The sequence below is a fragment of the Lentzea indica genome (assembly GCF_012184385.1).
In the GTDB taxonomy this organism is placed as follows: domain Bacteria; phylum Actinomycetota; class Actinomycetes; order Mycobacteriales; family Pseudonocardiaceae; genus Lentzea; species Lentzea indica.
The window spans coordinates 1-43,097 of the sequence record NZ_VSRL01000055.1 but is presented as its reverse complement, the minus strand read 5'-3'; the positions used below and the strand labels follow the sequence as shown (position 1 = coordinate 43,097).

The 43,097-nt window shown below is 67.8% G+C and carries 49 protein-coding genes and 2 pseudogenes; 40 read left to right on the top strand and 11 right to left on the bottom strand.

The annotated features are described in order from the left end of the window. Window positions 1-91: 91 nt before the first annotated feature. On the bottom strand, window positions 92-571 hold the full coding sequence (locus tag FXN61_RS17595; protein ID WP_167975153.1) for a carboxymuconolactone decarboxylase family protein: 480 nt from the start codon (window positions 569-571) through the stop codon (window positions 92-94). A 147-nt stretch (window positions 572-718) separates the two neighbouring features. On the opposite strand from FXN61_RS17595, the gene FXN61_RS17590 reads away from it, so the two are divergent. The 15 genes from FXN61_RS17590 (at window position 719) to dprA (ending at window position 13,099) form a co-directional block, all read left to right on the top strand. Further along, window positions 719-1,594 carry an RNA polymerase sigma-70 factor gene (locus FXN61_RS17590; RefSeq protein ID WP_167975152.1) on the top strand — a complete coding sequence of 292 codons (876 nt, stop codon included), beginning with the start codon at window positions 719-721 and terminating at the stop codon, window positions 1,592-1,594. Between the two features lie 302 nt (window positions 1,595-1,896). Beyond that, complete coding sequence (locus tag FXN61_RS17585) at window positions 1,897-2,673, top strand: CPBP family intramembrane glutamic endopeptidase (RefSeq protein WP_167975151.1); 777 nt, start codon at window positions 1,897-1,899, stop codon at window positions 2,671-2,673. After that, window positions 2,673-3,404, top strand: a complete 732-nt coding sequence (locus FXN61_RS17580) for a LamB/YcsF family protein (RefSeq protein WP_167975150.1) — start codon at window positions 2,673-2,675, stop codon at window positions 3,402-3,404. Before FXN61_RS17585 ends, FXN61_RS17580 begins: the two co-directional genes overlap by 1 nt. 123 nt (window positions 3,405-3,527) lie before the next feature. Further along, complete coding sequence (gene rpsP / locus FXN61_RS17575; RefSeq protein ID WP_167975149.1) at window positions 3,528-3,983, top strand: 30S ribosomal protein S16; 456 nt, start codon at window positions 3,528-3,530, stop codon at window positions 3,981-3,983. Next, the gene (locus FXN61_RS17570; protein ID WP_030468017.1) at window positions 3,967-4,206 is read left to right on the top strand and encodes an RNA-binding protein; all 240 of its coding nucleotides are present in this window, start codon (window positions 3,967-3,969) and stop codon (window positions 4,204-4,206) included. The genes rpsP and FXN61_RS17570 overlap by 17 nt, the downstream gene beginning before the upstream one ends. A 17-nt stretch (window positions 4,207-4,223) precedes the next feature. After that, entirely contained in the window at window positions 4,224-4,739 is a 516-nt protein-coding gene (gene rimM, locus FXN61_RS17565; RefSeq protein WP_167975148.1) for a ribosome maturation factor RimM, read from the top strand. Beyond that, entirely contained in the window at window positions 4,729-5,475 is a 747-nt protein-coding gene (gene trmD, locus FXN61_RS17560; protein ID WP_167975147.1) for a tRNA (guanosine(37)-N1)-methyltransferase TrmD, read from the top strand. Before rimM ends, trmD begins: the two co-directional genes overlap by 11 nt. 154 nt (window positions 5,476-5,629) lie before the next feature. Continuing rightward, a complete protein-coding gene (gene rplS / locus FXN61_RS17555) occupies window positions 5,630-5,989 on the top strand; it encodes a 50S ribosomal protein L19 (protein ID WP_167975146.1) in 360 nt (119 codons plus the stop codon). Window positions 5,990-5,992: 3 nt separating this feature from the next. Beyond that, window positions 5,993-6,733 (top strand): signal peptidase I, encoded by a 741-nt coding sequence (lepB, locus tag FXN61_RS17550; protein WP_167975145.1) that lies wholly within the window; start codon window positions 5,993-5,995, stop codon window positions 6,731-6,733. Between the two features lie 4 nt (window positions 6,734-6,737). Beyond that, window positions 6,738-7,601 carry a signal peptidase I gene (gene lepB, locus FXN61_RS17545; protein WP_167975144.1) on the top strand — a complete coding sequence of 288 codons (864 nt, stop codon included), beginning with the start codon at window positions 6,738-6,740 and terminating at the stop codon, window positions 7,599-7,601. Continuing rightward, complete coding sequence (locus tag FXN61_RS17540) at window positions 7,598-8,389, top strand: ribonuclease HII (protein ID WP_167975143.1); 792 nt, start codon at window positions 7,598-7,600, stop codon at window positions 8,387-8,389. Before lepB (FXN61_RS17545) ends, FXN61_RS17540 begins: the two co-directional genes overlap by 4 nt. Further along, a complete protein-coding gene (locus tag FXN61_RS17535; protein WP_030468024.1) occupies window positions 8,389-8,712 on the top strand; it encodes a DUF2469 domain-containing protein in 324 nt (107 codons plus the stop codon). Before FXN61_RS17540 ends, FXN61_RS17535 begins: the two co-directional genes overlap by 1 nt. Before the next feature lie 153 nt (window positions 8,713-8,865). After that, complete coding sequence (locus FXN61_RS17530; RefSeq protein ID WP_167975142.1) at window positions 8,866-9,237, top strand: YraN family protein; 372 nt, start codon at window positions 8,866-8,868, stop codon at window positions 9,235-9,237. A gap of 1 nt (window position 9,238) precedes the next feature. Further along, window positions 9,239-10,759, top strand: a complete 1,521-nt coding sequence (locus FXN61_RS17525) for a YifB family Mg chelatase-like AAA ATPase (RefSeq protein ID WP_167975141.1) — start codon at window positions 9,239-9,241, stop codon at window positions 10,757-10,759. A 1,200-nt stretch (window positions 10,760-11,959) separates the two neighbouring features. Then, entirely contained in the window at window positions 11,960-13,099 is a 1,140-nt protein-coding gene (gene dprA / locus FXN61_RS17520) for a DNA-processing protein DprA (RefSeq protein WP_167975160.1), read from the top strand. Between the two features lie 186 nt (window positions 13,100-13,285). On the opposite strand, the gene FXN61_RS17515 is transcribed toward dprA, so the two are convergent. Next, entirely contained in the window at window positions 13,286-13,810 is a 525-nt protein-coding gene (locus tag FXN61_RS17515) for a hypothetical protein (protein ID WP_167975140.1), read from the bottom strand. Between the two features lie 157 nt (window positions 13,811-13,967). Between FXN61_RS17515 and FXN61_RS17510 the strand changes: the two genes are divergently transcribed. Continuing rightward, window positions 13,968-14,945: a tyrosine recombinase XerC gene (locus tag FXN61_RS17510; RefSeq protein ID WP_167975139.1), complete on the top strand. Its 978-nt coding sequence runs from the start codon at window positions 13,968-13,970 to the stop codon at window positions 14,943-14,945. Further along, a pseudogene (locus FXN61_RS17505) lies at window positions 14,920-15,859 on the top strand (FliA/WhiG family RNA polymerase sigma factor). Before FXN61_RS17510 ends, FXN61_RS17505 begins: the two are co-directional and overlap by 26 nt. Window positions 15,860-16,078: 219 nt before the next feature. Here FXN61_RS17505 and FXN61_RS17500 read toward each other — a convergent pair. Further along, complete coding sequence (locus tag FXN61_RS17500; RefSeq protein ID WP_167975138.1) at window positions 16,079-16,558, bottom strand: M23 family metallopeptidase; 480 nt, start codon at window positions 16,556-16,558, stop codon at window positions 16,079-16,081. Between the two features lie 359 nt (window positions 16,559-16,917). Here FXN61_RS17500 and rpsB point away from each other — a divergent pair. The 5 genes and pseudogenes from rpsB to FXN61_RS17475 all read left to right on the top strand — a co-directional run bounded on the left by rpsB (window position 16,918) and on the right by FXN61_RS17475 (window position 21,080). Beyond that, window positions 16,918-17,738, top strand: a pseudogene (gene rpsB, locus FXN61_RS17495) (30S ribosomal protein S2). Between the two features lie 72 nt (window positions 17,739-17,810). After that, a complete protein-coding gene (gene tsf, locus FXN61_RS17490; RefSeq protein ID WP_167975137.1) occupies window positions 17,811-18,626 on the top strand; it encodes a translation elongation factor Ts in 816 nt (271 codons plus the stop codon). Window positions 18,627-18,825: 199 nt separating this feature from the next. Continuing rightward, entirely contained in the window at window positions 18,826-19,536 is a 711-nt protein-coding gene (gene pyrH / locus FXN61_RS17485) for a UMP kinase (RefSeq protein WP_223165492.1), read from the top strand. Between the two features lie 61 nt (window positions 19,537-19,597). Beyond that, entirely contained in the window at window positions 19,598-20,155 is a 558-nt protein-coding gene (gene frr, locus FXN61_RS17480; protein WP_167975135.1) for a ribosome recycling factor, read from the top strand. Between the two features lie 70 nt (window positions 20,156-20,225). Then, window positions 20,226-21,080 (top strand): phosphatidate cytidylyltransferase, encoded by an 855-nt coding sequence (locus FXN61_RS17475; RefSeq protein WP_167975134.1) that lies wholly within the window; start codon window positions 20,226-20,228, stop codon window positions 21,078-21,080. Here the strand turns inward: FXN61_RS17475 and FXN61_RS52235 are convergent, their stop codons facing one another. Further along, the gene (locus FXN61_RS52235) at window positions 21,081-21,488 is read right to left on the bottom strand and encodes a VOC family protein (protein ID WP_246291677.1); all 408 of its coding nucleotides are present in this window, start codon (window positions 21,486-21,488) and stop codon (window positions 21,081-21,083) included. Then, entirely contained in the window at window positions 21,476-21,898 is a 423-nt protein-coding gene (locus tag FXN61_RS52230) for a VOC family protein (protein ID WP_312877805.1), read from the bottom strand. Before FXN61_RS52230 ends, FXN61_RS52235 begins: the two co-directional genes overlap by 13 nt. 94 nt (window positions 21,899-21,992) lie before the next feature. Here FXN61_RS52230 and FXN61_RS17465 point away from each other — a divergent pair, with 94 nt between their 5' ends. Genes FXN61_RS17465 through FXN61_RS17455 form a run of 3 tightly spaced genes read left to right on the top strand, consistent with a single transcriptional unit; the run spans window position 21,993 to window position 24,518 of the window. Beyond that, a complete protein-coding gene (locus FXN61_RS17465; protein ID WP_312877804.1) occupies window positions 21,993-22,736 on the top strand; it encodes a class I SAM-dependent methyltransferase in 744 nt (247 codons plus the stop codon). A gap of 8 nt (window positions 22,737-22,744) precedes the next feature. Beyond that, window positions 22,745-23,533: a GNAT family N-acetyltransferase gene (locus FXN61_RS17460; RefSeq protein ID WP_167975132.1), complete on the top strand. Its 789-nt coding sequence runs from the start codon at window positions 22,745-22,747 to the stop codon at window positions 23,531-23,533. A gap of 10 nt (window positions 23,534-23,543) precedes the next feature. Then, a complete protein-coding gene (locus FXN61_RS17455; RefSeq protein ID WP_167975131.1) occupies window positions 23,544-24,518 on the top strand; it encodes an aldo/keto reductase in 975 nt (324 codons plus the stop codon). A 1-nt stretch (window position 24,519) separates the two neighbouring features. On the opposite strand, the gene FXN61_RS17450 is transcribed toward FXN61_RS17455, so the two are convergent. Then, entirely contained in the window at window positions 24,520-24,906 is a 387-nt protein-coding gene (locus tag FXN61_RS17450; protein WP_281360503.1) for a PadR family transcriptional regulator, read from the bottom strand. A gap of 194 nt (window positions 24,907-25,100) precedes the next feature. On the opposite strand from FXN61_RS17450, the gene rlmN reads away from it, so the two are divergent. From rlmN to FXN61_RS17425, 5 genes are all read left to right on the top strand, one after another. Beyond that, window positions 25,101-26,207, top strand: a complete 1,107-nt coding sequence (gene rlmN, locus FXN61_RS17445) for a dual-specificity RNA methyltransferase RlmN (RefSeq protein WP_167975129.1) — start codon at window positions 25,101-25,103, stop codon at window positions 26,205-26,207. 84 nt (window positions 26,208-26,291) lie between these two features. Then, entirely contained in the window at window positions 26,292-26,537 is a 246-nt protein-coding gene (locus FXN61_RS17440; RefSeq protein ID WP_167975128.1) for a FitA-like ribbon-helix-helix domain-containing protein, read from the top strand. Beyond that, window positions 26,534-26,971: a type II toxin-antitoxin system VapC family toxin gene (locus tag FXN61_RS17435; RefSeq protein ID WP_167975127.1), complete on the top strand. Its 438-nt coding sequence runs from the start codon at window positions 26,534-26,536 to the stop codon at window positions 26,969-26,971. Before FXN61_RS17440 ends, FXN61_RS17435 begins: the two co-directional genes overlap by 4 nt. A gap of 562 nt (window positions 26,972-27,533) precedes the next feature. After that, on the top strand, window positions 27,534-28,643 hold the full coding sequence (locus tag FXN61_RS55400) for a serine/threonine-protein kinase (protein WP_312877803.1): 1,110 nt from the start codon (window positions 27,534-27,536) through the stop codon (window positions 28,641-28,643). Beyond that, window positions 28,640-29,092, top strand: a complete 453-nt coding sequence (locus FXN61_RS17425) for a hypothetical protein (RefSeq protein ID WP_167975126.1) — start codon at window positions 28,640-28,642, stop codon at window positions 29,090-29,092. The genes FXN61_RS55400 and FXN61_RS17425 overlap by 4 nt, the downstream gene beginning before the upstream one ends. Before the next feature lie 7 nt (window positions 29,093-29,099). Here the strand turns inward: FXN61_RS17425 and FXN61_RS17420 are convergent, their stop codons facing one another. Further along, entirely contained in the window at window positions 29,100-29,462 is a 363-nt protein-coding gene (locus FXN61_RS17420) for a winged helix-turn-helix transcriptional regulator (RefSeq protein WP_167975158.1), read from the bottom strand. 104 nt (window positions 29,463-29,566) lie between these two features. Between FXN61_RS17420 and FXN61_RS17415 the strand changes: the two genes are divergently transcribed. Next, window positions 29,567-30,469 (top strand): NADP-dependent oxidoreductase, encoded by a 903-nt coding sequence (locus FXN61_RS17415; protein WP_167975125.1) that lies wholly within the window; start codon window positions 29,567-29,569, stop codon window positions 30,467-30,469. On the opposite strand, the gene FXN61_RS17410 is transcribed toward FXN61_RS17415, so the two are convergent. Then, entirely contained in the window at window positions 30,470-30,727 is a 258-nt protein-coding gene (locus tag FXN61_RS17410) for a DUF2631 domain-containing protein (RefSeq protein WP_167975124.1), read from the bottom strand. A 217-nt stretch (window positions 30,728-30,944) separates the two neighbouring features. Here FXN61_RS17410 and FXN61_RS17405 point away from each other — a divergent pair, with 217 nt between their 5' ends. Then, window positions 30,945-32,021 (top strand): ABC transporter ATP-binding protein, encoded by a 1,077-nt coding sequence (locus tag FXN61_RS17405; protein ID WP_188135169.1) that lies wholly within the window; start codon window positions 30,945-30,947, stop codon window positions 32,019-32,021. Then, window positions 32,014-33,153, top strand: coding sequence for a polyamine ABC transporter substrate-binding protein (locus tag FXN61_RS17400; RefSeq protein ID WP_167975123.1), 1,140 nt, complete (start codon window positions 32,014-32,016; stop codon window positions 33,151-33,153). Before FXN61_RS17405 ends, FXN61_RS17400 begins: the two co-directional genes overlap by 8 nt. Here the strand turns inward: FXN61_RS17400 and FXN61_RS17395 are convergent. Beyond that, window positions 33,140-34,252: a cytochrome P450 gene (locus tag FXN61_RS17395; RefSeq protein WP_167975122.1), complete on the bottom strand. Its 1,113-nt coding sequence runs from the start codon at window positions 34,250-34,252 to the stop codon at window positions 33,140-33,142. The genes FXN61_RS17400 and FXN61_RS17395 overlap by 14 nt on opposite strands. Beyond that, complete coding sequence (locus FXN61_RS17390) at window positions 34,224-34,766, bottom strand: TetR/AcrR family transcriptional regulator (RefSeq protein WP_167975121.1); 543 nt, start codon at window positions 34,764-34,766, stop codon at window positions 34,224-34,226. The genes FXN61_RS17395 and FXN61_RS17390 overlap by 29 nt, the downstream gene beginning before the upstream one ends. 44 nt (window positions 34,767-34,810) lie before the next feature. Between FXN61_RS17390 and FXN61_RS17385 the strand changes: the two genes are divergently transcribed. From FXN61_RS17385 to FXN61_RS17370, 4 genes are all read left to right on the top strand, one after another. Then, window positions 34,811-35,650, top strand: a complete 840-nt coding sequence (locus FXN61_RS17385; RefSeq protein ID WP_312877801.1) for an ABC transporter permease — start codon at window positions 34,811-34,813, stop codon at window positions 35,648-35,650. Further along, entirely contained in the window at window positions 35,647-36,450 is an 804-nt protein-coding gene (locus tag FXN61_RS17380; protein WP_167975119.1) for an ABC transporter permease, read from the top strand. The genes FXN61_RS17385 and FXN61_RS17380 overlap by 4 nt, the downstream gene beginning before the upstream one ends. Window positions 36,451-36,576: 126 nt before the next feature. Then, window positions 36,577-38,181: a sensor histidine kinase gene (locus tag FXN61_RS52220; protein WP_167975118.1), complete on the top strand. Its 1,605-nt coding sequence runs from the start codon at window positions 36,577-36,579 to the stop codon at window positions 38,179-38,181. Then, window positions 38,178-38,828, top strand: coding sequence for a response regulator (locus FXN61_RS17370; protein WP_167975117.1), 651 nt, complete (start codon window positions 38,178-38,180; stop codon window positions 38,826-38,828). Before FXN61_RS52220 ends, FXN61_RS17370 begins: the two co-directional genes overlap by 4 nt. Window positions 38,829-38,887: 59 nt before the next feature. On the opposite strand, the gene FXN61_RS17365 is transcribed toward FXN61_RS17370, so the two are convergent. Continuing rightward, window positions 38,888-39,154, bottom strand: coding sequence for a GlsB/YeaQ/YmgE family stress response membrane protein (locus FXN61_RS17365; protein ID WP_167975116.1), 267 nt, complete (start codon window positions 39,152-39,154; stop codon window positions 38,888-38,890). Window positions 39,155-39,288: 134 nt separating this feature from the next. On the opposite strand from FXN61_RS17365, the gene dxr reads away from it, so the two are divergent. The 3 genes from dxr to ispG are packed head-to-tail and all read left to right on the top strand — an operon-like array spanning window position 39,289 to window position 42,817. Beyond that, on the top strand, window positions 39,289-40,419 hold the full coding sequence (gene dxr, locus FXN61_RS17360; protein ID WP_167975115.1) for a 1-deoxy-D-xylulose-5-phosphate reductoisomerase: 1,131 nt from the start codon (window positions 39,289-39,291) through the stop codon (window positions 40,417-40,419). 6 nt (window positions 40,420-40,425) lie between these two features. Then, entirely contained in the window at window positions 40,426-41,637 is a 1,212-nt protein-coding gene (locus FXN61_RS17355) for a M50 family metallopeptidase (RefSeq protein WP_312877800.1), read from the top strand. 49 nt (window positions 41,638-41,686) lie between these two features. Beyond that, the gene (ispG, locus tag FXN61_RS17350) at window positions 41,687-42,817 is read left to right on the top strand and encodes a flavodoxin-dependent (E)-4-hydroxy-3-methylbut-2-enyl-diphosphate synthase (protein ID WP_167975155.1); all 1,131 of its coding nucleotides are present in this window, start codon (window positions 41,687-41,689) and stop codon (window positions 42,815-42,817) included. Window positions 42,818-43,097 lie beyond the last annotated feature (280 nt).

Below are 43,097 nucleotides of genomic sequence, written 5' to 3'. Positions count from 1 at the left end.
GGATCCACTTCTACAATCACCACCGAGCCCACTCCGCCATCGGAGGCAAGCCACCCATCACCCGGCTGACCAACCTCCCTGGACATCACAACTAGCTCTCGAACTGGGCCATCGCGCCGGTCTGGTACGAGCCGCCCTTCTGGTGCGTGATCACGGCCATCCGGTTGGCCGCGTTGATCAGCCCGACCAGGCACACCAACGCGGCGACCTGCTCGTCGTCGTAGTGCTTGGTCACCTTCGCCCAGGTCTCGTCCGACACGCCCTCGTGCGTGAGCCGCGTGCCCTCCTCGGCGAACTCCAGCGCTGCCTGCTCGGCCTCGGTGAACACCGTGGTCTCGCGCCAGCCGGCCACCAGGTGCAGCCGAAGCTCGTCCTCGCCGGCCGCGACGGCCTCCTTGACGTGCATGTCGATGCAGAAACCGCAGCCGTTCATCTGGCTCGCCCGCAGGCTGACCAGCTCGGCCGTGGTCTTCGGCAGCGGCGACTGGTGGACAGCCTGGCCGAGGCCGGCGAACCGCTTAGCGAGCTTGGCGCCGGTCTCGGTGGCGAAGAGGTTGAAGCGGGGTTCCATGATTTCCTCCCTCGTGGGTCTTGCTTGACGACCACGAGATGCCGCTGCCGCCTTGCGTGTGACAGCTCGTTTCTGTGACCCACGCCACTGTCACAAGCCGCGGTTCGCCGGTGTCTTGTGAGGGGACCCGTTTCCAGGAGGAGATCAATGCCCGACGCCACCGACACGTTCGTCAGCCACCGCAACCTGCTCTTCACGATCGCCTACGAGATGCTCGGCTCGGCCGCCGACGCGGAGGACGTGCTGCAGGAAACGTGGCTGAAGTGGTCGGGCGTCGACCAGTCCGTCGTCGAGAACCCCCGCGCCTACCTGGTCAGGATCGTGACCCGCCAGGCCCTGGGCCGCCTGCGCACGCTGGGCCGCCGCAAGGAGTCCTACGTCGGACCCTGGCTCCCCGAACCGTTGCTGACCACGCACGACGTGGCCGAGGACGTCGAACTGGCCGACAGCGTCTCGATGGCGATGATGCTCGTCCTCGAAACCCTCACCCCGACCGAACGTGCCGTCTTCGTCCTGCGCGAAGTCTTCGACCTGAACTACGACGAGATCGCTTCGGCGGTGGACAAGAGCCCCGCCGCCGTCCGTCAGATCGCCCACCGCGCACGCTCGCACGTGGCCGCCCGTCGCCCGCGCGAGGTGGTGACGCAGGCCGAGTCCCGCGAGGTCCTGGCGGCGTTCCAGCACGCGACCGAGACCGGTGATCTGCAGGCGCTGTTGAACCTTCTCGCCCCGGATGTCGTATTCCTCGGTGACGGCGGCGGCGTGAAGCAGGCCGTCACGCGTCCCGTGGTGGGTGCTTCGAAGGTGGCGCGCATGCTGCTCGGCGGCCTGACGAAGGTGGCGGGCTGGGTGATGGAACCGGCCCAGGTCAACGGGTACCCGGCGTTGATCTTCAAGTTCGACGGCGAGCTCGACACCGTGGTCGCTCTGCGCATCGACAACGGGCTGATCAGCGGCCTCTACGCGGTGCGCAACCCGGAGAAGCTCTCGCACATGGGGCAGGAGACGGCCCTGCGCCGCTGAGGTTTAGTCGCAGCCTTTGTGCGCCATCCGTTCACAGGAGGAAGGACATCCGGCGGGGACCCGATCTGACCATCTTTTGGCCAGACGCTTGGCCCGGTTCCGTCAGTGCCGCACAGTAGCCTCGGATTCGGGGGCGGCAATGTTCCCCCAAGGGGGATCGCGGTCCCCACTCCAAGCGTATCGCGAGGCACCGACAGCGCATCGGTGCTTCAGAAGCCGTCGATCGCGAGGTGAGTGATCATGAGAGTGTCACAGCCAGCTGTTGATCCGCAGGTAGCCGCGGCGTGACTAGATTGCAGAGCGTGAGTGAGCCGGAGTCCCTGAAGCCGAAGCGAGGCTTCATCGAAAGCGTGCGGGACATCAGCCGCAACCCGGAGCCCGAACGGGTCGGCCAGCGCTGGGGGTTCGGCGCGTTCCTTCTGGTGGAGGCCATCTTCATCCTAAGCGCCGTGTTCATCACGGCCATCGCGAGGCAGTTCGGCGTGAGCCTCGTCGAGTCGGTGGCGTTCGTGCTGGTCGGCTCGATCCTGCCGACGATCCTCGCGGCTGCCGCGGCCGTCGTGATCACGTACGTCAGAGGCAACGGCCCGAAGATCGACCTGCGTTTCACCATGACCAAGGAAGACCTGGCCATCGGCCTCAAGCTCGGCATCCTCGGCCTCGTGCTGACCTACTCCGCGGCCACCATCTGGGCGAAAGTCGTCGGCGAGGAGAACGCCACCAGTGCCGTCGGCGACCTGCTGTCCGGCTCGAACCTTCCGCTCGCCGCCGCGATCACGATGTTCCTCTACGTCAGCCTCATCGGGCCGGTCTGCGAGGAGATCATCTACCGCGGCCTGCTGTGGGGCGCGGTCGAACGTCAGGGCTGGAGCCGCTGGGCCGCGTTCGGGCTCACCACGGTGATCTTCGCGATCAGCCACTTCGAGCCGTTGCGGACGTCGTTGCTGCTCGTGATCGCCATCCCGATCGGCATAGCCCGCCTGATCACCCGCAGGCTCGGGGCGAGCATCGTGGCGCACGTGATGAACAACTTCCTGCCTGGACTCACCCTTCTCCTGGTTTCCGTCGGAGCCATGTGATGGACCTGAACAGCGACCTCGGCGAGGGTTTCGGCATCTGGAAGCTCGGCGACGACAACGCGCTCCTGGGCATCATCACCAGCGCGAACGTCGCCTGCGGCTTTCACGCCGGTGATCCGTCCACGATGCGCAAGGTCTGCGAAGAGGCAGCGAGGAACGGCGTCAAGATCGGCGCCCAGGTCTCCTACCGCGACCTCGCCGGCTTCGGACGGCGGTTCATCGACGCCGATCCCACCGAACTGGCCGACGAGGTGCTCTACCAAATCGGCGCACTCGACGCGTGCGCACGAGCAGCAGGCACCGAGGTCGTGTACGTGAAGCCACACGGTGCCCTCTACAACGCGACCGTCCACCACGAGAAGCAGGCCGAGGCCGTGGTCAACGGCGCCAAGGCGTTCAAAGACCTGCCCGTCCTCGGTCTTCCCGGCTCCCAGCTGCTCAAGAAGGCTGTGGAGGCAGGCCTCAGGCCGGTGCAGGAAGCGTTCGCCGACCGCGGCTACACCCCACACGGCACGCTGGTTCCGCGCAGCGAGCCGAACGCCCTGCTCACCAGCACCGCGCAGATCATCGAACGGGCGAAGCGCCTCCAGGACGGCGAGATCGTCGCGGTCGACGGCACCGTCATCAAAACCCAGGCGGAATCGCTGTGCGTCCACGGTGACACCCCCGGAGCGGTCGAGCACGCGCGAGCCGTGAAAGAGGCGCTGGGCACCGTCCGGGCGTTCACCTGAGCCCCGATTCGGATCCACCGGTCCCCATCTGGCACAATTGCCTGCTGTCCGTCGCGGTCGGCCCCTCTGCCCGGGCCGCGACTGTGCGAACCACCAACACAGAGTTCAAGGAGTACCAGGCCAGTGGCCGTCAAGATCAAGCTTCAGCGTCTCGGCAAGATCCGCCAGCCGTACTACCGCATCGTGGTCGCCGACGCGCGCACCCGTCGCGACGGCAAGGCCATCGAGACGATCGGCAAGTACCACCCGAAGGAAGAGCCGTCGTTCATCGCGGTCGACTCCGAGCGCGCGCAGTACTGGCTGGGTGTCGGCGCGCAGCCGACCGAGTCGGTCCAGCGTCTCTTCGAGATCACCGGTGACTGGCAGAAGTTCAAGGGCCTGCCGGGTGCCGAGGGCACCCTGAAGGTCAAGGAGCCGAAGCCGTCGAAGGCCGACCTGTTCGCTGCCGCGCTCGCCGCCGCGAACGAGGAGCCGATGACCGAGGCCACCACGCCGAAGGCGAAGAAGGCCAAGAAGGCCGAAGAGGCCCCCAAGGCTGACGCCGAGCGCCCAAGGACGAGGCGTGAGTTTGTTGGCTGACGCCCTCGAACACCTCGTTCGCGGCATCGTCGACCACCCGGACGACGTCCGGGTGAACCTCGTCACGACCCGCCGCGGCCGCACCCTCGAGGTCCACGTCCACCCGGACGACCTCGGCAAGGTGATCGGTCGTGGCGGTCGCACCGCGACGGCTCTTCGCACCGTGATGGCCGGCATCGGCGGTCGTGGTGTGCGGGTCGACGTCGTCGACACCGACCGCTGAACGAACTTCAAGGGCAAATGGACGTCGTCGTCGGCCGTGTGGCCAAGGCGCACGGGATCACCGGTGAACTCGCCGTTGACGTGCGCACCGATTCACCCGAAATGCGGTTCGCGCTTGGGGCGACCCTCCAGGCGAAGCTGCGTGACGGCACGTCCCGAAGCCTCACCGTGTCAGCCGCCCGGCCTCATGCCGGGCGGCTGCTCGTGCGTTTCGAGGAAGTCGTCACGCGCGATGTCGCGGAGTCGTTGCGTGGCACGTTGCTGCTGGGCAGCACCGACGACCTGCCGCCGACCGATGATCCCGACGAGTTCTACGACCACGAGCTCGAAGGGCTCACGGCCGAACTCGTCGACGGCACCAAGCTCGGCACGGTCAAGGAGATCCTCCACGGCCCCGGTGGCGAGCTGCTCGTGGTCATTCGTGACCGCGGCGAGGCGCTGATCCCGTTCGTGCGCGAGATCGTGCCCACTGTGGACGTTCGCGGCGGCCGTGTCGTGATCGATCCGCCAGAGGGCCTGCTCGATGCAGATTGACGTCATCACGATCTTTCCCGAGTACCTGGCGCCGATGCGCGCGGCGTTGCTCGGGAAGGCGATCGACAAGGGCCTGATCAGCGTCGGCGTGCACGACCTGCGTGACTGGACCCAGGACGTGCACAAGGCTGTCGACGACAGCCCGTACGGCGGTGGTCCCGGCATGGTCATGAAGGCCGACATCTGGGGTCCCGCGCTCGATGACGTGTGCACGGACGAGACGCGCCTGATCGTGCCGACGCCGGCTGGGCGTCCGTTCACGCAGGCAGTGGCGCACGAGTACGCGAACGAATCGCACCTCGTGTTCGCGTGCGGTCGCTACGAGGGCATTGACCAGCGTGTTGTCGATGACGCTTCACGGCGCGTGCGCGTCGACGAGGTGTCCATTGGCGACTACGTGCTCGTCGGCGGCGAAGTGGCAGTGCTCGCGATCGTGGAAGCGGTCGCCCGACTGCTGCCCGGCGTGCTCGGCAACCCGAAGTCGCACGCGGAGGACTCGTTCCAGGACGGGCTCCTCGAAGGCCCGAGCTACACGCGTCCGGAGGTGTGGCGCGAGCTGGCCGTGCCGGAAGTGCTGCGCTCCGGCAACCACAAGCTGATCAACCGCTGGCGGCGTGACCAGTCGCTCGTCAGGACCTTCGAAAGGCGTCCTGACCTGCTGGAATCGTTGCCGGAGGACGCGTTCGACAAGCACGACCGCGCCCTGCTCGCGCGCCTGCGCGAGGGCGGGGAGTAGCCCGATTTCATTCCGGAGTGCCTGGTCTGGCACACTGGAACAGTTGCCGCAGCCGGTTGTCATACCGGCATGCGCTCCTAGCCGACCCCCATCATGTCGTGCACTGTCATGGAACATGCTCTGGGGAGTTCACAGACACACGTGAGGACGACCGATGAACATCCTGGACGCACTTGACGCCCAGTCGCTGCGCTCTGACATCCCGAGCTTCCGCGCGGGTGACACGCTGAAGGTCCACGTCCGCGTCATCGAGGGCTCGCGCGAGCGCGTCCAGGTGTTCCAGGGCGTCGTGATCCGTCGCCAGGGTGGCGGCATCCGCGAGACCTTCACCGTCCGCAAGGTCTCCTTCGGCGTCGGCGTCGAGCGCACCTTCCCGGTGCACTCCCCGAACATCTCCGAGATCGAGGTCGTCACCCGCGGTGACGTGCGTCGCGCCAAGCTGTACTACCTGCGCGACCTGCGCGGCAAGGCCGCCAAGATCAAGGAGAAGCGCGAGGCCCGTCCGGTCTCCTGACCGGTGGCTTCGAGCCCAGAAGACTTCGAGGACGCCTCCGCACCGGACGAACCGGAGCGGGGGCGTACTCCTGTCTGGAGGGAAATCCTCTACGTCGTCGTGACGGCCGTCGTGCTGACGGTGCTGATCCAGGCGTTCGTGGCGCGGGTCTACGTGATCCCCTCGGCGTCGATGGAACGCACGCTGCACGGCTGCACCGGATGCGAGAACGACCGAGTGCTGGTCGACAAGATCACCTACCGCTTCGGTGACATCGAACCCGGCGAGGTGGTCGTCTTCCACGGCCCCGAGGCGTGGACCAGCAACGACTTCCGCATCGCGCAGTCCACGAATCCCGTTGCGCGCGTTGTGCAGAACATCGGTTCGTTGCTGGGCCTCGCGCCCGCGAACGAGCGCGACTTCGTCAAGCGCGTCATCGCGCTTCCCGGCCAGACGGTGATGTGTTGCGACGAGCAGCACCGTGTCGTCGTGGACGGCAAACCGCTCGATGAACCGTATGTGTACTGGCAGCCCGGCAGTTCGTCAGCGGACCACGAGCCGTTCGCGCCGATTCGCGTGCCGGACGGACGGTTGTTCGTGATGGGGGACAACCGGATGAACTCCACCGACTCGCGCAAACAGGGCGGCGGGGGCGTAGCGGGCACAGTGCCCGTCGAGAACGTCATCGGCAAGGCGCGATACGTCGTCTTCCCGAAAGATCGGTGGAGTGTTGTGTCGGATCACAACCCGCAGCCCCTAGGCTGATCTCGTGGTTGACGTCGATCCAGAGCAGACCCCGTCCAGCGACGAGCCGAGTTCGGACGCTTCGGATAAACCTTCGAAGAAGAAGAAAAAGGGCAACTTCTGGAAGGAACTGCCGGTCCTCATCCTGGTCGCGTTCGGCCTCGCGATCGGAATCCAGATCTTCCTCGGCCGTGTCTACATGATCCCGTCGGAGTCGATGGAGACGACGCTGCACGGGTGCACCGACTGCTACGGCGACCGTGTGCTCGTCGACAAGGTCACCTACCGCTTCACCGAGCCGTCGCCCGGCGACGTGATCGTGTTCCGCGGGCCGCCGTCGTGGCAGAACGACTTCATCTCCGCCGAGCCGGGCAACCCGATCTCGGAAGGGCTGTCGTGGCTCGGGTCGCTGATCGGGCTGCCGTCGGCGAACGAGGAGGACTTCGTCAAACGCGTGATCGCCGTCGGCGGGCAGACCGTGAAGTGCTGCGACGAGCAGAACCGCGTGACGGTGGACGGAAAGCCGCTGGACGAACCGTACAAGCACTTCGACGAGGGCACGCCGGCCGAGCAGGAGTCGTTCGAGGAGCTCAAGATCCCGGACGGCATGTTGTTCGTGCTCGGCGACAACCGCAACCACTCGTGCGACTCGCGGTGCCAGGGGCAGGGTGGGATCAACGGGCTGGTGCCGGTGGACAACGTGATCGGCAAGGCGCGTGTGATCGTGCTGCCTCCGTCGAGGTGGGGCGCGGTTTCCGACCACAACCCGCACACCGTGTCGATGGGTGCGCCGGGATGGCAGCAGAACGTCCCCATGGGCCTGGGTATCGTCGCTGCGTGGCCGCTTCTGCTGCTGGGACGTCGAGTGCGCGACCGATTCCGCCGATGACGATGCTGATGCCGCCTCGCGCGGTGGTGCGGGGCTCGGCGGGGAACTGGGCGTTGCAGGGCACGCTGGAGCGCCGGGGGCTGGGCCCTGTCGCCGGTGTCGACGAGGCCGGGCGTGGTGCCTGCGCCGGTCCGCTGGTGATCGCGGCGTGCGTGCTGCGGCCGGGCGACTCGGCGCGGTTCGAGGGCCTGAACGACTCGAAGCTGATGACGGCTTTGGCGCGCGATCGGATGTACGACCTGGTGCTGAAGCGTGCCGTGGATCACTCGGTGATCGTCGTGTCGCCGGCAGAGGTCGACTGGCTGGGCATTCACGTCATGAACATCGAGGGCATGCGGCGCGCGGTGGCGCAGATGTCGACGCATCCTGGGTACGTGCTGACCGACGGCTTCAAGGTGCCGGGGATGCCCGCGCCGAACGTGGCGGTGCTCAAGGGCGACCAGGCCGCCGCGTGCGTGGCGGCGGCGTCTGTGCTGGCCAAGGTCACGCGGGACCGGATCATGGCCGATCTGCACTCGCAGCACCCCGAGTACGGGTTCAACGTGCACAAGGGCTACTGCACACCGGAGCACACGGCAGCGTTGATGGAGTACGGGCCGTGTGCGGAGCATCGCTGGTCGTATGTAAATGTGGCAGCGGCGGCTGCGAAGCACGGGCTCGCCGCGCCGCACAAGGTGGCGCGCGGCACGACCGTGACGGCCGTGGTCCAGAATGATGCAACCCCGGCCGACGCCGGGGAGCTCGCGACGAGTGAGGGCGCGGAGCAGATGACCCGCGCGGAGGCGTAATGAGTGCAGAGGATCTCGAGAAGTACGAGACCGAGATGGAGTTGTCGCTGTACAAGGAGTACCGCGACATCGTCAGCCAGTTCTCGTTCGTCGTGGAGACCGAACGTCGTTTTTACCTGGCCAACTCGGTGGACGTGCAGGTGCGCAACGCCGACGGCGAGGTGTACTTCGAGGTGCGCATGTCGGACGCGTGGGTGTGGGACATGTACCGCCCGGCGCGCTTCGTGAAGAACGTTCGTGTCATCACGTTCAAGGACGTGAACGTGGAGGAACTGGACAAGCCGGACCTTCGCCTGCCGGAAAGCGGGCCGTTCCCCACATAGCACACCCCACCGACAATTCCGCCGTTTCAACATCGACAACGGCCGACTTGTCCACAGCCGCTGAGTTGTCCACAGATTCCCCTCAGCCCCGCCACCCGCCCCGCCCCACCCTGCAAGGTCGTACCCAACGACCCGCAGGGAGGCGAGGCAGTGGTGGCACAGGCACTGGTCGAGACCAGGCAGCAGGAGCTGGGCCGGCAGGGCGAAGACCTGGCGTGCAGGTACCTGGAGGGGCAGGGCCTGGTGGTCCTGTCGAGGAACTGGGCGTGCCGGGACGGCGAGCTCGACGTCGTGGCCGTGGAAGGCGACCGTCTGGTCGTCTGCGAGGTCAAGACCAGGTCCGGCCCCGTCTGGGGCCGGCCGGACGAGGCCGTGGACGAACGCAAGCTGTCCCGCCTTCGCCGAACAGCCCTGCGCTGGCTGGCCGCGCACGGCGTCGGCTGGTGCAACGTCCGCGTCGACCTGATCTCGGTCACCTGGCCCGCTGACGGCGAAGCACGCCTGCAACACCTGCGGGGAGCCTGACATGGGCCTGGCGCAGGCGTGGTCCGTCGCCCTCTACGGCGTCGACGGCCTGGCGGTCGAGATCGAGGCCGACGTGGGTGTGGGCCAGCCCCGTACCCATCTCCTCGGGCTTCCCGATGCTTCTTTGCACGAGTCGAAGGAGCGGGTGAAGGCCGCTGTCCGCAACAGCAAGGAGGAGTGGCCGAAGCAGCGCATCGTCCTGGGCCTGTCCCCTGCGAACCTGCCCAAGGGCGGCAGCAGCTACGACCTGGCGATCGCCTGCGCCACCCTGGCCGCCGCCGGCTCGATCCCGTGCGAGCGCCTGGCCACCACCGTGCTGCTGGGCGAACTGGCCCTGGACGGCCGAGTGCGCCGGGTCCGAGGGGTTCTCCCCGCATTGCTGGCAGCCCGCCGCGCGGGCCTCACCACGGCCATCGTCCCGGTGGACGTCCTGCCAGAGGCGGCTCTGGTCGACGGCGTGGAGGTCCACGGCGCCCTGACCCTCTCCGAGGTCCTCTCCTGGCTGCGCGCCGAGGGCGTGACGCTGCAACCTCCACCGGAGGCGGAGGACCCACCGCTCGGCGAACTTCCGGACCTGGCCGACGTGGTGGGCCAACCGGAAGCCCGCTGGGCCCTGGAAGTAGCCGCGGCCGGCGCCCACCACCTGCTTTTGACGGGCCCACCGGGCACCGGCAAGACGATGCTCGCCGAACGCCTGCCAGGCCTGCTCCCACCGCTGACGCGCCAGGACGCCCTGGCCGTGACCGCGGTCCACTCGGTAGCCGGCGTCCTCTCGTCCGACTATCCACTGGTGGCCAGCCCGCCGTTCGTGAACGTCCACCACACGACGTCGATCGCGGCCCTGATCGGCGGCGGCAGCGGGATGGCGAAGCCGGGCGCAGCCTCCCGAGCCCACAAGGGCGTGCTCTTCCTCGACGAGGCCTGCGAGTTCGGCCAGAAAACGATCGACACCCTCCGCACGGCCCTGGAAGACGGCGAAGTCCGCATCCCCCGCCGAGACGGCATAGCCCGCTACCCGGCCCGCTTCCAGCTGATCCTCGCCACCAACCCGTGCCCCTGCGCCCCGCCGAAGGAAATCGACTGCATCTGCACCACCACAGTCCGCCGCCGCTACCAGTCCCGCCTCTCCGGCCCCCTGCTGGACCGCGTGGACCTCCGCGTCCGCATGAGAGCGACGACAGCCATGTCCAACGCCGACGCCACCCCACCAGAACCAACAGCCGTAGTCCGCGAACGCGTCCTCAAAGCCAGATCGCGAGCCGCCACCCGCTGGTCCGCCCACGGCCACACCTGGCCCACCAACGCCGTAGTGCCAGGCCCAGCCCTACGCCGCGAGTTCGCCCTACCGCGCCAAACCACAGCACTACTGGACCGAGCCCTGGCCACCGGCGCCTTAACAGGCCGAGGAGCCGACCGCTGCCTACGAGTCGCCTGGACCCTGGCCGACCTGGCCGAGTCCGACCGCCCCACCGCCGACCACGTAGCCGCAGCCCTCCACTTCCGAGAACGTCGCGCGCCCTAACCCCAACTCCCGGCATAGGCACTGCAGACCCGCTGGCGCCCACCGGCTGCCAACCGGCTGGTGCCCACCCGACGGCACCAACCGGCCGGTAGGCAACCGGCCTGCGGTGCGCTCGACCGCCACCAACCGACGAGTTCTCGACTAAACCGCGGCCAACGCGCCGGCATCAGCTCACCAGCAGCCCGGCCAGACCGCTCAAGACCGCCGGACGCAGGCCCGGTCCTGTCCTCCGTGCCTGCTTCCGGCCGAGCGGGGCGCCAGTTCACCCCTTGACAGGCGCCCCGCTCACCCCTCGCACCGCAATCCAACTGAACACAACCGTCCCCAAGCAGCTGGGCGCGGAGCACCCAAGCCCCGACTCCGCGCCCGGCCCCGGTCGAGCGGGCGCTCGCCCACACCCCCAGCGGCGCCCGCTCACCTCAACCGCCCGTCGCCACCCCGGGACCGGACCCGGATCGCCGCTCGCTCAGCCAGGGCGAGAGCCACACCTGCGACCTAACCCAGCTGTTCCTGAGCCCCAACCGTCCTCAAGTCCAACCGTCGCTGAGCCCGACCGAGCCGACCTGACGCGATCCGACCCGACTCGACTCGACCTGAGCCGACCCGACTCGACCTGAGCCCGCTCAAAGCTGCCGGGCGCGGAGCCCACTCCCACTCTGCGCCCGGCACCCATCCCAACCGCGGCACCCGAGCCGCCGGACGCAGTGCCTCGAGCCTCGGCTCGGTGTGCGGCTCAGGTCGAGCGGGCGCTGTCCCTGGATCCGACAGGCCCTGGACCCGACAGGCCCTGGACCCGACAGGCCCTGGACCCGACAGGCCCTGGACCCGACAGGCCCTGGACCGCCGGTCCCGAAGCCGCCGGGCGCGGAGCCCTACTCCCACTCCGCGCCCGGCACCCATCCCAATTGCGGCATCCAAGCCGCCGGACGCAGTGCCTCGAGCCTCGGCTCGCGTCCGGTTCCCGAGCGGGTCGCTCGCCCCATCCCCAGCGGGCGGCCCGCTCACCCCGACCTCCCTCTCGAACAGGAGCCCGACCATGACCCCACTCCTCGTCCCGGCCGCCGCGACCTCCGCGGCGTCAGCCGTTCCCGCACTTCTGCAGCTGCCGTGCACAGTCCGAAGGCGTTCCTCAGGCGTCAGCCCGCCGAGCCACTGGCGGCCCGGCCCCTGGCATCGCTGGCTGCCGTGGTGGTGGTTCCGGTGACCGCGCCACCGACCGATGCCGTCCGGCTGGCCAGGGCTTACCTCTCCCGTGTGGCCGAGCCCTACCCTGCGGCGCTCGCGGCGCTGGTCGCTGAGGTCGGTCCGGTCGAGGCCGCGAAGCTCGTCCGCGCAGGCGAGGTGTCGCCGTCCGTCGCCAGTCAGACTTCTGCTCGCCGGGCCGAGGAGCGTGCCCACGAAGACATCGAGCGCCTCACCAAGATCGGTGGGCGGTTGGTCATCCCGGAGGACGACGAGTGGCCGCGGTGGCCGTTCGTCGCGCTTGGGGGTGTGGCCGCGCAGCGGTGTGGAGGGGAGCCGCTTGCGCTTTGGGTCCGTGGGCCGCACGACCTTGCAGAGGCGACAGACAAGGCTGTGGCGATCGTGGGGTCGCGCGCGGCCAGCGGGTATGGCGAGCACGTTGCCGGCGAGTTCGCGTACGGCTTGGCGCAGGCCGGGGTGACTGTTGTCTCCGGTGCGGCGTATGGGATTGACGGTGCTGCTCACCGGGGCGCGCTTGGGGCTGGTGGGCTGACTGTCGCGGTGTTGGCGTGCGGGGTGGACTTCGCCTATCCCGCGGGGCATCAGGGGTTGCTGGCCAAGATCGCGCGGGAAGGGGTGATCGTCAGCGAGTATCCGCCTGGTGTGACGCCCGCTCGGCATCGGTTTCTCACGCGCAACCGGCTCATTGCGGCGTTGGGCGGCGGCACTGTTGTTGTGGAGGCAGGGAGGCGTAGTGGGGCCAAGAACACGGCTGCGATCACGCTTGCGCTGGGGCGGCCGTTGATGGTGGTGCCGGGGCCTGTCACGTCGGCCAGTTCGGTCGGGTGTCACGAGTTGTTGCGGGACGGGCAGGCGGTGTCGGTGAGTTCGGTGGCCGAGATCGTGGAGTCGGTGGGGCGGTTCGGGGACGACCTGGCCACCGAGCCCATCGAGAAGGAGAGCGAGCTCGGGGCGCCGCAGGGGGAGGCCATGCGGGTGTACGAGGCCTTGGGGAGGCGGTGCGGGGTCAGCGACGACGTCGTGTCGGTTGAGTCCGGGGTGCCGTTGGAGCGGGTTCGGGCGTTGTTGCCCGAGTTGGAGCTCGCTGGGCTGGCTCTGCAGGTTGACGAGGGCTGGCAGAAGCTGGAGGTGCGGTGATCAGCTGCCGCGGAGGGCGTGGTGGGGCATGACCTCCACGTCTTCCGCGTCCACTATGGACAGTTAGGTTCGTGTCAACGTGAGTTTCTCGCTCGCGCCTGGTTGAGCGGTGCGGACGACTGAGCGCGTTTGCTCGCTTTCGTGAGACGGGTTGACCTGCGGCTTCGCTTCCGTCATCTGGAGGCGTCACCCGGCCTCGCGTGTGGTGTCGTCGCCGGTGTTCGGGTCGGTGTCGCGCAGCACGAGGGCCGCGATGACGGCGTCGGCGAGGGCTTCGGCCTTCTGCTGTTTCATGCCGAGTGAGAGGGCTCGGTCCAGGGCGATCTGGCGCACCTCGGCCAGTTGGGCCGTGGTCAGCGGCGTGGACGGCAGTTCGAGCGGTTCGGGCTGCTTGCCGCGGATCTTGCGCCACGCTTTGCGCACGGCGCTGGTGGTGCCGTCGCGCACGGCTTTGCCGACGCTGTCGGAGACCGCGGTGATCACGCTGCCGGACACCAGGGCGATCACCGGGGTCGCCATCGCGACGATGTCGCCGAGGCCGAAGCCCAGCGGGTCGTCGTGGGCGCGGCGCAGCCTGCGTTCTGCCTGCTTGGGGCTCTCCAGGTACGGGGCGGCGACGATGTCGTACGCGGACAGCTCCTCGGGAGCGATCTTGCGCACGACTCGGCGTGCGAGGTCATCGGCTGTTCGAGCGGTCGTGCTGGTTGCCATCGCTACTCCGAAAGGTGATCTGTGCGTGCCACCAAACCCCTGGTCGTCACAGGGAGTTGAAACGTTATCTCGCTCGCGATCATGAGAGCGCTCTCAAATGGCGCGAGGGTGTGGCGATACTTGACCAAACGCCTCGACTGGCGCAGCGTCTTGGCCTATGTCCCCGCCGCCGCATGGTCGGACACGCCGTGTCGATCTGGTTCGCCTGCGCGAAAAGCTGCCGGCGTCCGTTGGGGACGTGTTGCGGCAGTACGAACGGCACCTGACGTTGGAGCGCGATCTCTCGCCGCACACCGTGCGCGCGTACGTCGGCGATGCGGTGGCGTTGCTGGGACATGTCGCGGGGAATATCCCGGAGAACGCCGACGTCGGACGTGTTGACCTAACGAACTTGCGGTCATGGCTTGCCGCACAACGCACTGCGGGCGCCAGCCGCACGACGCTTGCGCGGCGGGCTGCTGCCGCGCGCACGTTCACCGCGTGGGCGCATCGCGCGGGCCATGTGGCGGCTGATCCGGGGTCTCGGCTCGCGGCTCCGCGACCACACAGGACGTTGCCGTCCGTGTTGCGTGTGGACCAGGCGAAGGACGCCATGGCCGCCGTATCCTCCGGCGCTTCCGAGGGCGATCCGGTTGCGCTGCGTGATCAGGCCGTGGTGGAGTTGCTGTACGCCACAGGTATCCGCGTGGCCGAACTTTGTGGTCTTGACCTCGACGACGTGGACTACTCCCTGAGGGTGATTCGGGTTCTGGGCAAAGGTGGGCGCGAGCGCAGCACGCCGTTCGGCGTGCCGGCCGAGCGAGCGCTGCGGCGGTGGCTGGACGAGGGTCGAAACGCCCTGGTAGCACCGGATTCGCCACCGGCTTTGTTCCTCGGCGCCCGAGGTGGCCGGTTGAACCAGCGGGCCGTTCGCACTCTGGTGCACGAGGTCGTCGCTGTGGTACCGGATGCGCCGGACATCGGGCCGCACGGGTTGCGCCACTCCGCTGCGACCCATTTGCTGGAAGGAGGAGCGGACCTGCGCACCGTCCAAGAACTGCTTGGTCACGCTACGCTCGCAACGACTCAGCTTTACACACACGTCACTGTCGAACGGCTGAAGGCGATCCATGACCGAACCCACCCCCGTTCCTGACGCCCCAGGGGGAGGATCGCGTACGGCGACCGTGCCCCCTGAACCTCTCGTGCCCGCACCGGTTTCGAAGCAGGCGAGCAACGGGCACCGTCAGAACGGCGCGCCGCGCACCGAGGCGACCCCCGAGCCCGGTGCGAACACGCATGTCAACGGCACGCCCGTGGCCGTTCCGACTGCGGTGACGCGCGCGGATGCCAGGTCTGGTGACGACGTCGAGGCCGGCATCGTCGCGCTGTGGCGCAGCTACGGAGAGTCCCGCGAACAGAGCCAGCGCGACCGCCTGGTGCTGCACTACGCGCCGCTGGTCAAGTACGTCGCAGGTCGCGTCGGCACGGGCCTGCCCGCCCACGTGGACGTGGCCGACCTGATCCAGTCCGGCATCTTCGGCCTGGTCGACGCGATCGAGAAGTTCGAGCCGGAACGCGGCCTCAAGTTCGAGACCTACGCCATGCAGCGCATTCGCGGCGCGATCCTCGATGACCTCCGCTCTCAGGACTGGGTGCCGCGCTCGGTCCGCAGCCGCGCCCGCGACGTCGAGCGCGCCCTGGAACGCCTCGGCGCCAAGCTGCAGCGCACGCCCACCGACCGCGAGCTCGCCGCAGAGCTCAAGATCGGCCTGGCCGAACTGCGTGAGCTCTACGGCCAGCTCCAGCTCACCAGCGTCGTTGCCCGACGACGCAGCGGAAGACCCGGTGGCCAGCCTCGTCGACCTGGACAGCCGTCGTCAGCTGGCCGACGCGATAGCCCAGCTGGCCGAGCGCGACCGCGTGGTCGTGACCCTCTACTACTTCGAGAACCTGACCCTCGCCGAGATCGGCAAGGTCCTCGGCGTCACCGAGTCCAGGGTCTGCCAGCTGCACACCCGCGCCGTCCTGCGCCTCCGCACCAAGCTCAACGAGCAGTCCGAGGCCTGACCGAGCCCGGATCACCACCCGCAACCCGGCGAGTGCCGGGCTGCCGCACGGCCGTACCGCCGCGCTGCCGCGGGGTGCTGACGAGGCCTCCGAGCCTCCAGAACCTGGGCTTCCCACCTCTTTTCGTCGCTTGCCAGGGCTAATTCACTCGAACGGGTGGCCCTTGGAGTTGCTCCAAGTACGCCGAGTGCTCATGCACGGAGCCGCGAGGTCTGCCGGCTAGCCGCCTCTGGGAGGTGCCGAGGCGTTCAACGGCAGCAATCGCACCCGGCCTGTCGACACCAGCCGCAACGGGTCGAGGTACTCGTGGCCGCGCCGGGCACCCCAGTGCAGGCACGGCGACGGGCAATGCCCCTCCTGCAGGTGACCGATGACCTCCCCGCGACGCACCGAACGTCCGGCTACGACGGCCGGCGCAACTGGTTCGTAGGTCGTCCGCAGCCCACCGCGGTGCTCCAGGGACACCAGCGTCCGGGCCGCGACAGCACCGGCGTACACGACCACCCCGTCCCCAGCAGCCAGAACAGCGGTGCCGGCGGGAGCGGACAGGTCCACGCCCCGGTGGCCGGGCCCGAACGGCGAAGCGGGCGCCTGGAACGCGCGCACCACCGGATGTGGCGGCGGCAGGGGCCACGTGAAGTGGGCGGGAGAGGGAGCCAGAAGGGCCGAGAGGACCAGGGCGGCGGGGAGGAGGGGCATGGGTCAACGGTCGGTCAGATCGCACCCTGGGGACCAGCGGTGATCGCGGAACTGTGGATTACTCGCCGGTTGTGGACAACTACCCCTTGCGGGCTCGGGGCGATTCGAAGTTTGTCGGGGTTGGGGCGTAGACTGTTGGGCGCGTCCCGTCTGTGCGGGACGACTTCGCGTGCCAACGCAGATCCGGCCAGCTGATCTCAGCAGGGTCGAGTCACGACGTCCGACGGTCCTGATGGTGGAGAGATCCTCCGTGGGTGCGGACGGCGGCTACGGCACCAGGGCTGAGGGCCGACCCGGCCTGAGGCGTCAACCGAACCGACGCGCAAACGTGCGTCCGACAGATGAGGTGCGAACCGGCCATGGCCGTCGTAACCATGAAGCAGCTGCTTGACAGCGGCGTGCACTTCGGGCATCAGACCCGGCGCTGGAACCCGAAGATGAAGCGTTACATCTTCACCGAGCGCAACGGCATCTACATCATCGACCTGCAGCAGACGCTGACCTACATCGACCGGGCTTTCGAGTTCGTCAAGGAGACGGTCGCGCACGGCGGGTCGATCCTGTTCATCGGCACCAAGAAGCAGGCGCAGGAGGCCATCGCCAACGAGGCGCTCCGCGTCGGCATGCCCTACGTGAACCAGCGCTGGCTGGGCGGCATGCTCACCAACTTCTCGACGGTCCACAAGAGGCTTCAGCGGCTCAAGGAGCTGGAGTCGATGGAGCAGACCGGTGGTTTCCAGGGTTTCACCAAGAAGGAAATCCTGATGATGAACCGCGAGAAGGACAAGCTGGAGCGCACGCTCGGCGGTATCCGCGACATGTCCAAGGTGCCCAGCGCCGTGTGGATCGTGGACACCAAGAAGGAGCACATCGCGGTCGGTGAGGCTCGCAAGCTGAACATCCCGATCGTGGCGATCCTCGACACGAACTGCGACCCGGACGAGGTCGACTACCCGATTCCGGGTAACGACGACGCGATCCGTTCCGCCGCTCTGCTGACCAAGGTCGTGGCCGAGGCGCCGCCGCCGGTCTGATGCAGCGCTCCGGTGCCCGCCGCGACGCCGCCGACGGCCAGGACAAGCCCGAGGTCGCGAGCGACGAGCCGCTGGCGGAGTGGGAGCAGGAGCTTCTCACCAACACCACGGCCGAGGCCCCGGCCGAGCAGCCCGTCCAGTCCTGATTTCCCCCACGCGGCGCCCGCACACCAGCGGGCGCCGCGTGACTCAAGCGCGTACATCGCAGAAGGAAAACGATGGCGAACTACACCACCGCGGACGTCAAGAAGCTCCGCGAGCTGACCGCCGCCGGCATGATGGACTGCAAGAAGGCGCTGGACGAGGCTGACGGCGACTTCGACAAGGCCGTCGAGATCCTGCGCATCAAGGGCGCCAAGGACGTTGGCAAGCGCGCCGAGCGCACCACGTCCAACGGCCTCGTCGTCGTCAAGGACGGCGCGATGGTCGAGCTGCGCTGCGAGACCGACTTCGTGGCCAAGAACGCCGACTTCATCGCCCTGGCCGACGACATCGTCGCGATCGCCAAGGCCAACAAGGTCGCCGACGTCGAGGCCCTCAAGGCCGTCGAGGTCGACGGCAAGACCGTGGACGCGCTGGTCCAGGAGTTCTCCGCCAAGATCGGCGAGAAGCTCGAGCTGGCCAAGGCCGTCGACTTCGACGGCACCGTCTCGGTCTACCTGCACAAGCGTGCCGCTGACCTGCCGCCCGCCGTCGGCGTGCTGGTCGAGTACACCGGTGACAACGCCGAGGCCGCCAAGGGTGCCGCGATGCAGATCGCCGCCATGCGCCCGAAGTACGTCACGCGTGAGGACGTCCCGGAGGAGCTCGTCGCGAACGAGCGCCGCATCGCCGAGGAGACCGCTCGCGAGGAGGGCAAGCCGGAAGGCGCGCTGCCCAAGATCGTCGAGGGTCGCGTCAACGGCTTCTTCAAGGACGTCGTGCTCCTCGAGCAGGCTTCCGTGACGGACAGCAAGAAGACGGTCAAGGCTCTTCTGGACGAGGCCGGCGTGACGGTGACCCGTTTCGCTCGGTTCGAGGTCGGCCAGAGCTGATTGCAGTGAGGGCGGGGTTGCGGCGACATGCGACCCCGCCCTCAGCATGTCCAGACGCTTCACTCTGGCGAGGTGCGTTCGCGGGATGCGCGGGCTCGTCGTTCAGAGAATCCTGTGGGGACACCCCACACCCCAGGCTCCCAAAGGCGCGAGGAGAGGACCTGTGAGCGAAGAAGGTAGCCACGGCTACAGCCGGGTGATGCTCAAGCTCGGTGGCGAGATGTTCGGCGGCGGTGGCGTCGGCGTTGATCCCGATGTCGTCCAGACAGTCGCCCGGCAGATCGCGGCCGTCCACGAGTCCGGCGTGCAGGTCGCCGTCGTGATCGGTGGTGGCAACTTCTTCCGCGGGTCCGAGCTCCAGCAACGCGGCATGGACCGGTCGCGCGCCGACTACATGGGCATGCTCGGCACGGTCATGAACTGCCTGGCGCTGCAGGACTTCCTCGAGCGCGAGCACGGTATCGACACCCGCGTGCAGACCTCCATCCAGATGACGCAGGTCGCCGAGTCCTACATCCCCCGCCGTGCGATGCGCCACCTCGACAAGGGCCGCGTCGTGATCTTCGGTGGCGGCGCCGGCCTGCCGTACTTCTCCACGGACACCACCGCCGCCCAGCGCGCGCTGGAGATCGGCTGCGAGATCGTCCTGATGGCGAAGGCCGTCGACGGCGTCTACACGGCCGACCCCAAGATCGACCACGACGCGTTGATGTTCGACAACATCACCCACCGCGAGGTGCTGGAGCGCGGCCTCAACGTCGCCGATGCCACGGCCTTCAGCCTCTGCATGGACAACAACATGCCGATACTGGTCTTCAACCTTCTCACCGAGGGGAACATCGCGCGCGCGGTGCGTGGTGAGAAGATCGGCACTCTGGTCAGCACCCCCGGTGGCCGCCCGGCCTTCTAGACCTGGTGGGATCTGACCAGGACCGGGATTTGGGCACGCACACGCAGAGCAAGGAGCAGTCGTGATCGACGAGACCCTCCTCGACGCCGAGGAGAAGATGGAAAAGGCGGTTTCGGTGGCGAAGGAGAACCTCGCCTCCGTTCGAACCGGTCGTGCGACTCCCTCGATGTTCAACCGCATCCACGTCGACTACTACGGTTCGCCGACGCCGCTGAACCAGATGGCCAGCATCTCGGTCCCTGAGGCGCGCATGGCGGTCGTGAAGCCGTACGACGCGACTCAGCTGAACGCGATCGAGAAGGCGATCAGGGACTCCGACCTGGGCGTCAACCCCGGCAACGACGGCAACATCATCCGCGTCGTCATCCCTCAGCTCTCCGAGGAGCGCCGCCGGGACATGGTGAAGGTCGCCAAGCAGAAGGGCGAGGACGCACGCGTCTCCGTCCGCGGCGTCCGCCGCAAGGCGAAGGAAGAGATCGACCGTCTCGTCAAGGACGGCGAGGTCGGCGAGGACGACGGCGCTCGTGGTGAGAAGGAGCTTGACGCTCTCACCCACAAGTACACCGCGCAGGTCGACGAGCTCGTGAAGCACAAGGAAGCCGAGCTCCTCGAAGTCTGATGTTCCTGATGGTTTCGCCCGGCCGAGTCGCCGCAGGCGACGTAGTTGCCCTGGCCGGGCGGAGGTCGTGATGGGAGCACCGGTGGCAGGCAGTCCCTCGGACGTGCCCGCGTCGAAGCCGTCGCGCGCGGGACGTGACCTGCGGGCGGCGATCCTGGTCGGCGTCGGGCTCGGCGCGGTGATCATCTTGTCGCTGCTGACCGTCCGGCAAACCTTCATCGGCATCGTCGCTGCCGCCGCGGCGGTGTCGACGTGGGAGCTCGCGAACGCCTTCCGCAAGGGCGGCATCAACGTCGCCCTGTGGCCCGCGCTCATCGGCGGCCAGGCGATCATCTGGCTGTCCTGGCCGCTGGAGCGCACCGGCATGATGACCGCGTTCGTGGTCACGGTGCTGGTGTGCATGATCTGGCGGTTCCGGGGCGGCTCGGACGGCTACCTGCGCGACCTCAGTGCGTCCGTGTTCACCATCGCGTACATCCCGGTGTTCGCGTCTTTCGCGGCCATGCTGGTCGTCCCCGAGGACGGCACGGGTCGCGCGTTCGCGTTCCTCATCGGGGTCGTGCTGTCGGACGTCGGCGGCTACGCGGCCGGTGTCTTCCTCGGCAAGCACCCGATGGCGCCGTCGATCAGCCCGAAGAAGTCCTGGGAGGGCTTCGCGGGTTCGTTGGTCGCCGGCATGGTCGGCGGTGCGATCACGCTCACGACACTGCTCGACGGCCAGTGGTGGCAGGGCGTGCTCTTCGGTGCCGCGCTCGTCGTCACGGCCACCGCGGGCGACCTGGTCGAGTCGCTGATCAAGCGCGACCTCGGCATCAAGGACATGGGCACGCTGCTGCCCGGCCACGGCGGTCTGATGGACCGGATGGATTCGCTGCTGCCGTCCGCCGTCGCATCCTGGCTGCTGCTGCACCTCTTCGTGCAGTAGCTAGTCGTCGTACGGGTCGTCCACCTCGGTACGCGGCTCGGCCTCGATCACGCGGGACTGGTCGATCACCGAGAAGGCCATTCCCGCGTGGTCCTCGACGACGGTGATGCGTCCGAACGGGGTGTCGTACGGCTCGACGGTCACCCGGCCCCCGAGCTCCAGCACCCGGTACGCCACCGAGTCGGTGCCGATCTCGGGCGCGGCGTTGAAGTACACCATCCAGTGCGAACGCTCCGCGTACGGAAACTCGCGCCCCATCTTCTGGCGGCCGATCACCTCGGTGCCGTCGACGGACCACGACGCGTAGTCCAGCCGATGCCCGTCGCCGATCTGCGTGATGTCGTAGTGGCACAGCTCGCCGAAGAACTCGTCGGCCGCCGCGCCGTCACGGGTGTTCAGCTCGGCCACGCGTAGGCCCCGTGCCCGCCAGTGCCGAACCGCCAGTCCGGCGGCACGTGCCGGAACCCGACGACGGCGCCGCTCGGGTCGGCGATCACCGTGCTCTGCGTGTGGTCGGCGGCGTCCTCGGGGTTGCGCAGCACGGATCCGCCGAGGTGGAAGGCTTTCTCCGCGGTGGCCCGCGCGTGCGGGGTGACCAGGTACAACCGCCACGGCTCCGGTTCGCCCTGCGGCAGTCCGGCGACGGGGACGCCGTCGACCATCGCCACGGTGTAGCCGGCGTCGTCGGCGTAGTGCCAGCCGAACAGGCCGGTGTAGAACTCGATCGCGCCCTTGAGGTCGTCCACCGCTCTCTCGACCCAGCACGGACTTCCCGCGAGCAACGGTGCGAGCTGGGGCGTGTTGGGAGCGATCGACACTGCCGCCTCCTGCAGGGAAGAGATGCGGTCACGCTACGCCGTAGCTGGACGAATTCGTACGGTCACCGTGAAATCGAGGCCCTACAGTGTCTTCGTGAGGGGATTCGTGCGGGCGGCATTGAACGCGGTGCGTCCGGCAGATGTCGTGCCAAGTCCGAACATCTGGCATTGGCCTGACGTTTACGAGGTCGAGAACCGCGCGCAGGACGTGCACGGCGCGATTTGGACGGCAATAAGCGAAGAATGTCCGTTTGACGGTTTGGACGTCGTGGACGTCGGCTGCGGCGACGGCTACCACCTGCCGATCTTCGCCTCGTCCGCGCGTTCGGTCGTCGGCGTCGAACCGCATCCGCCGCTCGTGGTGCGCGCCAAGAATCGAGTGACGTCCCTGCCGAACGTCCGCGTTGTTTCCGGTCCCGCGCAACGGCTGCCGCTCGACGACGGCTCCGCTGATCTCGTGCACGCCCGCACCGCTTACTTCTTCGGTCCTGGCTGCGAGCCGGGCCTGCGCGAGGCGGACCGCGTGCTGCGCCCTGGCGGCGCGCTCGCCGTTGTGGATCTGGACGGCGCCGCCTCGCCGTACGGGCCGTGGCTTTGCGCCGACGAACCGCGCTACGACCCGTCGGCGGTCGAGAAGTTCTTCGCGGACAACGGTTTCTCGCTCACCCGCATCACCGCCGAGTGGCGGTTCGAAAATCGGGAAGACCTGGAGTCCGTGCTGCGCATAGAGTTCTCCGCCAAGGTCGCCGAGCGTGCGATCGCGTCGGTCGGCGGGCTCAGCTTCCCGGTCGGCTACCGGCTGCACGTGCGCCGCAAGCCGAAGGGGCTGATCTTGTGATCCGTGAGATGCAACGTCTCACGCAACGTCTGTGGTCCCTGCGCGCCAACTGGCACGTCGGAGACCTTGCGTGGCAACGGTTCGAGCACGTCGGCCGCGAGCAGGAGTGGCAGTTCGAGCTGTGGCACCGCGACGGCGAGGTCGTCGCCTGGGCATGGGAGCAGCGCGGCACCGACCTCTTCCTGCAGGTCGACCCGGCTTGTGCGGACGTTGCCGACGAGGTGCTGAAGCGCTTCCCCGACCGGGAGGTGATGATCCTCGACGCCGAGGACCACCTGATCGCCGCTCTGGAACGTCAGGGGTACGCGGTGAAGGACGGCCAGTACCAGGTGTTCATGACGCACGACCTGCGTGACCTGCCCGCGGTGTCGTTGCCGGACGGATTTGTGGTCCGTCCCATCACGGAAGCCGATCTGGCGCGACGGGTTGAGGTTCATCAACGGGTCTGGCACCCGTCGCGGGTCACCGAGGAGAGCTACCGCAACGTGATGGCGGCCTGGCCTTATCGCCCGGATCTCGACTGGGTGGTGGAGGCGCCGGATGGACGGTTCGCGGCGTACTGCCTGATGTGGTTCGACGACCAGAATCGCGTGGGTGAGCTGGAACCCGTTGGCACGCATCCGGATTTCCGCCGGATGGGATTGGGGGCGGCTGTCTGTTTTGGCGCGATGCGGGCTTTGCGTGAGTTGGGCGCCGATCAGGCGATCGTGTATCCGGTCCACGACAATCCCGCGGAGACGTTCTACCAGCATCTGGGCTTCCGGCCGTATGCCCGCACTCTGACCTACAGTCGCTAGGCTCTGGTTCGTGGAGAAGCGAATCGCAGGCAGGTTGGACCGCCAGGTCGGCGTCGTGGGGCTGGGCTGCTGGCAGCTCGGCGCGGACTGGGGCGAGGTGGACGAGAGCGAGGCGCTCGCGCTGCTGCACGCCGCCGCCGACACGGGAGTCGACTTCTTCGACACCGCTGACGTGTACGGCGACGGCCGCAGCGAGACCCTCGTCGGCCGGTTCCTGAAGGAGCGCAACGACGACGTCTTCGTTGCCACCAAGATGGGCCGGCGGCTGCCGGCACAGACCACGGAGGGGTACAACCGGGAGAACTTCCTCGCGTGGAACGACCGCAGCCGCCGCAATCTCGGGGTCGACACGTTGGATCTGGTGCAGCTGCACTGTCCGCCCACGCCGGTGTACGACCGCGACGAGGTGTTCGACACCTTGGACGAAATGGTTGAGCAGCAACGGATCGCTGCTTATGGCGTGTCGGTGGAGAAGGTCGAGGAGGCGCTGGCGGCGATCAGGCGTCCGCACGTGGCCAGCGTGCAGATCATCCTGAACGCGTTCCGGCTGAAGCCTCTCGAGGAGGTGCTCCCCGCGGCGCAAGAGGCGGGGGTCGCGATCATCGCGCGGGTGCCGCTCGCGTCCGGGTTGCTGACCGGGAAGTACACGGCGGCAACGACTTTCGGTGCGGACGATCACCGCAACTACAACCGCAACGGTGAGGCGTTCGACGTCGGCGAGACCTTCTCCGGGGTCCCTTACGAGGTCGGCTTGGAGGCGGTGGAACGCCTCAGGCCCCTCGTTCCCGACAACGCCACGATGGCGCAGTTCGCGCTGCGGTGGATCATCGACCAGCCCGGTGTCACGGTAGTGATCCCCGGTGCGCGCAACGTGGAGCAGGCGCTGGCCAACTCACAGGCCGCTGATCTGCAGCCCGTCGACGAGAAGGCCGTCGCGGCGGTGTACGACGAGCTGATCCGGCCGCACGTGCACGACCGGTGGTAGGTCACTCCTCGGCGAGGATGGCGTAGAGCTTGCGCCGCAGCTCGTTGTAGAGCTCGACCGCGCGGGTCTTCTGCTCGGGCGTGCCCGCGTGGGAGATCTGCTCCATCGCGCTGCCGAGCAGCCGGATCGCCGACCGCAGTTCGCCGTCGACGGGGTCGAGCTGGATGTTGATGTCGCGCCAGGGCGGGGCCGTGTGCTCCGTCCTGCCGTGGTCGGTGAGCGTGAACAGCTTCTTGCCTCCTTCTTCCTCCGCGGAGATGAGGCCTTCGTCGGCGAGCATCTGCAGCGTCGGGTAGACCGAGCCGGGGCTCGGGCTCCACGCGCCGCCGGTGCGCCTGGCGATCTCCTGAATGATTTCGTAGCCGTGCATCGACCGTTCTGTCAGCAAGGACAGAACCGCCGCCCGGACGTTGCCGCGCCTCTGGCGGCCGCCCCTGCCACCGCCCCCGAAGGGTCCGTGGCGATGCCTGTGCAAGTGGTTCCTGTGGTGTGGTCTCATCATCATGTCGCTAACGATATATCGGAAGCTATCGCGATGCAACGGTCTTGTGGAGGTGAAGTTCATGGGACACTAGATGTGCTATGACCTCGCTTCCCCTTGTCTTCGACGCGCCCAAGCGCGGCCTGCCGCCGCGCCACCTGGTCGACCTCACGCCTGCTCAGCGCGCTGAGGCCGTTGCCGCCCTCGGCGAGAAGCCGTTCCGCGCCAAGCAGCTGTCGAACCACTACTTCAGCCGCCTGACCGTCGATCCCGCCGAGATGACCGACATCCCGGCCGCCACGCGCGACAAGCTCGTGTCGGACCTGATGCCGCCGCTGTTCACGGTGGTGCGCAAGGTCACGGCCGACGAGGGAGCGACCGCGAAGACGCTCCTGCGCGCGCACGACGGCACGCTCATCGAGTCCGTGCTGATGCGCTACCCGGACCGCGCGACGCTGTGCATCTCGTCGCAGGCCGGCTGCGGCATGGCCTGCCCGTTCTGCGCGACCGGCCAGGGCGGCCTGCAGCGCAACCTGTCGACCGCGGAGATCGTGGACCAGGTGCGGCTGGGTGCCGCGGCGATGCGCGACGGCGAACTGCCCGGCGGTCCCGGCCGCCTGTCGAACATCGTCTTCATGGGCATGGGCGAACCGCTCGCGAACTACAAGCGCGTGATCGAGGCCGTGCACCGCATCACGGCTCCGGCGCCGGACGGTCTGGGCATCTCGCAGCGCACGGTCACCGTGTCGACGGTCGGGCTCGTGCCGGCGATCCGCAAGCTGACCGAGGAGAAGCTGCAGGTGCGGCTCGCGGTGTCGCTGCACACGCCGGACGACGAGCTGCGCGACACGCTGGTGCCGGTCAACACGCGGTGGAAGGTCTCGGAGGTGCTGGAGGCCGCGCGTGCGTACGCGGACCAGACCGGGCGGCGGGTGTCGATCGAGTACGCGTTGATCCGCGACATCAACGACCAGGGCTGGCGAGCGGACCTGCTCGGCAAGAAGCTGCGCAAGCACCTCGGGCAGCTGGTGCACGTGAACCTGATTCCGTTGAACCCGACTCCGGGGTCGAAGTGGGACGCGTCGCCGAAGCCGGTGGAGCGGGAGTTCGTGCGGCGGGTCCGGGAGCAGGGTGTCGAGTGCACTGTGCGGGACACGCGTGGACAGGAGATCGCGGCTGCCTGCGGTCAGCTGGCCGCTGAAGGCTGACTCGAACGTCTGGCTGGCTGCCGCAGGTGTCAGTATCACCTGCGGTGCTAGCATTGACTGCAGTGACAGCATCGGAGGTGGATCATGGCGGTCCTTACGATCCGCGACTTCGACGAGAGTCTGAAGGCGAAGCTGAGGATTCGTGCGGCTGAGCACGGGCGATCGATGGAGGCCGAGGTGCGTGCGATCCTCGCCGCAGCGTTGACCAGGTCCGAGTCAGGTCCGGGCATGGGATCGAGAATCCGGCAGCGCTTCGCCGATGTCGACGACGTATCGCTCGAACCTCCGCAGCGCACGGAGCTGGCACGAGCAGCGGAGTTTCCCGAGTGATCGTTCTTGACACCAACGTCGTTTCCGAACTGATGTGGCGAGTTCCGAACGACGATGTGGTCCGCTGGGTGGACCGGTATCCGGCCGATGAAGTCTTCATCACCGCTGTGACAGCCGCCGAGCTCGCATATGGGATCGAGCGAATGCCGGACGGCCAGCGCAAGACCGCGCTGGCGGTCAAGGTTTCGGAACTTCTGACCGAAGACTTCCAGGGGCAAATCCTGCCGTTCGACGGTGTGGCAGCCGTGTACTACGGCGAGATCGCCGCAGCGCGTGAAGAGCAGGGGTGTCCGATCAGCATGGCCGATGCACAGATCGCTGCGATCTGCCGACGCCTCGCCGCCTGCTTGGCCACACGCAACACCAAGGATTTTGTCAACACAGGCATCACCTTGCTCGACCCGTGGGGCGACGCTGTCGCCGCTGAAGGCTGACGGTCACGCACCCTTGGCGAGGAGGAGGTAGAACTCCAGCCACATCAGGCGGACAGAGGTCTGGCACAGCCACTCCGGCTCGACCGGGCTTTGCGGGTCGTCGGCCAGCGGGGGATCTCTGAGGTCGATTCTGAACGTGGCGTTGCTGTCGAGGACGACCAGCGAGCAATAGCTGCCGTCACCGATGTTGCGAGTCCATGCCGCATCACCGTCGTGCGGGCCGTCCTTCGTCGCTCGGGCATAGCCCGCGTCGAGGTACTTCTGGAATTCGACGCGCTCCTCGTCGATGGTGCTGACCGAGAACTCGAACTCGATCGGACTCGCGTGTCGGCAGATCCTTGATCTTGCTGGAGATGGTGTCGCAGTTCGGAAGCGGTTTGGCGCCGTGGCTGGCGGCGTCGCGCTTGCTGATCAGGAGAACGGTCGCGCCGACTCCCCCCGCCACGAGACGATCGCGATGGCCGCGATGCCGAGCAGTTCGATCTTCGCCCGATTTGAGTGTCAGCGGACAGAGGCGGACAGGAAGTCAGTCGATAAAACCGTCCGGCTACCATGCGGCTCCGTGGGGGAACCAACCAGACTGGTCGCGGGCAGATACGCGACGATCAGAGAGCTCGGCCGGGGCGGCATGGGGATCGTCTGGCTGGCCGAGGACCGGGTCATCGGGCGGCAGGTCGCGCTCAAAGAGCTGCGCACCACCGAGACCGAGCGCGTGCTGCGCGAAGCCCGCACGGCCGGGCGCCTGAACAGCCCGAACGTCGTCGGCATCTACGACGTGATCGTCGAGCACGGCGTCACGTACCTGGTCATGGAACTGGTCGAGGCGCCCACGCTGTCCGAGGTGATGACCCGGCAGAGCCTCACCGAGGACCAGGTCGCCGACATCGGCCTGCAGACGCTGAACGCGCTGGAGGCGGCGCACGCGGCGGGCATCGTGCATCGGGACGTCAAGCCCAGCAACATCATGGTGCTGCCTGATGGCCGGGTGAAGCTCGCGGACTTCGGCATCGCCCGTGCGATGGACGATCCTGGTCTCACGGCGACCGGCGGCATCATGGGCTCGCCCGGTTACATGGCGCCGGAACTGTTCGCGGGCAAGCAGCCGTCGCCGGCGAGCGACCTGTGGGCGTTGGGCGCCACCATGTTCCACGCCGTGGAGGGCCGCGCGCCGTTCCACCGCGACACGACCGCGGCCACGATGCACGCGATCATGTACGAGGAGCCGGTCCTCCAGCGCACCAGGGGCCCGCTCGGCGACACGATCATGGCGCTGCTCGCCCAGGACGAGACCCGGCGTCTCACGGCGGCCCAGCTGCGGGAGCGGCTCAGCGGCCGCACCACGGTGGTCAAGCCGCTGACGGCGTCCGAAGAGACCGTCGTCATCGAGCCGGTCACCAGCTACGTCGCGCCGAACACTCCGACCCTCGGGGACTGGGACGAGGAGAAGCCCAAGTCCCGCAAGAAGATCGGGGTGTTCGCCGGCGCGCGGCCGCGGTCGTGGTCATCGCGCTCGCCGCGGTGTTCATCCTCAAGCCGGAGACCCAGCAGGGTCAGGCCGCCGCCGCGCAGCAGCGGCCGAGCTCGGAACAGCCGTCGTCGACGGCGAGCAGCACGCCGTCGAGCAGCAGCGCACCGCCGAGCAGCAGTGCCGCACCGTCCAGTCAGGCGGTGAGCAGTCCGAAGCCCACCCAGACCACGCAACCGGGCCAGCCTCAGCCGACGACGCAACCGAAGCCGCCACGGCAGACGCTCGCGCTGAACCGGCATCTCAAGAACGGCACCTTCCACTTCAGCGGCACTTCGAGCGTGGGCGCTCCCGCTGGCTTCAGCGTTGAACCCACCGGAGGGCTCGGCAAACTGCTGGCAGAGCCCGAACCGAACGCCAAGCCGCTGTACGCCTGCCGCATCAACAACTCCGAGGACCACATGACGTCGCCCTCCTCGACCTGCGAGGGACAGACGGTGCTTGGAACTCTCGGTTACATCTTCACGCAGAAGCCGTCCGACACCCCGTCGCTGCCGCTGTACCGCTGCCTGTTCAACGGCACCCACTTCGACTCGATCCATGCGAACTGCGAGGGGTACAAGCTGGAGTGGCAGTTCGGGTGGACCGTCCAGTGACCGCCGGTCAGCGGGCCTTGGCGGGCTCCAGGCCGAGCGGCTCCGAGTTGTCGAACGTCTCCCGCGCTTCGGCGACCGACTCGTAGTTCCGCTGTGCCCACGATCGCAACGCGGCCAGAGGTTCGGTGACGCTGCGACCGAGCTCTGTCAGCTCGTATTCGACGCGCAACGGCACCGAGGGGTAGACCGTGCGCGTGACGAGCCCATCGCGCTCCAACGTGCGCAACGTCTGTGTGAGCATCTTCTGGCTGACGCCCTCCAACCGGCGCTTCAGCTCGCCGAACCTCTTGGGCCCGTCCTCCAACGCGCCGATCGCTAGAGCCGTCCACTTCGATGCGACCATGTCCAGCAGGTCGCGGCACGGGCACATCTTGAGGTAAACGTCCCTGATCACGGCATAGTTTCTATCAGGTACCTAGTGCACTATCCAGTGCCTAATTGTCAATGGAGACCAGCTCTCTCAAGCTAGTACGCATGCGAGCGATCACTCAGAACGAGTTCGGCGGCGCCGAAGTCCTCACCCTCACCGACCTTCCCAAGCCCACCCCGCTTCCGACGGAGGTGCTGGTCAGGGTGCACGCGGCCGGCGTGAACCCGGTCGACTGGAAGACCCGCGACGGTGGTGGCATGGCGGGCATGCAGACTCTGCCGCTGGTTCTCGGCTGGGACGTCTCCGGCGTCGTCGAGGAGGTCGGCTTCGGCGTCACGACCCTCAAGGCCGGCGACGAGGTCTACGGCATGCCGCGCTTCCCGCACGCCGCGAACGCCTACGCCGAGTACGTCACCGCGCCGTCCCGCCACTTCGCGAAGAAGCCGAAGAACCTCACGCACGTCGAGGCGGCCGGTCTTCCGCTGGCCGCGCTCACCGCGTGGCAGATCCTCGTCGACACGGCCGACGTGCGGGCGGGCGAGAAGGTGCTGGTCACGGCTGCGGCGGGTGGCGTCGGCCACCTCGCGGTCCAGATCGCGAAGGCGCGCGGCGCGTACGTCATCGGTACCGCGCGTGAGCCCAAACACACGTTCCTGAAGGACCTCGGCGCCGACGAGGTGATCGACTACACGCGGGGGAACTACGACGGCAGCGACATCGACGTGTTCGTCGACCTGGTCGGTGGCGCGTCACCGGCGTCGGTGCGTCCCGGCGGGCTGTTCGTCGGCGTGCCGTCCGGAGTGGACAGCGCGATCCGTGACGACATCAGGACCAGCCCGATCCTGGTCGAGCCCGACCGCGCGGGACTGGAGGCGATCACCGCGCTCGTCGAGTCCGGTGAGCTCAGGGTCCACGTCGACGCGACGTTCCCGCTCGAAGACGCCGGAAAGTCGCATGCCCTGGGCGAGACGGGTCGCACCCTGGGCAAGATCGTGCTGGTGGTCTAGCTAGCGGCGCCAGGACGTCCGGCGACGAGCGGCGTCCCACACCAGCAGCGCGATGATGACCACACCGGTGACGACGAGGTAGACGTTCTCGGTCTGACCGTGGTGGTTGCCGATCAGCATCAGGAAGCAGAAGACCGCGGAGGCCCAGCCGGCGATGCGGGTGGCCTTGGGCAGCGTGCCGTGCCAGCCCCACTCGTGCGACGGCTCCTCGTGAGGGTCGACGGCAGGACGCTTGTCCAGTTCCGAGGACGAAGCCACGGTTTCCTCCACTGCTCATCCGGATTACGAGGTCATCGTCGCACATGTGAGTGAGTCCGGATGTGTGAGGTCGCGCGCGCGGCTTACCGGCGAGGTCGTGCGCCGTTACGCTCAGCGCGGCCACACCCGTTCGATCTTCGAAGGCGCCTCGACTTGACCGGTCTTCTCTCCTGCGGAGGCCTCCACCCCGGACACGTTCGCCCCCGTCGAGATCGGTCTGCACGGGGTGCGCAAACGCTTCTCCGACCAGGTGGCGGTCGACGGCGTCTCGCTGAACGTCCACGAGGGCGAGTTCTTCTCGGTGCTCGGTCCGTCCGGCTGCGGCAAGACCACGGTCCTGCGCATGATCGCCGGGTTCGTCGACCCCGACGAGGGCCGCATCGAGCTCGACGGCAACGACATGGTGGGCGTCCCTCCGTACCGGCGGGACGTCAACACCGTCTTCCAGTCGTACGCGCTGTTCCCGCACATGTCGGTGTGGGACAACGTTGCCTACGGCCTGCGCCGCAAGAAGATCCGCAGCGACGAGGTGAAGAAGCGCGTCGGCGAGCACCTCGAACTCGTACGGCTGTCCCAGTTCACGAAGCGCAGGCCGGCCCAGCTGTCGGGCGGTCAGCAGCAGCGCGTCGCCATCGCCCGTGCGCTCGCGGCTGGTCCGCGGCTGCTTTTGCTGGACGAACCGCTCGGTGCGCTCGACGCCAAGCTCCGCAAGGAGTTGCAAATCGAGCTCATGCGCATCCAGCGCGAGGTTGGCACGACGTTCCTCTACGTCACGCACGACCAGGAAGAGGCGCTGGTCCTGTCGCACCGCATCGCTGTCATGAACGCGGGCAAGATCGAGCAGGTCGGCTACCCCGAGGACGTCTACGAACGCCCCGCCACCAGGTTCGTCGCCGGTTTCATCGGCACGTCCAACATCCTCGACGCCGAAGTGTCTGGTGTGGACGGTGAGTTCGCCGAACTCTCGGCTCCTGGCGCCACCCGGCTGCGCGCCCGGTTCTCCGGAAGCGTCAGCCACGGCCAGAAGGTCGCCGCGACCGTGCGCCCCGAGAAGGTGCACCTCTTCAACGACAACGCCGAGCCGCCGACCGGCTGGTGCGTGCTTCAAGGCGTGGTCCACGACGTCGTCTACACGGGCGTGTCCACGCAGTTCGTGGTCGACACTCCTGGCGGCGAGCTGGTGGCGTTCGTGCAGCACGCCCAGCGCATCGACGACGCCGGCGCTCCTGGCCAGCCGGTGCGCATGGCGTGGGACCCCGAGTTCACCGTCATGCTGGAGAAAGCGGATGGCTGAACGGAAGGTCCGGATCGCCAGGCTGTGGGACGTCGACAGCCCGAGGGTGACCCGGCGGACGATGCTGAGCTCGATGACGTTCTTCGCGCTCGCCGCCTGCGCCGTCGGCCCGGCGCCCACGAACACCGGCGGCCCCAGCGGTGCCGGGAAGGCCGCGAACCTGAAGAACGAGCCCGCGGTCAACTTTTACAACTGGACCGACTACATCTCGCCGGAGACGTTGCCGGGCTTCACGTCCGCGTCCGGCATCGAGGTCACGTACGACAACTTCTCCACCAACGACGAGATGGAAGCCAAGATCGCGTCCGGCCAGGCCGGATATGACCTGGTGGTGCCGAGCGACAACTTCCTGCGCCGCTTCCTGCGGTCCGGCTTGCTCCAGCCACTGGACCACGACGCGATCCCGAACCTCAAGAACCTGGAGCAGCGGTTCGTGGAGGCCGAGTACGACGCCGGCAACAGGTACTCCGTCCCGTGGGCGTGGGGCACGACCGGTCTCGCGTACTCGAAGTCGCAGATCGGCGGAGAGGTCACCGGCTTCGACGCCTACGACCTGCCGAACGCGCAGGGCCGCAGCTCGATCCTCGACGAGGCACGTGACGGCATGGCGATCGGCCTGCTGAAGCTCGGCCACGACCCGAACACCACCGACGCGAAGCAGATCGACGACGCGGCGAACTTCCTGCTGTCGTTGAAGAAGAAGCTCGGGCAGATCACCTCCGACGTGATCGAGCCGCTGACGTCCGGTCAGGTGCGGCTCGCCCAGGCGTACTCCGGTGACGCGTTCCAGGCGCGAGAGACCAACGACGACATCGGCTACGCCATCCCGGCGGAGGGCGGACTGTCCTACGTGGACTTGCTCGTCATCCCGAAAGACGCGCCGCACGCCGAGAACGCGCACCGGTTCATCGACTACATCCTTGGCCCGGAAACGGGTGCGGCGCTGTCCAACGCCGTTCGGTACGGCAGCCCCAACGTCGCCGCGAAGCCGTTGATCGACAAGGATCTGCTGAACGACCCGGTGGTCTACCCGCCGGAGGAACAGCTGAAGAAGCTCCCGTTCACCAAGGACCTCGGCGGCGACGTCGAGGCGCGGTACGCCGACGCCTGGACGAAGGTCAAGACCGGCTGACCGGGAAGGACTTCAAGCCCCGGATCACCACCGAGTCGCGGAACGTCACCGGGCCCGCCTGCTTCAGGTCCGGCATCCGGCGAGCCAGCGCGCGGAACGCCACGTCGCCCTCCATGCGCGCGAGCGTCGCGCCCAGGCAGTAGTGGATGCCGCTGGAGAACGCGAGGTGCTCCGGCTTCTGCACCCGCATCACGTCGAACCTGTGCGCCTCCGGGTAGACGTCCGGGTCGCGGTTCGCCGCGCCGATGATGATGTTGACCAGCTCGTCCTTGCCGATCTCGCCGACCTGTTCGTGGGCGATGCGGCTGGTCATCTGCACCGGGGCCGCCCAGCGCAGCGTCTCCTCGACGACATCGGGCGCGAGGCCGGGGTTGGCTTTGAACAGCGCCCACTGCGCCGGGTGGTCGAGCAGTGCCCGCGTGCCGTTGCCGATCAGGTTCACCGTGGTCTCGAACCCGGCGACCAGCAGCAGCACCAGCGTGCCCATCACCTCCTGCGCGGTGAGCTTCTTCTCCGCCTCGGCCGCCACCAGCGAGCTGATCACGTCGTCGCCCGGCCGCGCGCGGCGCTCGGCGATGAGCCGCTCGAACAACTCGAGCACCTTGTCGTTGGCATGCGCCATCTCCGGGGTGACGCCGCTGTCGAACGAGGCGGCGACGAGCGCGCCGTAGTCGGCGAACTCGGCGGTGTCGGAGTCCGGAATGCCGAGCAGATCGCTGATCACCGCGATCGGCAGCGGTGCGGCGAAGTCGGCGATCAGGTCGAACTCGTCGGCGTCCAGCAGCGACTCCGCGACCTTCTCGACGCGAGTCCGGTACTCGTCGATCTTCTTCGGGCTGAACGCGGGCATGGCGAGCCTGCGCAGCCTGGTGTGGTCCGGTGGGTCCGTCTCCAGGAACGACTCGGGCAGCAGGCCGCCGCCCGGATACGTGCCGTCGGAGTACCGGACGCCGAAACGCTGATTGCGCAGGATCTTGTTCGACAGCGAGTGGCTCGTTGTCGCCCACATGCCGCTGTCACGCACGAGCGGTCCTAGCGCGCGCACCTGCTCGTAGATCGGGTGTGGGTCTTCATGGCCGGTCAACTGCTCGAACGTCATTGCGTACCCCCTCGAACACCGTGGTCAGCACGAACCGGGGAGCATCGAGCGGCGCCAGCCGACCGGCGACGATCGCCTCCCAGGCGTTGAAGAGCCCGCCGTAGAGGGTGTGCAGGATCCACCACGCGGGCAGGTCGCGGCGCAGTCTGGTGCCCTGCAGCCGGGTGATCAGGTCGAGCACCGGCTGGTCCAGCGTGAGGATGCGGGCGTGCACTTCCACGTCCCGCTCCAGTCCGGGAAAGCGCATCAGGAACTCCACCCGCGGGCCGAGCGCGACCAGTCGCGTCACGAGGTCCTCGATCGCGTCGTCCGCGCCGAAGTCCACCTGGGACAGCACGGATTCGACGAGGTCGAGCGCGTCGTTCGCGATCGCCCGGATCAGCGCCGTCCGGGTGGGAAAGCGCTTGTGGAGTGTGGTCCTGCCGACACCTGCCGCCTTGGCGACGTCGCCTAGGGACGCCGTCGGGTCCTTGAGCAGCGCGGACGTCGCCGTCTGCAGCAGGTGAACACTCATGTTCACAACGGTACACGAATGTTCACATGGCAGGATGTGGTTCCGTGCTCCGACGGTGGCTGAAGGCCAACGCACTCCTCGCCCCGACCGGGGTCTGGCTGGGAATCTTCCTGATCGCGCCGCTCGTCGTGGTGGTCGAGTTCAGCTTCGCAACGCGGGACACGGGTGTGGCGCGTGCGGTGCTGCCGTGGACGACACAGGCCTACCTGACGGCGCTCGACCCGGCGTTCCTGCCGATCTTCGGGCGGGCGCTGGTGTACGCCGTCGCCACGACGGCCGCGTGCCTGCTGCTCGGTTTCCCGCTGGCGTGGTTCATCGCGCGCCACGGCGGCAGGTACCGGACGGCCTTGCTCGCGGCGGTGCTGATCCCGTTCTGGTCGAGCTACCTCGCGCGGATCTACGCCTGGAAGGCGCTGCTGGACGGCGAGGGGCTGGTGAACACCGTGCTCGGGTGGGTCGGGCTCGGTCGCGACGGCGGGTTCTTGCTCACGCACGGCGCTGTCGTCCTGGGCCTGACGTACGGATTCCTGCCGTTCATGGTGCTGCCGCTGTACGTGGCGTGCGAGAGGTTCGACGTCCGGCTGGTGGAGGCGTCGTACGACCTGGGGCACGGGCGCGTGTCGACGTTCTTCCGCGTGGTGCTGCCGGGGGTGATGACCGGCGTGCTGGCGGGGTCGCTGCTGGTGCTGGTGCCCGCGGCGGGTGACTTCGTGACGCCGAAGCTGCTCGGCGGCGTCGGCCAGTCGACGTTCGGGTCGGTGATCGACGACCAGTTCCGCGGCGGCAACAACTGGCCTTTGGGGTCGGCGATGGCGGTCCTGCTGCTGGTGCTGGTGGTTCTGGTGCTCGTGCTGCGCGGACGACGAGGGGAGGACGTGCTGTGAACCGTCGTCCGTGGGTGCTCGGCGCTGTCGTCACAGCGGTTTTCCTCTTTCTGTACGCGCCCATCGCGTGGCTTGCCATCGCGTCGTTCAACTCGTCGCGGTCGTTGTCGCGGATCAGCGGGTTCTCCCTCCAGTGGTACGCGGAGCTGGCCGACGACACGCGGGTCTTCGACTCCCTGCGGCTGACCCTGCAGCTCGCGCTGGCGTCCGCGGTGATCTCGACGGTGATCGGGACGCTGGCGGCGTTCGGGCTGCGGCGGGCGTTCGCCGGTCGCGGCCTGTGGACGGTCCTGCTGTCGCTGCCGCTGGTGGTGCCCGAGGTCGTCATGGGCGTGGCGATGCTGGGGTTCTTCGTGAAGCTCGCCGGCGTTCCGCTCGGGTTCGGCGCGCTGCTGTTCGCGCACGTGGCGTTCTCGCTGAGCTTCGTGGTCGTCGTGGTGCGGTCGCGGGTGTCCGGAATGGACGTCCGGATGGAGGAGGCCGCCGCCGATCTCGGGGCGTCGCCGTTCGTCGCCTTCCGGACCGTGACGCTGCCTCTGGTGGCGCCCGCAGTGGTGGCCGGTGCCGCGTTCGCGTTCCTGCTGTCGTTCGACGACGTGGTGATCTCGTCGTACCTGACCGGTGTCGGGTCGACGACGCTGCCGGTGTTCGTCTACGCGCAGGCGTCCAAGCGCGGGATCTCGCCGGAGATCGTGGCGCTGTCGACGTTGATGGTGACGGCGACCGCGCTGCTGTTGATCATCGGTGTGGTGATCGCGTCGTGGCGAGCCAGTGCTGGTTCACGAGTAACCAGTAGATGAGCGGCGTGCTCACAGCGCTGGCCGCGCAGAACCGGCCGCGCAGAACCGGTGTGCGTCAACTTTCGTCGCGGAGATTCGATACTCCAGCGTGCCGCGCGGACATGGGACGTCTCGTAGCTTGAGAGCGTGATTACTGCTGTGCGGACCAGGGCCGAGGCGTTCTACGCCGACACCCTGACCCGGCTCAAAGCGCTGACCCCGGTGCGGGTCGTCGGTGACGTCATCGTCATGGTCGCCGTGATCCTGCTGGACCTGTGGCCGGGGCCGTGGGCGGAGCAGAAGGCGTCGGGCTGGACGGTCGTCGCGTTCATCGCCGTCTACCTGGTGCTGCTTCCGTTGCGGCACCTGCTGCCGGCGACGGTCATGATCGGGGGTGCGGCGATCCCGTTCCTCGGGCCCGCGCTCATGGTCGTGCTGAGCTACACGGCAGGCCGCCGGATCGAGTCGTGGGTCAAGGCGGTGGTGTCGACCGCGATCACGTTCGTCGTCGTGGTGCTGCTGTGGGACTGGGACGCGCGGCCGATCGACATCGAACCGGTCTACGGGATGCTGATCCTGGTCACGATCTTCGGCGTGGGTGTGGCGCTGCCGTTCCTCGTCGGGCGGTACCTGGCGCAACGTGAGGCGCTGGTGCAGGCGATGCAGGACCGCGAGGCGCGGATGCACGTCGAGCACAGGATGCTGTCCCGGCAGGTCCGTCTGCGCGAACGCAGCCGCATCGCCCAGGACATGCACGACAGCCTGGGCCACCGGCTCTCGCTGATCTCCGTGCACGCCGGCGCGCTGGCGCTGGACCCGTCGCTGGGGGAGAAGCAGCGCGAGGCGATCGGGGTGCTGCGCTCAGCGGCGTTGACCGGCATGGAGGAGCTGCGAGCCATCATCGGCGTGTTGCGAGCGGAGGACGGTCCCGACGACGACCCCGCGACACGGACCGTGGAGTCCATCGACTCGTTGGTGGGCGACGCGCGCAAGGCCGGTGTGCTGGTGAGCCTCGTACGTGGTGGGCAGGCACACCCGTTGCCATCACGTGTGTCGCACGCGGCCTATCGCGTCGCGCAGGAAGGCCTCACGAACGCGTCCAAGCACGCGCCGGGCGCGGCCGTGCAGGTGACCGTGAAGTACGAGCCGGACGCGCTGGTCGTGGAGGTGCGGAACAACCCGTCACGCAACGGTTCGCCGGGCGGAGTGCCGGGGGTCGGCCTGATCGGGCTCTCCGAACGCGTACGCCTGGCGGGCGGCATCCTGCACGTCGGCGGGCTGCCGTCGGGCGGCTTCCGGATCGCGGCCGTCTTGCCGTACGAGGAGACGGCGCTCCCCGACGAGCCCGAGGACGAGCAGGACGAGACGGAGTCACCGCGGGGGATCCGCAAGTGGGCGGGCATCGGGTCGATCGCGGGCGCGTCGATCGTGCTGACCGTCATCATCGGCGGCTTCACCTACCTCGGCGCGCAGCCGGTGACGGAGGTCGTGACGCAGCAGAACCTCGACAGGATCCAGGAGGGACAGCCGGAGGCCGAGGTGATGGCGCTGCTGCCCGCCGGCGACGAACCCCTGGTCGGTGACGGTGAACGCAAGTCGCAGGCCTCACCGGAACTGCCGGGCGCGCGTTGCGTCTACCACATCACCGACGAGCAGTCGTACCTCGCGAAGGGCACACGGGTGGTGCGTTTCTGCTTCCGGGACGGCAAGCTGATCGAGAAGAAGATCCACGTCCAGAGGAACAACTCATGATCCGGGTGCTCATCGCCGACGACGAGCCGCTGATGCGGGCCGGCATCAAGGCCATTCTCGGCACCGCTGACGACATCGAGGTGGTGGCGGAGGCCGGCGACGGCCGCGAGGCCCTGCAGATCGTGCGCGAGCGCCGCGTCGACGTCGCCGTGCTGGACATCCGCATGCCGCGGATGGACGGGCTGGCGTGCGCCAAGGAGCTTCGCGTGGTCGCGCCGTCCGTGCGGATCGTGATGCTGACGACGTTCGGCGAGGACGAGAACATCGTGCGGGCGCTGTCGGACGGCGCCGCCGGGTTCCTGCTGAAGGACTCCGCGCCCGAGGAGCTGTTGCGTGCCGTGCGCGCGGTGAACAACGGCGAGGCGTACCTGTCGCCGATGGTCACGTCGCGCGTGGTCGGCATGGTGGCGACATCTGGCCAGCCGAAGCGGCAGGAGGCGCAGAAAGCCGTCGCCGGGCTGACCGAGCGCGAGGTCGAGGTGCTGGCGCTGCTCGGGCAGGGCATGTCGAACGCGGACGTCGGCACGAAGCTGCACATGTCCGAGGCGACCGTGAAGACCTACGTGTCGCGCTTGCTCGCGAAGCTGGGGCTGACGAACCGGGTGCAGGCGGCGCTGCTCGCACGGGACGCGGGGATCGCGAACTAGTCAAGACACGGCGAAGGCCGTTCGGGTGACACCCGAACGGCCTCAAACGTCTCAAGCGGCTAAACGCGGCTTCGCCTGCCTGTTACCAGGCGGTAGACGCCGAGCAGGACCAACGATCCGACGATCGCCAGCAGCCAGGTCCTCAGGTCGAAGAAGGACCCGAGATCGGTCCCGAAGAGCGCGGATCCGATGAACCCACCCAGAATCGCTCCCACGATGCCGAGCAGCATCGTGATGATGAAACCACCGGGGTCGTTACCAGGCATGATTGCTTTGGCGATGGCGCCGGCCAGCAGACCGAGCACGATCCATCCCAGGATGCCCACGGAGAGTCTCCTTCCATCCGCTGTCGCGAAGGGAATGCCCCCGAACTGGCGACTTCACGCCTCCAAAACCGCTCCGTTATCAAAGTAACGGGCTGTGCCGGGCTCTCAGGCACTCTCCGGAACAATGAGGGGCGATGAGTACTCCACGCACTGTCCTGATCCTGGGATCGACCGGCTCCGTCGGCACCCAGGCGCTCGACGTCATCCGCCGCAACCGCGACCGCTTCCAGGTCGTGGGGCTCGGTGCGGGTGGGCGTCAGCTGGACCTGCTGAAACAGCAGGCAGCAGAGTTCGACGTGCCCGTAGTCGCCGTCGCGAACGGCGCGGACGTTCCCGGCGTCAAGACGCTGACCAGCATGGTCGACCTGATCGAAGCGTGTCCCGCTGACGTCGTCCTCAACGCCATGGACGGGTCCAGGGGGCTCGAGCCGTCGCTGAAGGCGCTGGAGGTCGGCGCCACGCTCGCGCTCGCCAACAAGGAGTCGCTCATCGCGGGCGGGCCGCTCGTGCTGAAGGCGGCCAAGCCCGACCAGATCGTACCGGTCGACTCCGAGCACTCGGCGCTCGCGCAGTGCCTTCGCGGTGGCGCGTCGCACGAGGTGCACAAGCTGGTGCTGACCGCGTCCGGCGGGCCGTTCCGCGGAAGGACGCGCGAGGACCTCGCCGGCGTCACCGTGCAGCAGGCCATGGCGCACCCGACCTGGTCGATGGGCCAAGTGGTCACGATCAACTCGGCGAACCTGGTGAACAAGGGCCTCGAGCTGATCGAGGCGCATCTGCTGTTCGGGGTGCCGTACGACCGCGTCGACGTCGTGGTGCACCCGCAGTCCATCATTCACTCGATGGTGACCTTCACGGACGGTTCGACGCTGGCCCAGGCCTCGCCGCCGGACATGCGCCTTCCGATCTCACTGGGCCTCGGATGGCCCGAGCGCGTAGCGGGTGCCGCGACCGCCTGTACCTTTGACACCGCCACCTCGTGGACGTTCGAACCGTTGGACAGCGTCACGTTCCCGGCTGTCGAGCTGGCACGGCAGGCGGGTACGACGGGCGGATGTCTGCCCGCGATCTACAACGCCGCGAACGAAGAGGCACTCGCCTCCTTCGTCGCGGGCAAGACGTCGTTCCTGTCGATCGTGGACACCATCGGCCAGGTTCTCGGCGAGGCAAGTGATTGGCGGAGTGACCCCGCGGACGTCGCGGAGGTCCTCGCCGCCGAGGACTGGGCACGCGCACGTGCCCGCGAGCTGGTTGGAAGGAACTGAACTTTCGTGAACACATTCATCAACATCCTCGGGGTGCTGTTGTTCGCGTTCGGCATCGCGGTGTCCATCGCGCTGCACGAGTTCGGGCACCTGCTGACCGCGAAGGCCTTCGGCATGAAGGTCACCCGCTACTTCATCGGCTTCGGCCCCAAGCTCTTCTCGTTCCGCAAGGGCGAGACCGAGTACGGCCTGAAGGCGATCCCGGCAGGCGGCTTCTGCGAGATCACCGGCATGACGGCCCTCGAGGACGTGCACCCGGACGACCGCAAGCGCGCCTTCTACAACCACAAGGTGTGGAAGCGCGTCGTCGTGCTGTCCGCCGGGTCGATCACGCACTTCATCCTCGGCTTCTTCATCCTGCTGTTCCTCGCGATGTCGCTGGGCCTGCCGAACAACAAGGACCTCCCGGTCCTCGCCGAGATCACGCCGTGCGTGCAGAACCACACCGTCGGCCTCGAGGCACCGTGCGCGCCGGGCGCCCCGGCCCCGGCCAAGGACGCGGGTCTCCAGGCGGGCGACCAGGTCACGTCCATCGCGGGCAAGCCCATCACGACGTGGTCGGAGATGCTGCGGATCACCCGCGACCTGAGCGGCCCCACCGAGTTCAAGGTGCTGCGCGACGGCAAGGAGATCGCCCTCACGGTGAACGTGCCGAAGGTCACCCGCGAGGTCACCGACGGCAAGGGCGGCCGCGAGGTCAAGGAGGTCGGCGCCATCGGCGTCACCTGGCAGCAGAACTTCGAGTACAGCCCGCTGGCGGCGGTCCCGGCATCCATCGCATTCACCGGCGACATGTTCGTGAACACCTGGAAGGGCCTCATGCGCTTCCCGGAGCGCATCCCGGCCGTGGTCAAGGCCATCGGCGGCGGCGAACGCGACCTCGACACCCCGATCTCCGTCGTGGGCGCCTCGCGCCTGGGCGGCGACGCGGCCGAGCGCGGTCTGTGGGCGTTCTTCATCCTGATGCTGGCAGGCCTGAACTTCTTCGTCGGTGTGTTCAACCTCCTGCCGCTGCTCCCGCTTGACGGTGGTCACATCGCCGTCAACCTCTACGAACGGGTGCGAGACTGGATTCGGAAGCTGCGCGGGAAGCCCGCCGGCGCCCCGGTCAACTACATGCGCCTGCTGCCCCTCACCTACGTGGTCATCTTCATAGGCGGCGCCATCACGCTGCTGACCGTGACCGCCGACATCGTCAACCCGATCAGGTTGCAGTAGTGATTTACGGAAAGGTGCACAATCCATGAGTGACGGCGTGATGCTCGGAATGCCGGCACTGCCGCCGCCGGTGCTGTCGGAACGTCGCAAGACCAGGCAGCTGATGGTGGGCAACGTCGGTGTCGGCAGCGAGTTCCCCGTCTCCGTCCAGTCGATGACGACGACCCTGACGTCGGACGTCAACGCGACGCTGCAGCAGATCGCGGAGCTCACCGCGTCCGGCTGCGACATCGTCCGAGTCGCCTGCCCCTCGCAGGACGACGCGGACGCCCTGCCGGCGATCGCCAAGAAGTCCCAGATCCCGGTGATCGCGGACATCCACTTCCAGCCGAAGTACGTCTTCGCCGCCATCGAAGCCGGCTGCGCTGCCGTCCGCGTGAACCCCGGCAACATCCGCAAGTTCGACGACCAGGTGAAGGAGATCGCGGCCGCCGCCAAGGACCACGGCACCCCGATCCGAATCGGCGTCAACGCCGGTTCGCTCGACCCCCGCCTGCTGAAGAAGTACGGCAAGGCCACCCCGGAGGCCCTCGCCGAGTCGGCGATGTGGGAAGCCTCGCTCTTCGCGGAGCACGACTTCCACGACATCAAGATCTCGGTGAAGCACAACGACCCGGTGGTCATGGTGCGCGCCTACGAACTGCTCGCCGAGCAGTGCGACTACCCGCTGCACCTGGGCGTCACGGAGGCGGGCCCCGCCTTCCAGGGCACCATCAAGTCGGCAGTGGCGTTCGGCGCCCTCCTCCGCCAGGGCATCGGCGACACCATCCGCGTGTCGTTGAGCGCCCCACCGGTCGAGGAGATCAAGGTCGGCCACCAGATTCTGCAGTCGCTGAACCTGCGGCCGCGCAAGCTGGAGATCGTGTCCTGCCCGTCCTGCGGTCGCGCGCAGGTCGACGTCTACACGCTGGCCGAGCAGGTCACCGCGGGCCTTGAGGGCATGGAGGTGCCGCTGCGCGTCGCGGTCATGGGCTGCGTCGTGAACGGCCCTGGTGAGGCCCGTGAGGCCGACCTCGGCGTCGCGAGCGGCAACGGCAAGGGCCAGATCTTCGTGAAGGGCAAGGTCATCAAGACCGTGCCGGAGCACGCGATCGTAGAAACCCTCATCGAAGAGGCCATGCGCTTGGCCGAGGAGATGGAGCCGGTCGAGGGCGAAGCCCCGGCCGTCACTGTCGGCTAGACGCCTAGCAGTCAGGCTGCACAACGCCCCGGTCCGCTGCGCGGACCGGGGCGTTGTGCTTTCAGGCGCACGAGGCCAAACGATCACCGCGAAGGCGCAGCCGAGCAGTCCTTCACACAGCCAGTGGGTGGGGTGGTCCCGTCACGAGTCGTGCTGACGCGTTTTGCCGCGCCCTGGGCGCGGCTGCCTCCGTGCGACTCGTGACGGGACCACCCCACACCCCAAACACCTACGCAACAGCAAGCCGCCAAAAGCAACAGGCGTGCCATCAACCCGCAGG

What these genes read in the sequence shown, in the direction of transcription:
- dxr (WP_167975115.1), top strand. Translation starts at nt 39,289, where the DNA reads ATGAGTACTCCACGCACTGTCCTGATCCTGGGATCGACCGGCTCCGTC.
- pyrH (WP_223165492.1), top strand. Translation starts at nt 18,826, where the DNA reads ATGCTCAAGCTCGGTGGCGAGATGTTCGGCGGCGGTGGCGTCGGCGTT.
- tsf (WP_167975137.1), top strand. Translation starts at nt 17,811, where the DNA reads ATGGCGAACTACACCACCGCGGACGTCAAGAAGCTCCGCGAGCTGACC.
- rplS (WP_167975146.1), top strand. Translation starts at nt 5,630, where the DNA reads ATGAACATCCTGGACGCACTTGACGCCCAGTCGCTGCGCTCTGACATC.
- trmD (WP_167975147.1), top strand. Translation starts at nt 4,729, where the DNA reads ATGCAGATTGACGTCATCACGATCTTTCCCGAGTACCTGGCGCCGATG.
- FXN61_RS17400 (WP_167975123.1), top strand. Translation starts at nt 32,014, where the DNA reads ATGGCTGAACGGAAGGTCCGGATCGCCAGGCTGTGGGACGTCGACAGC.
- FXN61_RS17515 (WP_167975140.1), bottom strand. Translation starts at nt 13,810, where the DNA reads ATGGCAACCAGCACGACCGCTCGAACAGCCGATGACCTCGCACGCCGA.
- FXN61_RS17390 (WP_167975121.1), bottom strand. Translation starts at nt 34,766, where the DNA reads ATGAGTGTTCACCTGCTGCAGACGGCGACGTCCGCGCTGCTCAAGGAC.
- FXN61_RS17535 (WP_030468024.1), top strand. Translation starts at nt 8,389, where the DNA reads ATGAGTGCAGAGGATCTCGAGAAGTACGAGACCGAGATGGAGTTGTCG.
- FXN61_RS17420 (WP_167975158.1), bottom strand. Translation starts at nt 29,462, where the DNA reads ATGTGCCCGTGCCGCGACCTGCTGGACATGGTCGCATCGAAGTGGACG.
- FXN61_RS17510 (WP_167975139.1), top strand. Translation starts at nt 13,968, where the DNA reads ATGTCCCCGCCGCCGCATGGTCGGACACGCCGTGTCGATCTGGTTCGC.
- ispG (WP_167975155.1), top strand. Translation starts at nt 41,687, where the DNA reads ATGCCGGCACTGCCGCCGCCGGTGCTGTCGGAACGTCGCAAGACCAGG.
- rimM (WP_167975148.1), top strand. Translation starts at nt 4,224, where the DNA reads ATGGACGTCGTCGTCGGCCGTGTGGCCAAGGCGCACGGGATCACCGGT.
- FXN61_RS17500 (WP_167975138.1), bottom strand. Translation starts at nt 16,558, where the DNA reads ATGCCCCTCCTCCCCGCCGCCCTGGTCCTCTCGGCCCTTCTGGCTCCC.
- FXN61_RS17460 (WP_167975132.1), top strand. Translation starts at nt 22,745, where the DNA reads ATGCAACGTCTCACGCAACGTCTGTGGTCCCTGCGCGCCAACTGGCAC.
- FXN61_RS17415 (WP_167975125.1), top strand. Translation starts at nt 29,567, where the DNA reads ATGCGAGCGATCACTCAGAACGAGTTCGGCGGCGCCGAAGTCCTCACC.
- FXN61_RS17475 (WP_167975134.1), top strand. Translation starts at nt 20,226, where the DNA reads ATGGGAGCACCGGTGGCAGGCAGTCCCTCGGACGTGCCCGCGTCGAAG.
- FXN61_RS17525 (WP_167975141.1), top strand. Translation starts at nt 9,239, where the DNA reads ATGGGCCTGGCGCAGGCGTGGTCCGTCGCCCTCTACGGCGTCGACGGC.
- FXN61_RS17440 (WP_167975128.1), top strand. Translation starts at nt 26,292, where the DNA reads ATGGCGGTCCTTACGATCCGCGACTTCGACGAGAGTCTGAAGGCGAAG.
- FXN61_RS17590 (WP_167975152.1), top strand. Translation starts at nt 719, where the DNA reads ATGCCCGACGCCACCGACACGTTCGTCAGCCACCGCAACCTGCTCTTC.
- FXN61_RS17540 (WP_167975143.1), top strand. Translation starts at nt 7,598, where the DNA reads ATGACGATGCTGATGCCGCCTCGCGCGGTGGTGCGGGGCTCGGCGGGG.
- FXN61_RS17595 (WP_167975153.1), bottom strand. Translation starts at nt 571, where the DNA reads ATGGAACCCCGCTTCAACCTCTTCGCCACCGAGACCGGCGCCAAGCTC.
- FXN61_RS17370 (WP_167975117.1), top strand. Translation starts at nt 38,178, where the DNA reads ATGATCCGGGTGCTCATCGCCGACGACGAGCCGCTGATGCGGGCCGGC.
- rlmN (WP_167975129.1), top strand. Translation starts at nt 25,101, where the DNA reads ATGACCTCGCTTCCCCTTGTCTTCGACGCGCCCAAGCGCGGCCTGCCG.
- FXN61_RS17395 (WP_167975122.1), bottom strand. Translation starts at nt 34,252, where the DNA reads ATGACGTTCGAGCAGTTGACCGGCCATGAAGACCCACACCCGATCTAC.
- FXN61_RS17580 (WP_167975150.1), top strand. Translation starts at nt 2,673, where the DNA reads ATGGACCTGAACAGCGACCTCGGCGAGGGTTTCGGCATCTGGAAGCTC.